Source organism: Streptomyces sp. NPDC001880, from assembly GCF_053594575.1.
Map to the genome: position 1 here is coordinate 1 of NZ_JBSFET010000057.1, position 40,615 is coordinate 40,615.

36 protein-coding genes are annotated in these 40,615 nt (G+C 70.4%); 13 read left to right on the forward strand and 23 right to left on the reverse strand.

The annotated features are described in order from the left end of the window. The coding region (locus tag ACWCQ6_RS25370) for a DUF2637 domain-containing protein (RefSeq protein WP_451092823.1) at positions 1-1,137 on the forward strand (1,137 nt) is incomplete at its 5' end. A 108-nt stretch (positions 1,138-1,245) separates the two neighbouring features. On the opposite strand, the gene lysS is transcribed toward ACWCQ6_RS25370, so the two are convergent. Next, positions 1,246-2,997, reverse strand: a complete 1,752-nt coding sequence (lysS, locus tag ACWCQ6_RS25375; RefSeq protein WP_451092825.1) for a lysine--tRNA ligase — start codon at positions 2,995-2,997, stop codon at positions 1,246-1,248. 200 nt (positions 2,998-3,197) lie between these two features. Here lysS and argS point away from each other — a divergent pair, with 200 nt between their 5' ends. Further along, the gene (gene argS / locus ACWCQ6_RS25380) at positions 3,198-4,970 is read left to right on the forward strand and encodes an arginine--tRNA ligase (RefSeq protein WP_451092889.1); all 1,773 of its coding nucleotides are present in this window, start codon (positions 3,198-3,200) and stop codon (positions 4,968-4,970) included. A gap of 55 nt (positions 4,971-5,025) precedes the next feature. Here argS and ACWCQ6_RS25385 read toward each other — a convergent pair whose 3' ends face one another. Beyond that, positions 5,026-6,504, reverse strand: coding sequence for a helix-turn-helix domain-containing protein (locus tag ACWCQ6_RS25385; RefSeq protein ID WP_451092827.1), 1,479 nt, complete (start codon positions 6,502-6,504; stop codon positions 5,026-5,028). A 315-nt stretch (positions 6,505-6,819) separates the two neighbouring features. Between ACWCQ6_RS25385 and ACWCQ6_RS25390 the strand changes: the two genes are divergently transcribed. Beyond that, positions 6,820-7,545 (forward strand): DUF4232 domain-containing protein, encoded by a 726-nt coding sequence (locus ACWCQ6_RS25390; protein ID WP_451092829.1) that lies wholly within the window; start codon positions 6,820-6,822, stop codon positions 7,543-7,545. 47 nt (positions 7,546-7,592) lie between these two features. Here the strand turns inward: ACWCQ6_RS25390 and ACWCQ6_RS25395 are convergent, their stop codons facing one another. Then, entirely contained in the window at positions 7,593-9,653 is a 2,061-nt protein-coding gene (locus tag ACWCQ6_RS25395; RefSeq protein ID WP_451092831.1) for an eCIS core domain-containing protein, read from the reverse strand. 404 nt (positions 9,654-10,057) lie between these two features. On the opposite strand from ACWCQ6_RS25395, the gene ACWCQ6_RS25400 reads away from it, so the two are divergent. The 7 genes from ACWCQ6_RS25400 to ACWCQ6_RS25430 all read left to right on the forward strand — a co-directional run bounded on the left by ACWCQ6_RS25400 (position 10,058) and on the right by ACWCQ6_RS25430 (position 15,687). Then, a complete protein-coding gene (locus ACWCQ6_RS25400; RefSeq protein ID WP_451092833.1) occupies positions 10,058-10,843 on the forward strand; it encodes a helix-turn-helix domain-containing protein in 786 nt (261 codons plus the stop codon). After that, positions 10,840-11,151, forward strand: coding sequence for a DUF397 domain-containing protein (locus ACWCQ6_RS25405; RefSeq protein WP_451092835.1), 312 nt, complete (start codon positions 10,840-10,842; stop codon positions 11,149-11,151). Before ACWCQ6_RS25400 ends, ACWCQ6_RS25405 begins: the two co-directional genes overlap by 4 nt. 186 nt (positions 11,152-11,337) lie before the next feature. Next, on the forward strand, positions 11,338-12,129 hold the full coding sequence (locus tag ACWCQ6_RS25410; RefSeq protein WP_451092837.1) for a DUF4253 domain-containing protein: 792 nt from the start codon (positions 11,338-11,340) through the stop codon (positions 12,127-12,129). Positions 12,130-12,196: 67 nt separating this feature from the next. Next, positions 12,197-12,568 carry a hypothetical protein gene (locus tag ACWCQ6_RS25415; RefSeq protein WP_451092839.1) on the forward strand — a complete coding sequence of 124 codons (372 nt, stop codon included), beginning with the start codon at positions 12,197-12,199 and terminating at the stop codon, positions 12,566-12,568. Between the two features lie 25 nt (positions 12,569-12,593). Further along, positions 12,594-13,043, forward strand: a complete 450-nt coding sequence (locus tag ACWCQ6_RS25420) for a hypothetical protein (RefSeq protein ID WP_451092841.1) — start codon at positions 12,594-12,596, stop codon at positions 13,041-13,043. 198 nt (positions 13,044-13,241) lie between these two features. Next, entirely contained in the window at positions 13,242-15,236 is a 1,995-nt protein-coding gene (locus ACWCQ6_RS25425) for a transglycosylase domain-containing protein (protein WP_451092843.1), read from the forward strand. Between the two features lie 52 nt (positions 15,237-15,288). Then, positions 15,289-15,687, forward strand: a complete 399-nt coding sequence (locus ACWCQ6_RS25430; protein ID WP_451092845.1) for a choice-of-anchor A family protein — start codon at positions 15,289-15,291, stop codon at positions 15,685-15,687. Here ACWCQ6_RS25430 and ACWCQ6_RS25435 read toward each other — a convergent pair. The 12 genes from ACWCQ6_RS25435 to ACWCQ6_RS25490 all read right to left on the reverse strand — a co-directional run bounded on the left by ACWCQ6_RS25435 (position 15,684) and on the right by ACWCQ6_RS25490 (position 29,862). Then, on the reverse strand, positions 15,684-16,712 hold the full coding sequence (locus ACWCQ6_RS25435) for a LacI family DNA-binding transcriptional regulator (protein WP_451092847.1): 1,029 nt from the start codon (positions 16,710-16,712) through the stop codon (positions 15,684-15,686). The two genes, ACWCQ6_RS25430 and ACWCQ6_RS25435, sit on opposite strands and share 4 nt — an antisense overlap. 63 nt (positions 16,713-16,775) lie before the next feature. Further along, entirely contained in the window at positions 16,776-18,725 is a 1,950-nt protein-coding gene (locus tag ACWCQ6_RS25440) for a glycoside hydrolase family 36 protein (protein ID WP_451092849.1), read from the reverse strand. Positions 18,726-18,732: 7 nt separating this feature from the next. Next, entirely contained in the window at positions 18,733-19,548 is an 816-nt protein-coding gene (locus tag ACWCQ6_RS25445) for a carbohydrate ABC transporter permease (RefSeq protein WP_451092851.1), read from the reverse strand. Then, positions 19,545-20,495, reverse strand: a complete 951-nt coding sequence (locus tag ACWCQ6_RS25450; protein WP_451092853.1) for a carbohydrate ABC transporter permease — start codon at positions 20,493-20,495, stop codon at positions 19,545-19,547. The genes ACWCQ6_RS25445 and ACWCQ6_RS25450 overlap by 4 nt, the downstream gene beginning before the upstream one ends. A gap of 5 nt (positions 20,496-20,500) precedes the next feature. Continuing rightward, on the reverse strand, positions 20,501-21,832 hold the full coding sequence (locus ACWCQ6_RS25455) for an ABC transporter substrate-binding protein (RefSeq protein ID WP_451092855.1): 1,332 nt from the start codon (positions 21,830-21,832) through the stop codon (positions 20,501-20,503). Continuing rightward, positions 21,817-23,010, reverse strand: a complete 1,194-nt coding sequence (locus ACWCQ6_RS25460) for an aminotransferase class V-fold PLP-dependent enzyme (RefSeq protein ID WP_451092857.1) — start codon at positions 23,008-23,010, stop codon at positions 21,817-21,819. Before ACWCQ6_RS25460 ends, ACWCQ6_RS25455 begins: the two co-directional genes overlap by 16 nt. 272 nt (positions 23,011-23,282) lie before the next feature. After that, a complete protein-coding gene (gene hemB, locus ACWCQ6_RS25465) occupies positions 23,283-24,281 on the reverse strand; it encodes a porphobilinogen synthase (RefSeq protein ID WP_451092859.1) in 999 nt (332 codons plus the stop codon). 125 nt (positions 24,282-24,406) lie between these two features. Next, complete coding sequence (locus ACWCQ6_RS25470) at positions 24,407-26,077, reverse strand: uroporphyrinogen-III synthase (RefSeq protein ID WP_451092861.1); 1,671 nt, start codon at positions 26,075-26,077, stop codon at positions 24,407-24,409. Beyond that, a complete protein-coding gene (gene hemC, locus ACWCQ6_RS25475) occupies positions 26,074-27,060 on the reverse strand; it encodes a hydroxymethylbilane synthase (RefSeq protein WP_451092863.1) in 987 nt (328 codons plus the stop codon). The genes ACWCQ6_RS25470 and hemC overlap by 4 nt, the downstream gene beginning before the upstream one ends. After that, on the reverse strand, positions 27,057-28,550 hold the full coding sequence (locus tag ACWCQ6_RS25480; RefSeq protein ID WP_451092865.1) for a glutamyl-tRNA reductase: 1,494 nt from the start codon (positions 28,548-28,550) through the stop codon (positions 27,057-27,059). The genes hemC and ACWCQ6_RS25480 overlap by 4 nt, the downstream gene beginning before the upstream one ends. After that, on the reverse strand, positions 28,547-29,314 hold the full coding sequence (locus ACWCQ6_RS25485) for a redox-sensing transcriptional repressor Rex (protein ID WP_451092867.1): 768 nt from the start codon (positions 29,312-29,314) through the stop codon (positions 28,547-28,549). The genes ACWCQ6_RS25480 and ACWCQ6_RS25485 overlap by 4 nt, the downstream gene beginning before the upstream one ends. A 272-nt stretch (positions 29,315-29,586) precedes the next feature. Then, positions 29,587-29,862, reverse strand: a complete 276-nt coding sequence (locus ACWCQ6_RS25490; RefSeq protein ID WP_451092869.1) for a glutaredoxin family protein — start codon at positions 29,860-29,862, stop codon at positions 29,587-29,589. 147 nt (positions 29,863-30,009) lie between these two features. Between ACWCQ6_RS25490 and ACWCQ6_RS25495 the strand changes: the two genes are divergently transcribed. The 3 genes from ACWCQ6_RS25495 (at position 30,010) to ACWCQ6_RS25505 (ending at position 33,518) form a co-directional block, all read left to right on the forward strand. Next, positions 30,010-30,963 (forward strand): HAD family hydrolase, encoded by a 954-nt coding sequence (locus ACWCQ6_RS25495; RefSeq protein WP_451092871.1) that lies wholly within the window; start codon positions 30,010-30,012, stop codon positions 30,961-30,963. Between the two features lie 362 nt (positions 30,964-31,325). After that, positions 31,326-32,102: an ECF subfamily RNA polymerase sigma factor, BldN family gene (locus ACWCQ6_RS25500; RefSeq protein ID WP_451092873.1), complete on the forward strand. Its 777-nt coding sequence runs from the start codon at positions 31,326-31,328 to the stop codon at positions 32,100-32,102. A 225-nt stretch (positions 32,103-32,327) separates the two neighbouring features. After that, positions 32,328-33,518, forward strand: coding sequence for a DUF5667 domain-containing protein (locus ACWCQ6_RS25505; protein WP_451092875.1), 1,191 nt, complete (start codon positions 32,328-32,330; stop codon positions 33,516-33,518). A gap of 107 nt (positions 33,519-33,625) precedes the next feature. On the opposite strand, the gene ACWCQ6_RS25510 is transcribed toward ACWCQ6_RS25505, so the two are convergent. The 8 genes from ACWCQ6_RS25510 to ACWCQ6_RS25545 all read right to left on the reverse strand — a co-directional run bounded on the left by ACWCQ6_RS25510 (position 33,626) and on the right by ACWCQ6_RS25545 (position 40,500). Beyond that, complete coding sequence (locus ACWCQ6_RS25510) at positions 33,626-34,675, reverse strand: lysophospholipid acyltransferase family protein (protein WP_451092877.1); 1,050 nt, start codon at positions 34,673-34,675, stop codon at positions 33,626-33,628. A gap of 14 nt (positions 34,676-34,689) precedes the next feature. Continuing rightward, positions 34,690-35,784 carry an NAD-dependent epimerase/dehydratase family protein gene (locus ACWCQ6_RS25515; protein ID WP_451092879.1) on the reverse strand — a complete coding sequence of 365 codons (1,095 nt, stop codon included), beginning with the start codon at positions 35,782-35,784 and terminating at the stop codon, positions 34,690-34,692. A 191-nt stretch (positions 35,785-35,975) separates the two neighbouring features. Further along, positions 35,976-36,074 carry a 30S ribosomal protein bS22 gene (locus ACWCQ6_RS25520; protein ID WP_003948845.1) on the reverse strand — a complete coding sequence of 33 codons (99 nt, stop codon included), beginning with the start codon at positions 36,072-36,074 and terminating at the stop codon, positions 35,976-35,978. A gap of 111 nt (positions 36,075-36,185) precedes the next feature. Continuing rightward, positions 36,186-36,398, reverse strand: coding sequence for a helix-turn-helix domain-containing protein (locus tag ACWCQ6_RS25525; RefSeq protein ID WP_014046653.1), 213 nt, complete (start codon positions 36,396-36,398; stop codon positions 36,186-36,188). 128 nt (positions 36,399-36,526) lie between these two features. Then, entirely contained in the window at positions 36,527-37,342 is an 816-nt protein-coding gene (locus ACWCQ6_RS25530; protein ID WP_451092881.1) for a phosphatase, read from the reverse strand. Positions 37,343-37,463: 121 nt separating this feature from the next. Then, a complete protein-coding gene (locus ACWCQ6_RS25535) occupies positions 37,464-38,636 on the reverse strand; it encodes an acetoin utilization protein AcuC (RefSeq protein WP_451092883.1) in 1,173 nt (390 codons plus the stop codon). Beyond that, positions 38,605-39,813 (reverse strand): MFS transporter, encoded by a 1,209-nt coding sequence (locus tag ACWCQ6_RS25540; protein WP_451092885.1) that lies wholly within the window; start codon positions 39,811-39,813, stop codon positions 38,605-38,607. The genes ACWCQ6_RS25535 and ACWCQ6_RS25540 overlap by 32 nt, the downstream gene beginning before the upstream one ends. A 42-nt stretch (positions 39,814-39,855) precedes the next feature. Beyond that, positions 39,856-40,500, reverse strand: a complete 645-nt coding sequence (locus ACWCQ6_RS25545; RefSeq protein ID WP_451092887.1) for an HAD family hydrolase — start codon at positions 40,498-40,500, stop codon at positions 39,856-39,858. Positions 40,501-40,615: the final 115 nt, after the last annotated feature.

The window sequence follows — 40,615 nt, forward strand, 5'->3', positions numbered from 1 at the left end:
GCCTTCAACGGCGCCGCGGCCTGGCCCGACCCGCTCGGCGTCGGCATGCACGCCGTCATCCCCGTGCTGTTCGTGGTCTCCGTCGAGGCCGCCCGGCACGCCGTGGGCCGGATCGCCGACATCACGGCCGACAAACACATGGAGGGCGTCCGGCTCACCCGCTGGCTGCTCTCCCCCGTACCGACGTTCAAGCTGTGGCGCCGGATGAAGCTCTGGGAACTCCGGTCCTACGAGCAGGTCATCAAGCTCGAACAGGACCGGCTGATCTACCAGGCCCGCCTCCAGGCCCGCTTCGGCCGCAACTGGCGCCGCAAAGCACCCGTCGAATCCCTGATGCCGCTGCGCCTGGCGAAGTACGGCGTCCCGCTGGCCGAGACCGCTCCGGCCGGCCTCGCCGCCGCGGGCATCGAACCGGCCCTGCTGCCCCCGGCCCCCGCCCCGGCCCAGGTCGAACCGGGCGATTCCCAGCCCGAGTTGCCGTACGCCCCCGAGCCGCAGTACGCCGGGCAGCACGAGCACCACCAGCAGGACGAGCACCTCCAGCAACAGCACCCGCAGTACCAGCAGCACACCCACCCCTCCGACCCCGGCCCCGCCTCCGCCGAGGAATGGCCCCAGGAAGGCCCCGGCTCGCACGAGAGCCCGTGGTTCGCGGCGCCCCAGGTGCCGAACGACGCGTACGAGAGCGCCTACAACCCGATGTACGTCGAGGGCCTGGAGCCGACCCCGGTGATGGTCCCGTCGGGCCCCGGCGGCCGCACCCGCCCCCTGGGCAACGTAGGCACCATCGGCGCCGTCCCGGGCCCCCGCATCGCGTCCCAGGAACAGCCGCAGCCCCACGAACAGCCTCAGCTCCCGGAACAGGCCCCGGAGCCCGAGCCGGAACCGGAACGTGAACCGGAACCGGAACCGGACGAGTGGGCGCAGGAGGACGCGGAGTTCGCCGAGATCGCGTACGAGGTGTTCGCCGCGTTCGTGAACCAGCACAACGACTTCCCGAGCGTCGACGCCCTGGACATACACGTCACGGACGGCCACAACGTCAGGCACCCGCGCAGCGCGGCACTGATCCGCCGCCTGATGCCGGAGTTCAAGAACCGCTATCACGCCGAACTCGAAGCGGACCACATCGCCTGAGCCCCGCCCCGTCCGGCAACGGCAACGGCAACAGCAACAGCAACGACGGAGGGCCGTCACCCGCATCACGGGTGACGGCCCTCCGTCGTTACGAAGCAGCCGGAACGGCTACGCGTCCAGGAGCCTGCGCACCCGCTCCGCACCCACGGCCAGCAGCAGCGTGGGCAGCCGCGGCCCGGTGTCCCGGCCGACCAGCAGCTGGTACAGCAGCGCGAAGAACGACCGCTGCGCGACCTTCAGCTCGGGCGTCGGCTTGGCGTCCGGCTCCAGGCCCGCCAGGATCTTCGGCACGCCGTAGACGAGCGTGGTGAGCCCGTCCAGCGACCAGTGCGAGTCCAGCCCGTCCAGGAGCAGCCGCAGCGACTGGCGGCCCTGGTCGTCCAGCGAGCCGAGGAGCTCCTTGTCCGGCTCGTCGCGGACGATGGTGCGGGCCTCGGCCGGGACGTGGCTGGTGATCCAGTTCTCGGCGCGGTCGAGCCGGGGCCGGGCCTCGTCCAGCGAGGTCAGCGGGTTCTCCGGGTCCAGCTCGCTCAGGATGCGCAGCGTCTGCTCGTCGTGCCCGGCCGTGATGTCGACGACCGACGCGAGCGTGCGGTACGGCAGCGGGCGCGGCGTGTGCGGCAGCTCACCGGCGGCCGTGCCGATGGCCCGCGCGTACGCGGCGGCGTCGGCCGGCAGCACCGAGCCGTCGGCGACCTTGCGCGCCAGCGAGTCCCACTCGTCGTAGAGCCGCTGGATCTCCTGGTCGAAGGCGATCTTGAAGGACTGGTTGGGCTTGCGGCGCGCGTACAGCCAGCGCAGCAGCGGCGCCTCCATGATCTTCAGCGCGTCGGCCGGGGTCGGCACGCCGCCCTTGCTGGAGGACATCTTCGCCATGCCGGAGATGCCGACGAAGGCGTACATCGGGCCGATCGGCTGCACGCCGTCGAAGACCTCGCGGACGATCTGGCCGCCGACGACGAACGAGGAGCCCGGCGAGGAGTGGTCCACCCCGCTCGGCTCGAAGATCACGCCCTCGTACGCCCAGCGCATCGGCCAGTCGACCTTCCAGACCAGCTTGCCGCGGTTGAACTCGCTCAGCCGCACGGTCTCGGCGAAGCCGCAGGCCGTGCAGGTGTAGTTCAGCTCGGTGCTGTCGTCGTCGTACGAGGTGACGGTCGTGAGGTCCTTCTCGCAGTTGCCGCAGTAGGGCTTGTACGGGAAGTAGCCGGCCGAACCGCCGCTGCCGTCGTCCTCGGTCGCCGCACCGGAGCCCGCCTCGGCCTCCAGCTCGGCCTCGTCGACCTTCTTCTGCTGCGGCTTCTTGCCGCCCTTGGCGCCCGCCGCCGGGTCCTTCTTCGTCCGGTACCGGTCGAGGACGGCGTCGATGTCGGCGCGGTGCCTCATCGCGTGCAGGATCTGCTCGCGATAGGCGCCCGCCGTGTACTGCTCGGTCTGGCTGATGCCGTCGTACTCGACGCCCAGCTCGTCCAGCGCGTCCGTCATGGCGGCCTTGAAGTGCTCGGCCCAGTTCGGATACGCGGAACCGGCCGGGGCGGGCACCGAGGTCAGCGGCTTGCCGATGTGCTCGGCCCAGGACTCGTCGATCCCCGGGACACCGTTGGGGACCTTGCGGTACCGGTCGTAGTCGTCCCACGAGATCAGGTGCCGGACGGTGTACCCGCGGCGGCGGATCTCGTCGGCGACCAGGTGCGGGGTCATGACCTCGCGGAGGTTGCCCAGGTGGATCGGGCCCGACGGGGAGAGGCCGGACGCGACGACGACCGGTTTGCCAGGCGCACGACGCTCCGATTCGGCGATGACATCGTCCGCGAAGCGGGAGACCCAGTCGGCCTCGGTGCTGCTCTGACTCTGAGCCACGGTCTGCACGTCCTTCTCTCTTGTAGGACTCGTAGGAAACACCCTGTGGGACTCATCAGGACTCATAGGGGCTCCGCCCATTCTCCCAGGTCCACCGGCGGTGCGAAAACGGCTTATGGCCCGCACGAAGAAAACGGCTTTACCGCCCGTGGAATACTGGGTGTGATCCCTTGTACTCCTACGGAAACGGCAGCCAGCCCATGGCCTCGGTCAATTCCCTCGCTTCCACGCTCCAGCAGCAGCTGGCGGACGCCCTGACGGCAGCACTGCCGGATGCCGGCACCGCGGACCCGCTGCTGCGACGAAGCGACCGGGCCGACTTCCAGGCCAACGGCATCCTGGCCCTCGCCAAGAAGCTCAAGGGCAACCCCCGCGAGCTCGCCTCCCAGGTCACCGCCGCGATCCCGGCGGGCGGCCTGATCAAGGAGATCGAGGTCTCCGGCCCCGGCTTCCTCAACATCACGCTCGCCGACAAGGCGATCATCGAGACCCTCGCCGCACGCGCCGCGGACGACGAGGGCCGGCTCGGTGTGCCGTACAACAGCGCTGCGGGCACGACCGTCATCGACTACGCCCAGCCGAACGTGGCCAAGGAGATGCACGTCGGCCACCTGCGTTCCGCGGTGATCGGTGACGCGATGGTGCAGATCCTGGAGTTCACGGGCGAGTCCGTGGTCCGCAGGCACCACATCGGCGACTGGGGCACCCAGTTCGGCATGCTCATCCAGTACCTGACCGAGCACCCGGGCGAGCTGACCCACGAGGGCGACGGCGGCGAGGCGGACGGTGAGGCCGCCATGTCCTCGCTGAACCGGCTCTACAAGGCCTCCCGCGCGCTCTTCGACTCCGACGAGGAGTTCAAGGCCCGCTCCCGGGACCGCGTCGTGGCGCTCCAGGCCGGTGACGAGGAGACCCTCGCCCTGTGGCAGCGCTTCGTCGACGAGTCGAAGATCTACTTCTACTCGGTCTTCAACAAGCTCGACATGGAGATCCGCGACCCCGACATCATCGGTGAGTCCGGCTACAACGACATGCTCGAAGAGACCTGCCGCATCCTGGAGGAGTCAGGCGTCGCCGTCCGCTCCGAGGGTGCGCTCTGCGTCTTCTTCGACGACGTGAAGGGCCCGGACGGCAACCCGGTACCGCTGATCGTCAAGAAGTCGAACGGCGGCTACGGCTACGCGGCGACCGACCTCTCCGCGATCCGCGACCGGGTCCAGAACCTCAAGGCGAACACCTTGCTGTACGTCGTGGACGCCCGGCAGGCCCTGCACTTCAAGATGGTCTTCGAGACGGCCCGCCGGGCCGGCTGGCTGAACGAGGACGTCAAGGCCGTGCAGCTCGCCTTCGGCACGGTGCTCGGCAAGGACGGCAAGCCGTTCAAGACCCGTGAGGGCGAGACGGTCCGGCTCCAGGACCTGCTCGACGAGGCGATCGACCGGGCGTCCACCGTCGTGCGCGAGAAGGCGAAGGACCTCAGCGAGGACGAGATCGCCGAGCGCGCCGCGCAGGTCGGCATCGGCGCGGTGAAGTACGCGGACCTGTCCACGTCGGCCGCCCGCGACTACAAGTTCGACCTGGACCAGATGGTGTCGCTGACCGGCGACACCAGCGTGTACATCCAGTACGCGCACGCCCGGTCCCGGTCCATCAAGCGCAAGGCGGGCGAGCTGAAGTCCCAGCCCCACCCGGAGCTGGAGCTGGCCCCGGCCGAGCGCGCGCTGGCCCTGCACCTGGACCAGTTCGCCGAGGTCGTGGCCGAGGTCGCCGCCGCGTACGAGCCGCACAAGCTGGCCTCGTACCTCTACCAGCTGTCGTCGCTCTTCACGACGTTCTACGACCAGTGCCCGGTGCTGAAGCCCGAGGTGCCGGGCGATGTGGCCGAGAACCGCCTCTTCCTCTCGGACCTCACCGCCCGCACCCTGCACCAGGGCATGGAGCTGCTCGGCATCCGGACCCCTGAGCGCCTCTGACCGGAGCGTCAGTCAGTCCGTACGACCGGCCCGGTGGCCGTGACCACGAGGGACCCTAGTCCCACTCCTTGGTCACCCACTGGGCCGTGTCGTACCGGTACATGTACTTCGGCCGCGCCTGGATGCTGCTGGTACGGAACGGCTTCCCGCCGTCGTCGATGCGCAGCGTCCCCTTCCGGCCGCCGCTGCTCCAGTCCAGCTCCAGGTACCAGCTGACGTCGTGCCCTTCGACATGGGCCTTGAGGTCGAACACCTCCACGTCGGTGGAGGACACCCGGAACGGGAAGTTCTTCGGCGGCACCCGCACGTCCCCCTGCTGCCCCGCCACCGGGGTGAGGCCGGGCCGGCTGTCGTCGAGGTCGATGTCGAAGGACTGCGGTGTGATGCCGCTCCCGCAGCCTTCGCCCATCGAGTACGCCGACCACGCCAGCGGCACCTTCCGGGACAGCGTCCGCACATGCATTCCGGTCAGCACGACGGCCTGCCCCGACTTCCCCTGCACGGTGAGTTCGAGCTGCATGCTGCCGCCGTCCACCCCGCCGAGCGCCCTGGCCCAGCCGCGGGTGTCCTGCGGCGGGGGCGGCGGCGGAACGTCCTCCGGCTTCTGGTCCAGCACGTAGTGCTGGCCGCAGGGCTCTTCCCAGTTGTACGAGCTGATGGTGGCGCTCAGCGGCACTCCACCGCTCTGCTGTCCACCCGACCCGGCTCCCGAGCCGTGCTTCCCGGACGTGCCGGAGGCGCCGCCGGACGGCGAGGACGAGACGGTCGCCGAGCCGGACGGCACGGGTTTGCCCGACTTCTTCGTCCCGCTGGGCGAGGCGGTGACGCTCGCGTCGAGGCCGGGCCGGTGGCGCGCGGCCCCGTCCGGGTCCTTCGCGTCCACGGCGGGGGCGTTGCTGAGATCGTCCGTGTCCGTACCCGACAGATTGCTGACGACGATCGAGGTCGGCACGGTCAGCGCGACGACGGCGACGGCCGCGAGCAGCACCCGCGCCCGCGCGGAGGCCAGGAACCGCCGGGGCCGGCTCGCCCCACCGGCCAGGATCGTGGGTTCGGGCTCGGACTCGGGCGTCAGCTCGGACGCGTCGCCACCGGCCCCGGCCCCGGCCTCGGAGCCACGGACCGCCTCCGGACCTGAGTCGGAAACGATGTCCGAAACGGCATCCCGCACCGGCTCCGCAGGAGCAACCGCGGGAGCAGGAGCAACCGCGGGAGCAGGAGCAACCGCGGGAGCAGGAGCAACCGCGGGAGCAGGAGCAACCGCGGGAGCAGCCGCGGGAGGGCGTCTCCGGGCCGCATCCGCCACGATCCACCGCCGGTGCAGCTCCACCAGTTCCTCCGGGGTCGCCGCGCACAACCGCGCCAGCCGTTCCACCGGGGCGTACTCGTTCGGCACCGCATCACCGTTGCAGTACCGGTGGAGCGTCGACGTGCTGACGTGCAGTCTCCCGGCGAGAACCCCGTAGCTGCGCCCCGAACGGTCCTTCAGTTCCTTCAGCAGAGCCGCGAAATCCCCGGCCTCCGGCGTCGCCACTTCGGCGTTCCCCCTCCTGGTCCGTCCCGGAACACCGTTCCAGGGACGTGGAATCTGCCCAGGTCACAGTACGCGCAGGCATTCCAGCTTCCCCAATGGGCTGTTCGGCGTTGCGGACGAATTCCGCCGCCCCGCATTCTGTGAACACACCGCAGCGACCACCGGGACAACGCAGTGCGAATCCACTCCCGCATCGAGCTCATCGATGCCGTGGCCATCGGAGTGGTGATCGTGTCCACCGCGATCGTCATGGTCCTGATCTGCCACACCTGACGAACCAACATCACCGGCCCACACACGGGGAGTACCACCACCATGCGCAACCACATCCGCACCACCGCCCTCGCCGCGACCGCCCTCCTGGCCGCCCTCTCGCTCACCGCCTGCGGCGGCAACGACAACGCGAACGACGGCAAGGCAGGCGCGGCGGCGCCGGCAGCGAACGCCACCGCCACCACCCCCGACACGGGCAAGGACGCCAAGGACGCCGACGCCAAGGAGACCAACAGCGGCACGGCCCAGGCACCCGCCGAGAACGCCTCCACCACCTCCAAGGGCTCCACCGGCGGCAGCAAGAGCGGGAAGAGCAGCGCCGGCACCACCGGAAGCGGCAGCAAGTCCCCCGTCACCTGCACCGGCTCGAACACCAAGGTCACCATCAGCAAGGTGAGCCGCCCCATCAACCACCTGCTGCTCACGGCGACCAACACCGGCTCCGTGCCCTGCTACGCGTACCACGCGCCGGCGCTCCGCTTCGACGACGCCCAGGCCGCCTTCCCGGTCCTCCGCGACAGCATCCCGCAGGCCGTGGTCACCCTTGAGCCGGGCCAGTCCGCCTACGCCTCCATCGGGCTGTTCGGTGAGCCCGACGGGCAGGAGCTGCACAAGGGCACCCACCTCTCGGTGTACTTCACCGGCAAGGCCAACCAGGGCTCCACGGGCGCCCCCGCCGAGCTGACGCTCCCCGCCGGCACCTCCTGGGGCGACAACGGCTTCGTCACCTACTGGCAGAGCGAGATGGACGCCGCCCTCATGTACTGACCCGCCGCACCGACCCGCCGCACTGATCAGTGCTACGGCCCCGGCGGCTATCCCTCGTAGTCCTTGTCGCTCTCGTTGGAGAGCCGCCCCCGCAGGAGCACCCCGGGGACCAGCCGCCACTGGCCGGTCCCCGGGTCCTGGCGGTACTCCTGGACCAGGTAGTCCAGCGTGGTCGGTACGTCCTCGAACCCGAACTGGTCGTCGTTGCCGGACATCCGGACCTCGAACCGCAGAACCCTGCCCTCTTCGAGCACCCAGCGCTTGACGTGGCTCTCGACGTCCCGCTCGAACTGCTGGTTCAGGCTGTTGCTCATGGGCGCGAGGTTGTGCGGTTCGGCGGGGCCGTGGAGATGGTGGTTGAGGAGATGACCGCGAATGGCGCCGAGCCCCCAGGCGCCGCCCTCCGGTTCGAAGCCCGCCTGCCCGGCCGGAGGCCGGAGCGTGAGCGGGTCGGCGACCATCGACGTGCCCATCACGACGGCGACCGTGTCGCCCTCCTCGTCGACCTCGTGGAAATTGCCCGTCGTGAACGTGACGGCCGTGGCCGGCAGATGGGCCAACGACGAGGCACCGGAGTGCTGGATCTCGTACGCGCTGACGGCCTGGTGCGCCGTCTCCAGCACCTCCTTGACCACCTCTCCGTACGCCCTGGTCCAGGGAAACCTCAACTGGTTCCACAGCGCGGCCAGTTCGGAACCGCCCCCGTTCTCCTCGACCCGGTCGAAGTCGAGCTGCTCGCCCCGTTCGGGGCCGCTCTCCGTCTTGTCGATCACACGGTTCACGTTCCCGGCCTGATCGATCTCGACCTTCTGCTCATAGCCGTCGACCATGGGCGTGCCGTCGTCGTTGAGCTCGGTGACGTGGCAGGTGATCCCCAGAGGGAGGGGATTCGCGGCGTCGCCGTGCACCACGACCTCGTACCGGAAGGTGCCGCGGTCGTTGTAGACCATCTTCTTGAGGGGTTCCTCGACCACCCGGCTGTGCTTGGCGTTGAGCTGCTTCCGGAACGGCGCGAGGTTCTCCAGAGTGGCCTGGCCGTGCAGATGCGCGTTGAGGAGGTGCCCCTCCACCGCTCCACCGAGTCCGGCGTAGGTACCGGTGGTCGCGTCGGAACCGGCGGCGCCCCGCAACGTCAGCGGATACGCCACCATGTGCGTGCCGCGGGGCACTCCCCCCGCGTTGATGACCGGGCCGAAATGAACAACGGTCTCCGGTACGGCGTTGTCCGCCCCGAATTTGTTGCTCAGGGCCTGCTGCACCTCGCCCATGCCACTGTCCCAGCCGTTCGAAAGCTTCTGGTACGTCAGCAGGATCTGGTGCACGTCCACCGCGGTGGGGTGGAGTGCGGAGGCGCGCAGGGTGGCCCAGTCCCGCAGCGGAGTGGTGTCCAGAGGGGCCGGGTCGTGGCCCTTCAGCAGCTCGATGCCCGGACCGGGGGCCCGCTGCACGACATCCGCCTGCCCGGTTGCCCGCGCCTGCCCGGCGACCGGCTCCGAAGCGGCGGGCACGGGGCCGGACATGACCCGCCGGGCGTTGGCCTCGGCCTCGCGCTCGAAGCGGTCGGAGGGGTCCGAGACACGCAGCCCGGAGCCGTTGTCGGTACCTGCGACCGGGCCCCGGCGCTGCTGGATCACATGGGTGAGCTCATGGGCGAGGGTGTGCCGGTCGCCACCGCCCTCACCGATGACGACATGGTTGCCGGAGGTGTACGCACGGGCACCGACCTCGGCGGCGGAAGCCCTGGCGGCACCGCCGTCGTGGATACGGACGTCCGAGAAGTCCGCTCCCAGGCGGGCTTCCATCTCGCTGCGGGTGGCACCGTCGAGCGGGCGCCCGCCGCCACGCAGGACGTCATGGACGGCGGACCGCTGAACGGCAGCCTGCTCCGGATGCTCCTCCCCGCCTCCGGCGCCGAGCAGGCCGGACCGGCGCATCCTCTGCACGACGACGTCGTTCCCGACACTGGCCTGCAGGTCGAGGAAGCCCGGCCCGGACACCGAGCCCGGCTGCGAATCGTGGGCGGTGACGGCGGACACGGCCACCCGCCCGGTGGCTTTGTCATCGCTGTCGCGTGTCCGCGCGGGCACTTTTCCGGATCGCTCGACCATGCTTCCTGGATAGCGCCCGGCGCCCCGCGAGGGCAGAGGCGCCCGGGACATCGACGTTGCCCCGAAGGGCAGTTCGCAGGGGCCCCGCGTACGGCCACCCGCCGGCCCGGTGTCCGCGCCAGAGGCCTTCCTGCCGTACGGCCTCCGGTGAGATCACTGGCGCCGAGGTCGCCGCCGGTGCCACGATCTGCGCGGGTGACGGCTGGACGTACGACTCCGCGTACCCGGACCCCGACCCTGACGAGAAGGTCCGGGAGGCCGTCGAGTGGTCCACACCCGATCCGCAGCCCCGACCACACCCGTACAGATTTCTTGTACGGGTCGTACGCGCGTGACGCGGGCACGCACGTGGAAGTTCGCCCGGTATGCAACCCGGAAAGCGGAAGCGCAAGAACGCGTCGGCAATGAAGCTCGTGGGCAAACTGGTCGCCGTCTTCCGCAAGGCAGCCGGCCTGACCCAGACCCAACTCGCCGACCTGGTGGGCCATCAGGTGGAGACGATCGCCTCCATCGAACAGGGCAGACGGGCGCTGCTGCCCGACCTCGCCGCCAAGTTGGACGAACGGCTGGACACCAAAGGCGCGTTGGCGATGGCAGTGGCGAACATGCCGGAGATCGATCTGATCCCGGCGTGGGCGGAGGAGTACTTGGACCTGGAGCGGGAGGCCCTGGCACTGTCCTGGTACGACAACCAGGTCGTACCGGGTCTCCTCCAGACGGACCGCTACGCCCAGGCTGTGTTCCGCAATCGGGTCCCGGCCTTCAGCGAGGAGAAGGTGGCGCTCCAGACGAAATCCCGACTGAAGCGCCAGGAAATCCTTCATCGGCCGTCACCGCCGACCATCAGCTTCGTCGTCTGGGAACCGGTCCTGATGCTCCAACTCCTCGACGACGAAGGGAATGCGGAACAGCTGAACCACCTGCGCACCTGCGCCGCGCTCCCCGGCATCTGCCTCCAGGTCCTGCCACTCAACCACCGCACCCATGCCGGGCTGAACGGCCCCTTCACCCTGCTGGAAACCCCGGACTTCCAGCGCGTCGCCTACTCCGAGACACAGCGCGGCAGCCTGCTCGTCTCCGACCCCGACGAGATCAGCATCCTCTCCCAGAAGTATGCGATGCTGCGAGCGCAGGCCCTCAGCCCCGAAGACACCATGGGTCTGCTAAACCGTCTGCTGGGAGAGCAATGAACACCGCACTTGAGTGGTTCAAGTCCAGCTACAGCGGCAGCGAGGGCGGGCAGTGCCTCGAAGTCGCCTACGAGTGGCGCAAGTCGAGCTACAGCGGTGACGAGGGCGGGCAGTGCCTGGAAGTCGCCTACGACTGGAAAAAATCAAGCTACAGCGGCAGCGAAGGCGGCGAGTGCGTCGAGATCGCCGCCCACACCGCCGCCGTCCACATCCGCGACTCCAAGAACCCCGACGGCCCCGTCCTCACCGTCGCCCCCACCACCTGGACGGCCTTCGCCGGTTTCGCCGCCGACCGGCGACTCGCCTGAACCCACCGGAGGGATCCCCACCGCCATGGCTGTCATCCACCGCACCACCCTGACGCCCACCAAGCTGGAACTCCTCGTCGTCCACGCACACCCGTAACCCGGGTGCCCGCCCCTCACCGGGCGGGCACCCGGTGGCCGTCCGCGTCCGACGGCCGGTTGTCAGTGGGGCCCCGTACGCTCACCGACATGGCGACGCTTCCGAATCCGCTCCCGTCCCTGGCCACGTCAGGGCTCCAACTCCCGCCCGGCTCACTGGTGGACGCCACGATCGACGGCACCTGGCACGAGCCCCTGCTCTGGTGTGCCGACGAGCCCGCCGTCCACGGCACTTGGCGCGCACTGCGCGCGTCCGGGCGGACGGTCGGCCTGCTTCCCGTGCTGATCGACGGCGGACGGCGCGACCAGTGGCCCGACACCTGGGACCTGATCCCGGACAGCACGTCGTACCCCGGCGATCACGACGCCGAGGAGGTGCTCCGCGAGTACTGGGAGGACTGCGCGCCCGAAGAGCTCGATGCCGCCGAGGGCGACTGGCCGGGCCTGGCCTCCGTCCCGGCCGCCGAGGGGCAGGACGCCCCGGACGACCTGGCGGCCGCGATCGCCGAGGAGTGCGTCGGCCCGGACGGCTGGTATCCCGGCTCGCGGGTGGCGCTCGTCCCGGCCCGCCGCAGCGCAGACATACCGGCGGCGATCGGCTGGTCCGGCCCGGTCAATTTCGAGAACGACACGGCCCGGCTCTGCGCCGTGCTCCGTTCCTGGGAGGACCGCTTCGGCATACGGGTCGTGGTGCTGGGCTTCGACACCCTGACCGTCTCGGTCTCCCGCCCGCCCACCACCCTCCCGGAGGCCCACGCGGTCGCCGCCGAGCATTTCGCGTTCTGCCCGGACAACATCAACCAGAGCCCGCCGTACGACCTGGACATCTACGCCGAAAAGGCGGTGCTGGGACAGGAGACCTGGTCGTTCTGGTGGGACTGAACCACCCCGGAGAACCTGGGTACGGCAACTCATGTGCCGTACCGGGGCGCCGGTTTGAATCGCATGCATGCCCGACAACATCACGGACGCCAGCCCTGACAGCCCCGACGTCCCCGACAGCCACCGGCACACCTGGATCGCCTCGCTGATCTCCACGGTCGTCACGCTCCCGCTCGCGTTCTTCGCCCTGGTGTACAGCATGCTCTCGCCGATGGCCTGCGATTCCTGCTCGGACGCCATGGCCGACCGCTTCGACGCCAGCTTCGGTCCGGCCTGGACGGTCTCCTGCTTCGGCCTGCTGCTGTCCCTGGTCATCCTGGTGGCCAGCTGGGTGTTCACCAGCCGCAGACCGTCGGCCGCGATCGGCCTCGCCGTGGCCGCACCCGCCACCGTGTTCTTCACCTGGGTCGCCTTCATGACCCTGATCAACTGGCCCTGAGCCTTCGAGCGAAGGAACACCGCCCATGAACCCCGAGCCGACCCCCGACGACACCACCCGCGCCGACCACCTCGCCCGTCTCGTCGAGGAGTTCCGCGCCCTGCCGGCCGACAGCGACAGGAAACGCGAGATCATCGCCGAACTGGACGACAACGCGGCCGCGCAACCGTTCCTCGTCTCGGTGGTCGCCGACGCGGGCGAGTACGACCTCGCCCGCACCGAGGCCGCCACCGTCCTGCGCCTGTGGCCCCCGACCGACCCCGGCCTGCGCCACCGCGCGGGCAGAGCCCTGCTGGCGGCGCTGAACGACCCCGAGGAGGATTTGGTGCGCCAGTACGCGGCGATGGCGCTCGGCCCCTACGCCTCGGACGACCCGGCGGTCGCCGAGGCCCTGATCGCCGCCGGAGGGTCCGAGGAGGACCCCCTCGTCCAAGCCTGCGCGAGATCCGCCCTGGAAGAGGCGGGCCTCGCCTGAGTGCGCCCGGTGCCCACGCCCGGTCGCCGCGACCGCCGACAAAGTCGGGTATCACGGACTGTTCCTCCGGAAAGCCCGTCCGGCACACGTTCGCCACCCGGGCCGGACGGGCTTCGAGACAACCCGATCGCGATCCGGAACATCCTCTCTCACAAGCCCCGCGCCGCCGGTACGGGACGGTGAACGAGGAGCTGGAGCATGGCCCGAAGCCCCATCCGCCCCACCCGCGCGACCCGCGCGACCCGCGCGACCCGCGCGACCCGTCATCGCAGACTCGGGATCGACTACCCCCGCCGGGGGAAACGTACTTGGCGCCGCTGGATCCCTTCGTGGCGGCAGGTGCTGAGCGGGGTCGTGCTCGGGCTTGTCGCGCTGGCCGGCCTGTTCGCCGTGGTATACGCCTCCGTCGACATCCCGAACGAGAACGACGAGGTGCGCAGGCAGGGCACCGTCTACTACTGGTCGGACGGCAGCCAGATGGTGAGCGTGGGCGCGGTCAACCGGCAGAATGTCACGCTCGCCGACATACCCGATTCGGTGGAGAACGCGGTCATCGCCGCCGAGAACGAGACCTTCTACTCCGACCCGGGGGTATCGGCGACGGGCATCGCCCGCGCGGCCGTGAGCATCGTCAAGGGCGGTGAGACCCAGGGCGGCTCCACCATCACCCAGCAGTACGTGAAGAACACCTATCTCAGCCAGGAACAGTCGGCCACCAGGAAGTTCAAGGAATTCTTCATCTCGCTGAAGCTGAACAACAAGCAGGGCAAGAAGGAGATCCTCCAGGGGTATCTGAACACCAGCTGGTTCGGCCGCGGCGCCTACGGCATCCAGGCAGCAGCGAACGCGTACTACGGAATCCCCGCGAAGGACCTCGACCCCAGTCAGGCGGCGCTGCTCGCCTCCCTGCTCAAGGGAGCGGAGCAGTACGACCCCGCGGGCGGCAAGGACAACCACGAACGCGCCGTCGACCGCTGGGAGTGGATCCTCGACCGGCAGGTGGAGATCGGGACGATGACGAAGGCCGAGCGGGCCGCGTACCAGAAGTTCCCCGAGCCGAAGTCGGCCGCGAAGCCGACCAGCCTCGGCGGCCAGACCGGCTATCTCGTCGACATCGCCAACAAGTACATCAAGAAGCGTTCGGGCCTCACCGACAAGGACCTCTTCCGGGGCGGCTACCGGGTGCACACCACCTTCGACAAGGCCAGGGTCGGGCAGTTGGAGCGGGCCGTGCGCAGTGTGCGCAAGCGCGACCTCGACCCCAAGAAGCGCCCCGAGGACAAGTACGTCGAGGTCGGCGCCGCATCCGTGCGGTCCGACGGTGCCGTGGTCGCGGTGTACGGCGGAGCCGACGCGGTCACCCACTTCGCCAACAACGCCGACACCGCGGGCGTCCCCGTCGGCTCGGCCTTCAAGCCCTTCGTACTGGCCGCAGCCCTTCAGTACGGCGACGGGATCACCCTGGACAGCGGCTACGACAGTGAGGGGCGTCTGATCAAGGACGGCCCGTACGCGGCGCCCCCCGCCCCGCCGGGTGCCGGTCCCGGCCAGGTGATGGTCACGGCGCCGACGCCCCTGCGCGATGCGCTGATCAAGTCGTCCAACGCCACCTTCACTCTGCTCGGCAAGGACATCGGGCTGAAGAATGTGAAGGAACTGGCGGTGTCGGCCGGGCTGCACGAGGAGAGCCTGGCCCGCCTGGACAAGTCCTTTCCCCTCGGCACGTCCACACCGAGCGCGGTCAGGATGGCGGACGCGTACACCGCCTTCAGCAACGAAGGCATGAGGGCCGATCCCTACTCGGTGACCAGGATGACCCGGGACGGCGAAGCGGTCGAGGGCTTCGGGAAGCCCGAGCCGCGACGCGCGATGGACGCGTCGGTGGCCAACGATGTGAACAACACCCTGGGGATGGTGGCCTGGACGCGGCTGGGTCGGGACGGGAAGTTCGCCATGCTGGCCGGGCCCAAGGCTGCCGACGACCTCTCGGCGGGCGCGACCGGCGAGGACGACCGGATGAAGTCGGCCTGGTTCATCGGCCACACCGAAGGGCTGACCACGGCCGTCACGATGTTCCGCAACAAACCGGGCACCCCTCAACTGCTGGGAATGCAGGGTGTGGGCGGACCCGATTCGAAGCGCGGCAATGTCTTCCCGCTCCGGATCTGGAACGCCTACGTCACGGGGAAGTAGGCCCACGGACCGGGGGGCTGACAACAGCGTGGGGCCAAGAACTGACAGCGGCATGGGACCGGAACCGACGACCGAACAACGCACCAAGAGCAGCCGGGCCGCCTGGCCCGGCAGTGTGCTGGCTCCCAGGGCACACCTGGAGCTCGGCACCGGCGCTCCGGTGAACGGCTCGGTGTGGGTCGCCTCGCTGCACGGCTCGGGCGGTGCGGAGACGCGCCACTTCCCCTTCACCGGCTGCCTCCCGGAGACCGGCGAGACCCCGCCGCCCACCACGCCGAGCGGCACCCCCCTCGACCACGCCGCCCACCTCAGCCACGCCGTCCACATCGGCGACTCCGCCGGCGAGCGGCACCCCGTCCGCGAGCACGTCGAGCCCTGCCGGTTGTCAGTGGGCCTCCTGCGCTCAGTCGAGGAAGCAGGCCCGGACAACGCCCGTACCGACCGCCGCTAACGCCCCGGCGTGCTGTCGCGCACGATCGGCTCCGCAGGCAGCAGCAGCCCGCTCGCCGGGACGGCGGCGGGGTCCTCGACCGCGGTGATCAGCCGGTCGACAAGGGCATGGGCGATGGCTGCCAGGGGCAGGCGCGCGCTGGTGAGGGTGGGCTGGAGCAGCGTGCAGAGCGGAATGTCGTTGAAGCCGGTGACGGCGACATCGCTGCCGACGGTGAGGTCTGCGGCGCGCACGGCCTGGTAGGCGGTCAGGGCGAGCCAGTCGCTCGCGCAGACCAGGGCGGTCGGGCGGTCGGGGCCGGTGAGCAGGCGCTGGACGGCGTGGGAGAGCGCGGCCGGGTCGTCGTCGGGGACGCCGACCTCGAAGGCTCCGTCGGGAGCGGCGGCCGCGGCCTGCAGGAAGCCGGCCCTGCGGTCGGCGAGCCAGGGCAGCGACGCGGCGGAGTTGAGGTAGCAGATCCGCCGGTGGCCCTGGTCGAGCAGGAGTCCGACCAGGGCGGCGGTGGCGGCGGTGGAGTCGATGTCCACCCAGTTCTGCGGGCGGCCGGGGGCGATCCGGCCGAAGGCGGCGAACGGGAAGCCAGCCTCGGTGAGCACGTCGACGCGGGGGTCGTCGTGGACGACGTCGGAGAGGACGAACCCGTCGACCTGGCGGGCCGCGATCAGGTCGTTGAAGGACTTGGCGACCGCTCCGGCACCCTGCTCGGGGTCGGAGCGGAACACCAGGATGCGGTGGCCGACGTCGTCGGCGGCGGTCACCAGCGCCTGGAGGAAGCCACCCATCAGGGGGTTGGGGTCGGCGGGGTTGTCGGCGGGGGCGGGATAGCCGATGACCTTGCGGGTACCGGTGCGCAGGCTGCGGGCGGACTGGTCGGGCCGGTATCCGAGTTCGTCGATGGCGGCGGTGACCCGGGCAAGGGTGGCGGCGCGCAGCCGGTGCGGGGCGTTGAGGGCGTTCGAGACGGTCTGGCGGGAGACTCCGGCCGCGCGTGCGACCTCCTCGATGGTCACCTGTCGAGCGGTCATCGTTCCTCTGCGGCGGTCGTCGGCTGGTTGGGGGCGGGGTCACCCGCCCCCAACCAGCGGTTCTCAGTGCTCGCGGGTCAGGGTGAGCAAGCCACCGGTCGGCACGGTCACCGGGTTCACCCCGGCGACGAGGTCGAGCACTGCTTCGGACAGGATCTCACCTCGGCAGTCCTGTATGCGGGCGAGGACCTTTTCCGGTCGGGCGGCGGTCAGAAGCACCGCGGGGTCGCTGTCCGCGTTGGCGACGAGCAGGGTCTGCGGACCGTCGGCGGGGTCGCTGTCCGCGTTGGCGACGAGCAGGGTCTGCGGACCGTCGGCGGGGTCGCGGTCCGGGAGGGCTACGGGCAGCGGCGCGTAGCGGGCGACCACGGTGGTGCGGTGGTCGTGGGCGCGGACCAGGGGGTAGCCCAGGTCCGGCCGCGCGGGTTCCAGGACCCCGAGCTGGAGGATGTCGGCGTACTGGCGGGAGATGCCGAGCCAGAAGCGCAGGGTGGCGAGCTGGTCGGGGCTCTGGGCGGCGAGGTCGACGGAGATCTGCGGCACCGAGAACAGGGCGTTGACGAGGTGGACGGCGATGGACTCGGGCGTCTCGGCGGAGTTCCACGTGATCATGTCGGCATGGACGGCGAGCGGGCCCCCGGTGAGGCGGCAGTCGACGGTGCGCTGGCGGTTCTCGGCAGGGCTGAGCGGGCAGTCGGTGGCGCGGACCATGGTGGCGTACGGCCACAGCCCGGGGCTGACGTACGGCTGGCGGTGCTCGATGATCACGTCGGGCCGGGTGCGGCGCAGGCGCGCGTCAAGGTCGGCGAGCAGCTGGAGCAGGCCCTCGTGGACGGTGGCGTGGTCGGCGCCGGCCGGGGCGGGCGGGGGGTCGGCGACGGCGAAGCGGTCGATGAAGTCGAGCTTCAGACCGTCCATGTCCCACTGCTCGACGGCGCGGGAGATCTTCTCGATCAGGTAGGCGCGGACCTCGGGGTGGCGGGGGTCGAGCACGGCCGCGTCCAGATGGGGTTCCTCGCGCAGGATCATGCCCTTGAAGCGGTCCCAGGCGTCGTTGTGCCGGCCGATGAACGGCAGTGCGTACCACAGGAGGTAGGCGAGGCCGAGCCGGTGGACCTCGGCGACGTGGGCCGCGGGGTCGGGGAAGGCCACCGGGTTGGGCTCCCAGTCGCCGCAGTGGCCGTAGCCGCGGGCGCGGTCGGTGGTCTGCCAGCCGTCGTCGACGATGATGCTCTCGCAGCCGACGGCCGCGGCGAGGGCGGCCTGGCGTTCGACGACGGCGGTGTCGACGTTCTGGTGGAGGCTGTACCAGGTGGAGTAGGCGGGCATCCGAGCGGCGGGGGCGACGCCGGGGTGGTCCAGGCCCTCGGCCCACCAGTCGGTGACGTCCCGCAAAGTGGCGGCGAAGTGCTGACCGCCGATGTCGATCCGCAGCCGCAGCGGCGGCCCGTCCGGGGTGAGGTCCTGCTCGACGGTGAAGGCGAACTCGTTGCTTTCCTCCACCACACCGGCGCCGACGCGCACGGGTGCGGAGGTCTCGCCGGCGGCGACGGTGCACAGGGCGCGGTCGTCGGTGCCGACCAGGCTGACGACGGGGGCGCCCTTGGCGAGCGAGACGGTGCGGGGGGCGATCCAGGACGGCGGCAGCCAGCGGGAGGCGTCGGTGTCCGTGGTCCAGTAGGCGGTGGCCCCGAGGCAGGGGACCCGCCATTCGGCGCGGACGGTGGCCGCGGCCGCCGTCGTGACCTCGATCAGGGCCACACCGTCGCCGACCGGGGTGACGGCGGTCGCCAGCCGGTCGCAGCCGAGCCCGGTGAGGTGGACGGTGAGCGGGGCTCCGGTGGAGTCGAACAGGCCGGTGGCGAGCTGCCGGTGGCCGACGGTTTCGGAAGTGGCCCCGGCCGGCGTGTTCGGGCGCCACACCGGGGCGAGCTGCTGCGGGGCCGCGTCCGGATCGGCGGGCACGGGCGTGCCCTCGGCGGCCTCGGCAACGGGGCGCGGTTCGGTGGTCATGGTGTGGTCACTCCTTGGTGGCCCCGGCCAGCAGGCCGGAGATGAACTGGCGTTGCAGGACGAGGAAGAGGGCCATCACGGGGATGGCGGCGATGCCCGCGGCGAGCAGGACCTGCGCGTAGTTGGTGGTCGACAGCCCCTGCAGGGTGGCGGTGGCCACGGGCAGCGTGTACATCTCGGGGCTGCGCAGCGCGATCAGCGGCCAGACGAACTGGTTCCAGCTGCCGAGGAAGACGAACAGCGCGAGTGCCGCGATGATCGGCCGGTTGACCGGGATGACGATCCGCCACAGCACCCGTAGTTCACCCGCGCCGTCGACGCGGGCCGCGTCCAGGAGTTCGTCGGGCATGGAGCGCAGCGCCTGCCGCATCAGGAAGATGCCGAACGGGGTGACCAGACCGGGCAGGATGATGGACTGGTAGGAGTCGATCAGGCCCAGTTCCATCATCATCTCGAAGATCGGGATCAGCATCACCGTGTCGGGGATGACCAGGGTGCTGAGCAGCAGGACGAAGAACAGGTTGCGCCCGCGGAACTCGAACTTGGCGAAGGCGTATCCGGCCAGCACCGAGACGACGACGGCACCGATCGTCTGGACGCCCGCCACCAGCAGAGTGTTGACCAGGACCCGGGTGAGTCCGATGGACTCCTCCAGCCCGCGGAGGTTCTCCATGAGGTGGCCGCCGGGCAGCAGTTTCGGCGGCCAGGAGAACACGTCCTTGTCCTCCTGGGTCGCGGCGACGGCGAGCCAGTAGAACGGTCCTACGCAGAGCGCGAAGGCGCCCGCGAGCAGCAGCGTGAGCAGGGGGCCGCGGGGCTTCACCGGCGCTCTCCCATCAGGCGGACCTGCAGGATGCCGAGCACGGACACGATCAGCGCGAGCACGTAGGCGATGGCCGAGGCGTAGCCGAAGTCGAAGTACTTGAAGCCGTTGTTGTAGAGGTACATGGTGACCGTCAGGGTGGCGTTGTCGGGGCCGCCGCCGGTGAGGACGTACGGCTCGTCGAAGAGCTGCAGGGTGCCGATGGTGGAGAGCACCACGGTGAGGAGCAGGATCGGCCGCAGCTGGGGAAGGGTGATGGAGACGAAGCGGCGGATCGGCCCCGCGCCGTCGACCATCGCGGCCTCGTACAACTCCTTGGGAATGCCCTGCAGGCCGGCGAGGTACATCACCGCGTTGTAGCCGGTGTAGTGCCAGGTGATGACGAGGACGACGCCCACGCGGGCCCAGAAGGGGCTGCCGAGCCAGTTCACCCGGTCGATGCCGAACAGGGAGAGGACCCAGTTCAGCAGCCCGGCGTCGCGGTTGAGGATCACGGAGAACATCACGCCCGCGGCGACCAGGCCGGTCAGCGAGGGGACGAAGACGCCGAGTCGCCAGAGCGGGCGCAGCCAGACCTTGGCGGAGTTGAGGGCGAGGGCCACGAGCAGGGCCAGCCCGAGCATCAGCGGCACCTGGATGACCAGGATCAGCGCGGTGTTCTTCAGCGCGGTCCAGAACAGCGGATCTTCCAGCAGGCGCCGGTAGTTGGCGAGTCCGGCGAAGGTCCGGTCGTCGCCGCTGCCGGTGGTGAGGCTGATCCAGAGCGAGGAGACAATGGGGTACGCCTTGAAGATCGCGAAGCCCAGGACGGCGGGCATGATCAGCAGGTACGGGGCGGAGCCGCGGGTCAGCAGCCGGCGCCGGCGCGGGCGGGAGCGGCCGGTGTGCTGGGGGGTGCCGCGGCCGGCCGGGGTGACGGGTGCGCGTTCGGACAGGGCGGAGGACATGGTGGTCAGGCCGCCTGCTGCCGGCCGGTCTGCTGCGCGAGCCGTTCGGCGGCGTCCCTGAGGGCACTGGCCGGATCTGCGCCCTTGACCAGCACCTGGCTCTGGGCGTCGCTGGCGAGCTTGAGGGCACGGGTGTAGTCGCCGGTGAAGTTGGTGGCTTCGGATCCGGAACTGAGCGAATCGACGAAGGACTTCAACACCTTCTGGCCGCCGTAGTAGGGGTGGGGTGTGCTGAACCTCGGATCGTCGTACGCCGCGCTGAGGGCGGGGAAGACGCCACCGGAGGTGAACATCCGGTTGATCTCGGCGGGCTTGGTGAGCGCGTACTCGATGAATCGCCAGGCGGCCCGGCGGCGCTTGCTCGATGCGGAGACGGCCAGGTAGGTGGAGTTGACGATGGCGCTGCGGCTGCCCTGGGGAACGGCGGCGGGAGGCTGCATGACGCGCCATTTCCCCTTCTGGTCAGGGAACTTGGTGGCCAGGTACTCGACGGCCCAGGCGGGGTCCGGGGAGGTGGCGAGCTTCCCCTGGCTGAGCAGGCGCTTCCTGGTGCCCTGGCCCGCGGTGTCGGCGAGCAGGCCGTCGTCGTTGAGCCGCTTGATGATGGTCAGGGCCTGGACGGCTTCCGGGGAGGCGAGCGTGATCTTGCCTTCCTGGTCGAAGTAGAAGGCGCCCTGGAGCTGCATCAGGTTCTGGAAGAAGTCCATGTCCGGGATGGTGCCGGGCTTGTCGAGCCCGAGCAGTCGGGCGCCGGTGGCGGTGCGGATCTTCGGCCCGGCGGCGATCAGGTCGTCCCAGTTGCTGATGCCGGCGGGGTCGACACCGGCCTTGTCGAAGTAGTCCTGCCGGTAGAACAGACCGAGGGGGTTGACCTCCCACGGAAGGGCGTGGGCGGCCTTGTCCTTGCCTATGACGGTCGGCCACAGTCCCTGGGCGAAGTCGCTCTTGTACCGGTCGGCCCCGAGTGCGGACAGGCTGGCGAGGCCGTCGGGGAACTTCTCCAGGTAGCCGGGCAGGTAGTCGACGCCGATGTGCAGGACGTCGGCGAGGCCTTTGCCGCCCGACGCGAGGCCGACAGTGATCTTGTCCCAGATGGCCGGGTTGCCGACGTCCTGGACATCGACCTTGATGCCGGGGTTGTCCCGCTCGAAGGAGGGGACGACGCCGCGCAGGGCCTCGGCCGCGGTGGTCCAGCTCCAGACGGTTATCCGGCCGCTGTCGCCGTCGGCGCCGCTGTCGCCGCCCGATCCGTTGTCGCCACAGGCGGTCAGGCCGAGTCCGGCGGCGGAGGCGGTGGCGAGCTGGAGCAGCCGGCGGCGGCTCAGTTGGTGGGACATGTCGGCTCCTGGGCATAGTGGGTGCTGTGGTGGGTGAGGGTGTGCAGCGCCTCGGCGAGCAGGTCGGCCGCGGCGTCCGGGGTGGAGGTATGGGGGGACAGCCGGATCCACTCGTCGCGGCGGGTGGTGATCAGGCCGGCCGCTTCGAGGGTGCGGTGGACGGTGGCAGGGTCGTGGCCGGGCAGGCGGAAGGTGCCGATGCCGGCGCGCTCGTGGGGGCCGAGTCCGTCCAGCAGGACATCGGCGCCGGCCTGCCGTGCGCGGTCGAGCAGATCGGCGAGGGTGGCGCGGATACGGGCGCCGGCAGCGGCCGGGCCGCCCTGGTCGAACAGGTCGTCAATGGCTGCGCCGATGGCCGCGGCGGCCGGGAAGTCCGGGTTGGTGGCGAGGTGGGCGGCGGCCCCGGGCAGCGGTGGCGCCGGGTGCCGGGCCGCGAAGGGCTCCGCGACGCCGGCCCAGCCGCCGAGCCCGGGGACCAGGCGCTCGGCACACCGGTCACGGATCAGCAGCAACGCGGCTCCCCAGCCGGCCCGTAGCCACTTCTGGCCGCCGCTGACGAGGATGTCGGCGGCGTCCACGTCGAGCGGGACGGCGCCCAGGCCCTGGATGGCGTCGACGATCAGCAGCCGGTCGGGCCCGAGGATCTCCTTGAGGGCGGCGAGCGGTGCCAGGTGACCGGTGAGCGAGTCGACGGCGCTGACGGCGAGGGCGGTGACATCGGGAGTGAGGTGGCGGCGCAGAAGGTCGGGGGTGATGTGCAGCTGCCCGTCCGGGTCGACGAGACGGACTGCGGGGCCACCGCGGACGGCGAAGCGCAGCCAGGGGTAGAGGTTGGCGGGGAACTCGTCGCGGGGCACCAGGACAGTGCCGGGGCCCTGGAGCGCGGCGGCCACGGTGAACAGGCCGTTGCTGGTGGACGGGGCGAGGGCGATCTCGTGCCGACGGGCGTCGAGCAGCTGGGCCGCCGAGGTCTGGGCGGCATCGGCGAGGGCGAACAACCGGTCGAGGTCGGCGGGGTCGACGCGGGCGGCGAGCGCGGTCGTGGCGGCCAGAGCCGCGGAGGCCGGGCGCGAGAGCGGACCGATCCTGGCGTAGTCGAGGTAGCCCACCATCGGACCGCGGACGGGGTCCGGGCCGGGGGTGGTGGGGGCGGATGCCCGGCTAATTTGATCGTTCAAAATTATGCCCTAACGGCGCTTGCTTCATGTGCTTCCACGGATTTGAAGGTTCACATTAGGGAGCCGAGGTCGACCCGACAAGAGGTTCGTCACAACTGCTTTCCGGCGAGCCGGCCCGTCGGCCCGCCGCCGCTGTCCGCGACACACGCCGAACGCTCTCGCCGGCGCACCGACCGTCGGCTCATTCACGCACTCACAGACACGACCCAGGGCCGTCGCAACACTCCTGTGCTGCGACGGCCCTGGAGTCCGCCCACCGTCGTCGCTTCCGCTCAGCGCCGCCCCAGCCGCTGCGCGACCTCCGTCGCCCAGTACGTCAGGATCATCTGCGCGCCCGCGCGCCGGATCCCGGTCAGGCTCTCCAGAATGGCGGCGTCCCGGTCGATCCAGCCCTTCTCCGCGGCGGCCTCGATCATCGCGTACTCACCGCTGATCTGGTACGCGGCGACCGGCACGTCCACCGAGTCGGCGACCTTCGCGAGGATGTCGAGGTACGGGCCGGCCGGCTTGACCATGACCATGTCGGCGCCCTCCGCCAGGTCGAGCGCCAGCTCGCGCAGGGACTCACGGGCGTTCGCCGAGTCCTGCTGGTACGTCTTGCGGTCGCCCCTGAGCGAGGAGCCGACGGCCTCGCGGAACGGCCCGTAGAACGCCGAGGAGTACTTCACGGTGTACGCGAGGATCGACACGTCCTCGTGGCCCGTCTGGTCCAGCGCGTCACGGATGACACCGACCTGGCCGTCCATCATGCCGCTCGGGCCCACCACATGGGCGCCCGCGTCGGCCTGGACCTGGGCCATCTCGGCGTACCGCTCCAGCGTCACGTCGTTGTCGACCCGGCCGTCCTCGGTCAGCACACCGCAGTGGCCGTGGTCGGTGTACTCGTCCAGGCACAGGTCCGACATGACGACCAGATCGTCACCGACCTCCGCGCGCACCGCGCGCAGCCCGGCCTGGAGGATGCCGTCCGGGTCGGTGCCCGCCGTGCCCCGGGCGTCCTTCTTCTCGTCCGCGGGAACGCCGAAGAGCATGATTCCGGAGACCCCGGCCGACACCGCCTCGACGGCGGCCTTCCGCAGGGTGTCCAGGGTGTGCTGCTGCACACCGGGCATGGCCGAGATGGCGACCGGGGCGTCGATGCCCTCACGCACGAACGCGGGCAGGATCAGATTCGCCGCATCGAGCCGTGTCTCGGCGACCATCCGCCGCATCGCCGGGGTCGTCCGCAGCCGCCGGGGGCGGGAGCCGGGGAAGTTTCCGTACACAGTCATCCTTCGAGATTAGACCCGCACACATCACCGTCTTACCGACACCTGTGCCGGGAAAAGACCGCGAAACGGGCAGGGGCCCGGCTGCCGAAGCAACCGGGCCCCTCGCACTCCCGCGACCGGTCGGGTCAGGTCGTCGTACGACGCCGCCGCGCGCCGGGACGCCGCTCGCTCGGCCGCGTCACCGGGTCGCCGGCCTCCTTCGCCGCCTCCCGGCGCCGGGCCCCGAACTCGGCGAGCGCCTCGGCCAGCTTGTGCACCGACGGCTCCGGGGAGAGGACGTCGACGCGCAGACCGTGCTCCTCGGCGGTCTTCGCCGTCGCCGGACCGATACACGCGATGACCGTCACGTTGTGCGGCTTGCCCGCGATGCCGACCAGGTTCCGCACAGTCGACGACGAGGTGAAGAGCACCGCGTCGAAGCCGCCGCCCTTGATCGCCTCACGCGTGTCGGAGGGCGGCGGCGAGGCACGGACCGTGCGGTACGCGGTGACGTCGTCGACCTCCCAGCCCAGCTCGATGAGCCCGGCCACCAGCGTCTCGGTGGCGATGTCGGCGCGCGGCAGGAAGACCCGGTCGATCGGGTCGAAGACCGGGTCGTACGGCGGCCAGTCCTCCAGCAGACCGGCGGCGGACTGCTCGCCGGACGGCACCAGGTCCGGCTTCACACCGAAGTCGACGAGCGCGGCGGCGGTCTGCTCGCCGACGGCCGCGACCTTGATCCCGGCGAAGGCACGGGCGTCGAGCCCGTACTCCTCGAACTTCTCCCGGACGGCCTTCACGGCATTGACGCTGGTGAAGGCGATCCACTCGTAACGGCCCGTGACCAGGCCCTTGACCGCGCGCTCCATCTGCTGGGGCGTACGGGGCGGCTCGACGGCGATCGTCGGGACCTCGTGCGGCACGGCGCCGTAGGAACGAAGCTGGTCGGAGAGCGACGCGGCCTGCTCCTTCGTGCGCGGCACGAGCACCTTCCAGCCGAACAGCGGCTTGGACTCGAACCACGCGAGCTGGTCGCGCTGGGCGGCGGAGCTGTGCTCACCGACCACGGCTATGACGGGCCGGTGTCCCTCCGGCGACGGCAGGACCTTCGCCTGCTTCAGGACCTGGGCGATCGTCCCGAGGGTCGCCGTCCAGGTGCGCTGGCGGGTCGTCGTACCGGCGACCGTCACGGTCAGCGGGGTGTCGGGCTTGCGGCCCGCCGAGACCAGCTCACCGGCGGCCGCGCCCACCGCGTCCAGCGTCGTCGAGATGACGGCCGTGGCATCGCTCGCGCCGACCTCGGTCCAGCAGCGGTCGGAGGCGGTACGGGCGTCCACGAACCTGACGTCCGCGCCCTGCTCGTCGCGGAGCGGCACACCGGCGTACGCGGGCACACCCACGACATGGGCGACGCCCGGCACGACCTCGAAGGGGATGCCGGCAGCGGCGCAGGCGAGCATCTCGGCACCGGCGCTGCCGTCCAGTCCCGGGTCACCGGCGACGGCACGGACGACCCGCCTGCCGCCCCTCACCGCCTCCATGACAAGATTGACCGCATCCCTGAGAACGGGAACACCGGCGGCTGCTGACTGCGCGTCAACAACCGTCAGCTCAGGTGTGCTTACGCTTGCGCGCGCATGGCAGCGAACGACGCCGAGGACGTCCGGCTCGGCGACAAGGACGTCCGCGCTCGCAAGCGCCTCGACGGCGCGCAGAGTCAGCAGTCCCGGGTCGCCGGGACCGGCGCCGAGGAAGGTGACGTGCCCTTGTGCGGACAGGGCCGGAAAGTCGGTTGCGGCGGGGCCGGTGGGGCTCAAAGTGCTCGCTCCCCCATAAGACCGGCCGCACCCTTGGCAAGCATCTCGGCCGCGAGCTCGCGACCGAGGGCCGCCGCGTCGTCCTGCGACGTGGGAACGGGACCGGTGGTGGACAGCTGCACCAGCGAGGAACCGTCGGTGGAACCGACGACACCGCGCAGACGCAGTTCGTTGACAGCCTGTCCGTCGACCAGGAGGTCGGCCAGCGCACCCACAGGTGCGGAGCAACCGGCCTCCAGGGCGGCGAGCAGGGCACGCTCGGCGGTCACGGCGACCCGGGTGTACGGGTCGTCGAGCTCTGCGAGCGCGGCGGCGAGGTCGGCGCTGCTCGCAGCGCACTCGATCGCCAGTGCTCCCTGGCCGGGAGCGGGCAGGACGGTGTCGACCGACAGGAAATCAGTCACCTCACCGGTCCGGCCGAGGCGGCTGAGCCCGGCCGCGGCGAGTACCACCGCGTCCAGCTCACCGCTCCGGACAAATCCGATACGCGTATCGACGTTCCCCCGGATCGCCACGGTCTCTATGTCGAGGCCGTGGTTACGGGCGTACGCGTTGAGCTGCGCCATGCGGCGCGGCGAGCCGGTGCCTATGCGGGCGCCGGACGGCAGCTGCTCGAAGGTCAGCCCGTCCCGCGCCACCAGCACGTCGCGCGGGTCCTCGCGCACCGGCACCGCGGCCAGCACGAGGCCCTCGGGCTGCGCGGTCGGCAGGTCCTTGAGCGAGTGGACGGCGAAGTCCACCTCGCCCCTCAGCAGCGCGTCGCGCAGCGTCGCGACGAACACACCGGTGCCACCGATGTGCGCGAGGTGCTCCCGCGAGGTGTCGCCGTACGTGGTGATCTCGACGAGCTCGACGGCGCGCCCGGTCACCTCGCGGACCGCGTCGGCGACATGGCCGGACTGCGCCATGGCGAGCTTGCTGCGCCGGGTGCCCAGCCTCAGCGGCTTGTCGGCCCCCGCGCCCAGGGGTGAGTTGTCGGTCATGACCGCCCTCGATTCGGGTCGTTCAGGTCTGCCCGGGAGACGGCTGCAACCGTCTGCGGGTCGAGGTCGAAGAGTTCCCGCAGCGCATCGGCGTACCCGGCGCCGCCGGGCTCGCTGGCGAGCTGCTTGACCCGCACGGTGGGCGCGTGCAGGAGCTTGTCGACGACGCGGCGCACGGTCTGCGAGACCTCGGCGCGCTGCTTCTCGTCCAGGTCGGGGAGGCGCCCGTCGAGCCGCGCGATCTCGCCCGCGACCACTCCGGCGGCCATGGTGCGCAGCGCGACGACGGTCGGGGTGATGTGGGCGGCGCGCTGGGCGGCACCGAAGGCGGCGACCTCGTCGGAGACGATGGTGCGCACCTGGTCCACGTCGGCGGCCATCGGGGCGTCCGCCGACGCCTCCGCGAGCGACTCGATGTCGACGAGGTGCACCCCGTCGAGCCGGGCCGCCCCGCCGTCGATGTCGCGCGGCATGGCGAGGTCGAGCAGGGCCAGACGCACGGGGCCGGCGCCCTGCGCGGGCACGGTGGCCCGGCGGGCGGCCTGGCGCACCGCTCCGGCGCTGCCGTTCTCCACCCAGGCGGCGTGCCGGTCGACATCGGCGGGGGCGGGCACCGCGGGTGCGTCGGCGGGCGTCTCGGTGGCGTCGACGTCCAGGCCGAGCGCCGCGGCGACGGCCTCGGCGGTCAGCACGAGACCGGTCGCACCGGTGCACGAGACGACGACGTCGGCACGTGTCAGTTCGTCGCGGACGGCGGCCATCTCCACGGCTCGGGCGGCCACGCCGGTGCCTCCGGGCTGGGCCAGGATCTCGACGAGCCGGTCGGCACGGGCCCGGGTCCGGTTGGCGACGACGATCTCGGCGACGCCGGTGCGGGCCAGGGTGGCGGCGGCGAGCGAGGACATCGAACCCGCGCCGATCACCAGCGCACGCTTGCCCGCGGCCCACTCGGCGACGTCCGCGCCGACCGCGAGCTGTTCCAGGCCGAAGGTGACGAGCGACTGCCCGGCCCGGTCGATCCCGGTCTCGCTGTGGGCCCGCTTGCCGACCCGCAGGGCCTGCTGGAACAGATCGTTCAGCAGCCTGCCCGCGGTGTGGAGCTCCTGCCCCAGCGCCAGCGCGTCCTTGATCTGGCCGAGGATCTGCCCCTCGCCGACGACCATCGAGTCCAGCCCGCACGCCACCGAGAAGAGGTGATGGACGGCCCGGTCCTCGTAGTGCACATAGAGATACGGAGTGAGCTCGTCCAGGCCGACGCCGCTGTGCTGGGCGAGGAGCGTGGACAGCTCGGCGACGCCCGCGTGGAACTTGTCCACGTCGGCGTACAGCTCGATGCGGTTGCAGGTGGCCAGGACGGCGGCCTCGACCGCGGGCTCCGCGGCGAGGGTGTCCTGGAGCAGCTTGGCCTGTGTCTCGGCAGCCAGCGAGGCCCGCTCCAGTACGGAGACGGGGGCGCTGCGGTGGCTCAGCCCTACGACGAGAAGACTCATGCCGGCATCACGGCGGGCATGTCCCCGTCTGGTCCCTTCCGGCCGCCGACGGCCGAGCGCACCGGGGGTGCGGCCGGGTCCTGGCTGCTCTCGACGGTTTCCTCGCCGGACTTGCGCTGCTCGTGGAAGGCGAGGATCTGGAGCTCGATGGAGAGGTCGACCTTGCGGACGTCCACGCCGTCGGGCACGGACAGCACGGTCGGCGCGAAGTTCAGGATGGAGGTGACGCCCGCGGCGACCAGCCGGTCGCAGACCTGCTGCGCGGCACCGGCCGGGGTCGAGATGACACCGATCGACACGCCGTTGTCGCCGATGATCTGCTCCAGCTCGTCGGCGTGCTGGACAGGGATCCCGGCGACCGGCGTTCCGGCCAACGCGGGGTCGGCGTCGATCAGCGCGGCAACCCGGAAACCGCGGGAGGCGAAGCCGCCGTAGTTGGCGAGCGCGGCGCCGAGGTTACCGATGCCGACGATCACGACCGGCCAGTCCTGGGTGAGCCCGAGTTCGCGGGAGATCTGGTACACGAGATACTCGACGTCGTACCCGACACCGCGCGTCCCGTACGAACCGAGGTAGCTGAAGTCCTTGCGCAGCTTGGCAGAGTTGACCCCCGCCGCCGCGGCGAGCTCCTCGGACGAGACCGTGGGTACCGAGCGCTCGGAGAGCGCGGTCAGTGCGCGCAGGTACAGCGGAAGTCGGGCGACGGTGGCCTCGGGAATTCCTCGGCTACGGGTCGCCGGTCGGTGAGTTCGGCCAGTTGCCACGGTGCTCCTGCGGGATGAGCGGGGCTGCAGGCGGCCGTATTTCCCAGGACCGCCCCGTCGAATGCAGGCTATGTCTTTGTGAACACGTGCACAAAGATAGTGTCCGTTTTGTCCGGTCAAAGTGACCGGGGTCACGCACATTCGTCGTGCGATCCCGGAACCAAGGATCGCATCAGCCCGTTGCAGGCCCGAAGGGGGCAAAGCGGAACACACTCCTCACAACCACTCCCCCGAGAGCACTCAAAACGCCCATGATGGTACCGGGCTTTCGCTCACGAACGCAGTGCCCGGCGCAGCCTCTCCGGGTCCACCCGCCAGAACGTGTGCTGCTCGTCGTCGATCAGCACCACCGGAATCTGCTCCCAGTACTCCCGGTACAGCTCCTCGTCCCGGGTGATGTCCTTCTCCTCCCAGGACGCGCCGGTCTCCTCACACACCTCCCGCACCACCTGCCTGGCGTCGTCACAGAGGTGACACCCGGGCTTCCCCACCAGGGTCACCACGCGTTCCGCGGGCTTCTTCTTCGTACGTCGCAACAGGGCACTCATGCCTTCATTCTGCGCCGGAGGCGAAGCCGTTCCCTCCTCTATCCGGTACGCCCGGAATCACCCGCTCGGCGAATCCGTGGCAGAGAGTTCACGCCGCGGCATCCCGGCAGGTCGGGAAGGCACTGACCGACTGGCTATGCTCACGGCATGGCCGCTCTTGGATGGCTCACACCCCGTAGGCGCCCCGCGACAGCACGGAGCGTGCTGGCCGGCGAGGCAGCAGCTGAAGCAGCGCGGAAGTCCGCCCTCCCCGACGATCAGACCTCCGGCGCCGAGCAGGACGCCGCCACGAAGGCGGAGGCCGAGGAAGCGCCCTTCCCCGTCGTCGGCGACGACCGGGCCGCCGCCTTCTTCGACCTGGACAACACCGTCATGCAGGGCGCGGCGCTCTTCCACTTCGGCCGCGGCCTGTACAAGCGCAAGTTCTTCCAGCGCCGCGAGCTGACCCGGTTCGCCTGGCAGCAGGCCTGGTTCAGACTGGCCGGCGTCGAGGACCCGGAGCACATGCAGGACGCCCGCGACAGCGCCCTGTCCATCGTCAAGGGCCACCGGGTCTCGGAGCTGATGTCCATCGGCGAGGAGATCTACGACGAGTACATGGCCGACCGCATCTGGCCCGGCACCCGGGCCCTCGCCCAGGCCCACCTCGACGCCGGGCAGCGCGTCTGGCTGGTCACCGCCGCCCCGGTGGAGACCGCCACGATCATCGCCCGCCGCCTCGGCCTGACCGGCGCGCTCGGCACGGTCGCCGAATCCGTCGGCGGCGTCTACACCGGCCGCCTGGTCGGCGAGCCGCTGCACGGCCCCGCGAAGGCCGAAGCGGTCCGCGCCCTGGCCGCCGCCGAGGGCCTGGACCTCGACCGCTGCGCGGCGTACAGCGATTCGCACAACGACATCCCGATGCTGTCCCTGGTCGGACACCCGTATGCGATCAACCCCGACGCCAAGCTCCGCAAGCACGCCCGCGCGCTCGACTGGCGGCTGCGGGACTACCGGACGGGCCGCAAGGCGGCCAAGGTCGGCATCCCGGCTGCGGCAGGCGTGGGCGCGATCGCGGGCGGCACCGCGGCCGCCGTCGCCCTGCACCGCCGCCGCCGCTGACGCGTTCCCGCCCCACCCGGCCCCTCCGCGGTCCGGGCGAGCCACGCCCGGACCCGCGCTGCCGGTCGGGACCCCTTACCCGGCGACCCGCTCCCGCCAGTCGCGTTGCTCGCACACGACCACAACCCGTCGCCCCGGCAGACAGATCACGAAGCAATTCGATCAATAAGCGGTCACGATGTGCCACTAAATGTGTCGTTTAGTCGCTACGGAAACGACGTAATCGATGATTTGAGCAACTGGGTGTAGCACTGCCTGTACGAAGCGTTATTCTCCTCAGACGCATTCCGGAACCCATCACTCACTACGACGAGTGACGGTTTCGCACTGCACGTGATGGAAGCTCTGCCTCTGGGAGTCCCGTGTACCCACACGTCGGGGTTGACGCCTCGGGCCTGGCTACGCTGCGCGCAACGGTCGCCGACCGCCTGCGCGGCTTCGTCCCCACCGCGTACGCCGTACCCGCATTTGCCACCCCTGCACCTGTCGGCCCCTGCTATGCCATGGCCGAACGCAGTGCGGCGGTCGGAAGACGCAGCAACCGCGGCGCAACGACCACGTCCACCGTCCGCCGGCCGACCGCCGACAGCGACAGCGCGCGCATGATGGATCTCGTCGAGCGCGCCCAGGCCGGCGAGGCCGACGCCTTCGGCCGCCTCTACGACCAGTACAGCGACACCGTCTACCGCTACATCTACTACCGCGTGGGCGGAAAGGCGACGGCGGAGGATCTCACGAGCGAGACCTTCCTGCGCGCCCTGCGCCGCATCTCCACCTTCACCTGGCAGGGCCGCGACTTCGGCGCCTGGCTGGTCACCATCGCCCGCAACCTGGTCGCCGACCACTTCAAGTCCAGCCGCTTCCGGCTCGAAGTGACCACCGGTGAAATGCTCGACGCCAACGAAGTCGAACGCAGCCCCGAGGACTCCGTCCTGGAGTCCCTGTCCAACGCCGCGCTCCTGCAGGCCGTGCGCCGGCTCAACCCCCAGCAGCAGGAATGCGTGACCCTGCGCTTCCTCCAGGGCCTCTCGGTCGCCGAGACCGCCCGGGTCATGGGCAAGAACGAGGGCGCCATCAAGACCCTTCAGTACCGCGCCGTCCGCACGCTGGCCCGGCTCCTCCCGGACGATGCCCGCTGACCCCACCCCCGGTCGAACCACGCTCGGCGACACACCCATCACGCACTGGTCCGATCATCCTTCGTGCGTAACCCATGTGCCGCGCCCCTCGTTGTCCCGGTTGCAGGCCCCCTGTGGTCACCCCCTGTCCGCCGACACTCACTCATCCGTGTGGAAGCGCTCAAGGTGTGCAACCTTCAGAACCCCCAGGGGAGTCGACCGTCATGACGAGAGGAGGTGCCGCCAGTGATCGCAAACGTTTCGGCACACCGGCGGGCGAACGCCTTCGCCCAGGCCCTGGAGGAGCAGTCGCTCCGCGGTGCGGCGGCCGCACAGCCCGAGGAACCGGCCGAAGAGGCCGACCACGGACCGCTGTTGGCCCTGGCGAACGGCCTCGGTGAGGTACCGCGGCCGGAATTGGATCCCGAGGTCAAAGTGGTGCAGCGAGCCCAGCTCGTCGCCGCCATGGAGGCCATGCTCACCGAGGGCGGTGCGTCCGCGGGCCCTACGGTGCCCGAGCAGCGTGCCAAGGGAGCCCACCGGGCCTCCCCGCTCCGGAAATTGCGACCGCGTTCACGCTGGACGAAGGGCCTCGCGGCCGGCGGACTCACCGTCGGTGTGGCGGCGGGCGCCTTCGGCGGAGTGGCCGCTGCCAGTTCCGACGCCCTGCCGGGTGATTCGCTGTACGGGCTCAAACGCGGCATGGAGGACATCCACCTCGGCATGGCCAGCGGCGACGCCGACCGCGGCGAGGTCTACCTCGACCAGGCGTCGACCAGGCTCAGCGAGGCCCGCCGGCTGATGGAGCGCGCCCGCTCCGGTGCCCTGGACCACGAACAGCTCGGCGAGGTCAGGCGCGCGCTCAACGGCATGACGCACGACGCCAGCGAGGGCCACCGCCTGCTCCGCTCCGCCTACCAGCAGAACGGCGCCATCGGCCCCATCCAGACCCTGGACTCCTTCTCCCGCGCGCACCGCGAGACCTGGAGCAGCCTCCGCGACCGGCTGCCCGTACAGCTGACGGACATCGGCGACCAGGTCAGCTCGGTCTTCGACGCCATAGACCAAGAGGTCCAGCCGCTCCAGTCGCTGCTTCCCCGCATCCCGGACGGCAGCGGCGGCGCACAGCAGCCGGACACCGCGGACCGCAACACGGCACCGTCCCGCACGGCCCCCTCGACACCCACGTCACCACAAGCCCCACACGGCCGTACGGGCGACAGCACCTCGCCCCACCCGTCAGGATCGGGCAGCACCGCGCCCGAGGGTCTGATCGGCGGCGGCACGGACGGCCTCCTCGGCACCCCGCCCCAGGGCACCGCCCCGTCCGCCGACGTCCGGGGCGGCACCCCGCCCACCCCGGACGTCACCCTCCCGCCGCTCCTCCCCGGCCTGCTCCCAGGCCTGGGGATCAACGGCGAGGACGCGAACGGTTAGGGTCTTTCGTTTGGACCAGGCCTGATCCAAACGAAAGACCCCAAGGGCTGTCCCGATCGCCGGACGAGCAGGAGCAAGCCCGTCCGGCGATCGCCGGGGACGCCCCCTCAGAAGAACACCGACCTCCGCTGCACCAGCAGCTTGTACAGCGTGTGCTGGATCTGCTCCCGCACCTGATCCGTCAGGTTGAACATCAGCATCGGATCCTCCGCCGCCTCCAGCGGATACCCGGCCGTGGAGATCGGCTCCCCGAACTGGATCGTCCACTTCGTCGGCAGCGGCACCGCCCCGAGCGGCCCGAGCCAGGGAAACGTCGGCGTGATCGGGAAGTACGGAAAGCCCAGCAACCGCGCCAGCGTCTTCGAATTGCCGATCATCGGGTAGATCTCCTCCGCCCCCACGATCGAGCACGGAATGATCGGCACCCCGGCCCGCAGCGCCGTGGACACGAAACCGCCCCGCCCGAAGCGCTGGAGCTTGTACCGCTCCCCGAACGGCTTCCCGATGCCCTTGAACCCCTCCGGCATCACCCCGACGACCTCGCCCCGCCGCAGCAGCCGCTCGGCGTCCTCCGAACAGGCCAGCGTATGCCCGGCCTTGCGGACCAGTTCGTTCACCACCGGCAGCACGAAGACGAGATCGGCGGCGAGCAGCCGCAGATGACGGTCCGCCGGATGGTTGTCGTGCACGGCGACCTGGAGCATCAACCCGTCGAGCGGCAACGTCCCCGAATGATTGGACACGATCAGCGCCCCGCCCTCGGAAGGGATGTTCTCGATGCCCTTCACCTCGACCCGGAAGTACTTCTCGTACACCGGCCTGAGCATCGACATCAGGACCTGGTCGGTCAGCTCCTCGTCGTACCCGAACTCGTCGACGTCATACTCTCCCGTGACCCGCCGCCGCAGGAACGCGAGCCCGCCGGCGATCCGCCGGTCCCAGCCACCACGCTCCTCCGGTTCCAGAGGCCGCCCGGCCCGCTCGGGCTCCTCCTGCGGCTTCGAGGCGTCCTGCTGCCCCGGAAGGGCGCTCACGGCCGCCGGCCCCGCCGCGGGCCCCCCGCCGCCGTCCCCTGCGGACCGGCGCCGTACGGGGCGCGCTGAACGACCCGTCCGCGAACGGTCGTCGTCGAACGGAATGACCTTGGCATCCGCCATCGTCGGTGCGCTCCTTACCTGGCGCTGGGGGGCGGCTCGGTGTCGCCGGCCCCGGTGTTGCCCGGAACATCGCCGCCCGCCCCGGCGAACGGCATGCCGGCCAGCCTGTCGACCGCCTGACCCACCACCTCTGGTGGCAGCAGTCCGGGCCCCTGACTGCGCGCGAACTCCGCGAACGTCTCCGCGGTACTGAACCGGGGGTGGAAGCCGAGCGTCTCGCGCATCTGCACGGTGGATACCACCCGGCCGTGGGTGAGCAGCCGGATCTGCTCCGGCGAGAAATCCGTCATGGCGAAGGTACGCAGCGCCTGGCCGACCCAGGTGACCGCGGGCAGCAGCAACGGCACCGTCGGCCGCCCCAGCCGCCGCGAGCACTGCGAGAGCAGCAGCACCCCGTCCCCCGCGATGTTGAACGTGCCGCTGTTCAGCGTCCCGCGCCCCGGCTCGCCCGACGCGACACCCAGTACGTCGACGACGTCGTCCTCGTGCACGAACTGAAGCCTCGGGTCGTACCCGAACACCGTCGGCAGAACGGGCAGCGACAGATAGTCGGCGAGCGGCGAATCGGCCCGGGGACCCAGGATGTTCGCGAACCGCAGTACGCACACGGCCACATCCGGGCGGCGGCGCGCGAAGCCCCGTACGTATCCCTCGACCTCCACCACGTCCTTGGCGAAGCCGCCACTGGGCAGGGACTTGGGCGGGGTGGTCTCGGTGAAGACCGCCGGGTCGCGCGGCGCCGAGCCGTACACGTTCGTACTGGACTTGACCACCAGCCGCCGCACGCTCGGCGCCTTCTGGCAGGCGCCGAGCAACTGCATGGTGCCGATGACGTTGGTCTCCTTGACCGTCGTCCGGCCGCCCGTGCCGACCGCCTTGGCCGAGACGTCCAGGTGCACCACCGTGTCCACGGAGTGCTCGGCAAGGACTCTGGCGATCGCCGGCTGGCGGATGTCCGCCGTCACGAACTCGGCGTCGCCCAACTCGTGTCCGGGCGCGACCGCGTCGACGGCGACCACCCGGTCCACACCCGGATCACGCTGGATGCGCCGCACGAAGCGGCCCCCCAGCTGCCGGGCCGCTCCCGTGACCAGCACGACCTTCCCCAAGATCCGCGCCTTCCGTCGAAAGGTTTCCCCTGGCCGTCACCGTAGCGGGTGGACGTTGCCCCGTGACGACCGCACGGCGGCCTTCCCCCGAGTCTTTGGCCCGAATGCGGGTCACCTCACCGCCCCCACAACGCACCGCAGCCCTCCCACCGGATCGGCGGGAGGGCTGCGGATTCACGAACTGCGTTCGCCTACTTCTTGTTGCGACGCTGAACGCGCGTGCGCTTGAGCAGCTTGCGGTGCTTCTTCTTGGCCATCCGCTTGCGCCGCTTCTTGATAACAGAGCCCACGACTACCCTCGCTCACTTCTTCTTCACTGGTGCGGGGCGTCTGGGCCCACACGACCTACGGTCGGCCTAGCCTACCCGCCAGCGCGTGAGGGGCGTAATCCGAGGTGAACCTCAGGCGGACTCCACCCCCACAAAAGACTCGCGGAGATACTCGTGAACCGCTTGCTCCGGGACCCGGAAGGACCTGCCCACCCGGATCGCCGGCAGATGACCGCTGTGCACCAAGCGGTACACGGTCATCTTCGACACTCTCATGACCGAGGCGACTTCCGCCACAGTCAGAAACTTGACCTCGTTCAGAGGCCTCTCGCTGCCAGCAGCCATGACCCACCTGTACCTTCCGCACGAGACGCGCACCGGCTTCCCCTCCGGTGACTCTTCGTCGTTGTGCGCTCACTCCCCAGGTTAGGGGCGGGTGATGCGAGTGGGGAAGAGGTGAGGTGATCGGCCGCCTACCGTGACAGAAACACCCGATTGAGTACATAGCGCGTGAGTGGCCGGTAGTACGCGGACGGCACGGCGTCATCGAGCGGCACAGCGACCGCCACCCGCCCCTCGGCCTCCCCGACGAACAGCGCGGGATCGTTCGTATCGGCCAGGCCGATCGCCTCAATGCCCAGCTGACCTGCCCCGCAGACCCAGCCGTGGTCCCCGACGACCAGCTCCGGCAGCAGCCCGCGGCCCTCCGCGGCCGCCTCCAGGACGACCCTGACCGGCAGCGGGGAATGGGTATGTGCGCCGGTGTCACCACCGGGAGCCCGCGCGCCGGGTTCGCGCACCATCGCGACTCCTCGTACGTAGTCGAGGCTGCACGTGCGTACGCCGAACCGGGTCGTTATGTCGATACATCGCCCCTGCGCGTGAGTGAGTACGAGGCACCCGGCCGCCGACATGGCGTCTGCCAGCGCTGCGTAGAAACCGAGCAGCCGATGCGGATGACCGGTCCCGAACAGCACCGGCGCCCGCCGGGCCGCGGCATGCGACAGCCGCTCGGCGAAAGCGTCCAGACCCGCCAGGGTCCGCTCCGGATCGATCACATCGGGCCCGGAGACATGAGCGGGATCGTCCGAGACCCCGCACTTGTCAGCCATCAGACGGAGCAGATCGAGTTCCTTCCAGTCCCGGCCGGGGACGAGCCCGAGCGTCACCCGCGGATCCCTGGCGGCGAAGAGCCGATAGCTCCGCAGACTCGCTTCCCGCGAGGTGGCCACGGGCCCGGCCAACCGGGCCGCCAGCAGATGCGCACGCAGCGCTCCGGTGCTCAACACACCACCGATGCTCCCCCAGTCACCCGGACGGGGGGCCGGAAGCCGGGCTACGCCGCACGGTTGGCGTAACCATTACGCGCCACCGCACGGAATCGTCCGGGCCACGACCGCCCCGCCCGGATCAGGTCAGCAGCCCCCGAAGGGGGAACACCGCCCGCCGCGTCGCCAGCACCGCCTGGTCCAGCCGGTCCGCGGGGTCGTACCCTTCCTCCCACGACTTCCAGGAAGGAGTACGGCCGTCCGTCATCCGGGCCGGCCCCAACTGCCGGGTCCGGGCATAGACCTCGTCCCGCCACGACGGCGGGATCACCGACTCCGGGTCCACCGGCGCATGCGCGGCGATCCCCACCAGATGCGTCCAGGACCGCGGCACCACATCGACGACCGCGTAACCGCCCCCGCCGAGCGCCACCCAGCGCCCGCCCTCCACGTACTCATGGGCGAGGTCGTGACAGGCCGACATCACCGCGCGCTGCGCGTCCAGCGACACCGCGAGGTGGGCGAGCGGATCCTCGAAATGCGTATCGGCCCCGTGCTGGCTCACCAGCGCCTGCGGGCGGAAGTCCGCCAGCAGCTCCGGTACCACCGCGTGGAACGCCCGCAGCCACCCCGCGTCCCCCGTACCGGCCGGCAGTGCCACATTCACCGCACTGCCCTCACCCGCCCCGGAGCCGGTCTCCTCCGGCCAGCCGGTCTGCGGGAAGAGCGTCCGCGGGTGCTCGTGCAGCGATACGGTCAGAACCCGCGGGTCCTCCCAGAACGCCGCCTGCACCCCGTCCCCGTGGTGCACATCCACATCGATGTACGCGACCCGCTCGGCGCCCAGCTCCAGCAACCGCGCGATGGCGAGCGCCGGATCGTTGTAGACGCAGAATCCCGCCGCACCGCCGGGCATGGCGTGGTGCAGCCCGCCCGTGAAGTTCACGGCGTGAGAGGTGTCCCCGCGCCACACCGCCTCGGCCGCCGCCACCGACTGCCCGGCGATCAGCGCCGACACCTCGTGCATCCCCACGAACGCCGGATCGTCCACGGTCCCGAGCCCGTAGCGCTGATCGGCCCGCTTCGGATCCGCCGAGGCGGCACGCACCGCGGCCACATAGTCCTCGCGGTGCACCAGCCGCAGCGTGGACTCCCCGGCGGGCTCGGCCGCCACCACGTCCACCGCGCCGTCGAGCCCGAACGCCCGGACCAGCCCCATGGTCAGGGCGAGTCTGACGGGGTCCATCGGATGACTTTCCCCGAAGTTGTATCCCGTTACTGCGTCATCCCACATCAACTGTGCGCGGCCGCTCATGCCCGCCACCGTATCGGGCGGGCTGCTCACCGAACGACTTTGCGTACACCAGCGTCGCGAGCACCAGCACCATCGGTATGAGCATCGCCCCCCGGTAGCTCCAGGCGTCCCCGAGCGTCCCCACCAGCGGCGATCCCACCAGGAATCCCACATAGTTGAAGACGTTCAGCCGTGCGACGGCCGTATCGCTCGCCCCGGGGAACATTCGCCCGGCAGCGGCGAACGTCTGCGGCACGACCACGCAGAGCCCGAGCCCGAGCATGGTGAACCCGAGCATCCCGGTCCACGCCCCACCGGCCACCGCGACCACGGCGAACCCGGCAGCCGCCAGCACACTCCCGGACCGCACCACGGCCACGGCCCCGAACCGCCGCACCCCGAAGTCCCCGACGGCCCGCCCCAGCAGCGTCGTCACCATGTAGACGTTGTACGGAAGGGTCGACAGCTGCTCCGAGCTCCCCAGCACGTCCTGCAGATACTTGGCGCTCCAGTTGGAGACCGTCGAGTCCCCGATGTACGCGAAGCTCATCACCAGACAGAGCGGCATCAGCAACTTGAAGGAGACCGAGGCCGCTGCCCCCTTGCCCGGTGTCTCCCCCGGCTCCGCCTCCGCCGACGCGCCCTCGGTGTACCACCGGCTCCCGATGAACGCGGCGGGAAGCAACACGACGACCGCCGGTAGGTAGGAGACCAGCAGCGAGAGGTCCCAGTGCGCCCCGGCCCACGCCATGGACGCCCCGGCGATCCCGCCCAGGCTGTACGTGGCATGGAACCCGAGCATGATGGAGCGCCCGTACGCCCGCTGGAGGCTGACCCCGATCATGTTCATGGAGGCGTCGAGCGCCCCGACAGAAAGCCCGAACACGGCCAGCGCCAGCGCCGCTTCCCACAGCACGTTCCCGGCCCCGGCACCGAGCAGCGAAAGCATCACCACGGGCTGGGCCCATCGCAGCACGACACTGGGCCGCACCCGCGCGACCACCTTCTCGGTGACCACGCTGCCCACCCCGGCCAGGATGGGCACCGCGGCCAGGAAGACGGGCAACAGTCCGTCGGATATCCCGTACCGGTCCTGGATGGCCGGAATCCGCGTCACCAGCAGCGCGAAGGTGACTCCCTGCACGAAGAAACTCAGCGTGAGGGAAGCCCTGCCGTGCCGCAAACGAGCACCTGTCATGGCCGCGAGCGTAGGGCCAGTTTCTACCCGTGGGTAGATGGGTCAGGCGAGCAGTTCCCGGAGTTGGCTCATGTCGGAGAAGTGCCCGATCACCCCGGCGAGCCGGTCCGCCGGCATCATCGACGTAAACCCGTACACATCCATCCCCGCGGCCCTGGCGGCCTCCACTCCGAGCGGGCTGTCCTCGATGACGACGCACCGCTCGGGAGGAACGCCCATCCGCTCGGCAGCGAGCAGGAACAGATCGGGCGCCGGCTTTCCCTGCCCCACGTCCTCCGCGCTGAAGATCCACTCCTCTTCGAACCACTGGTCGATCCCGGTCCGGCGATGCCCGACCCGGATCCGCTCGTGGCTGCTGGAGGACGCGACACAGTACGGAACCCCGTCGGCGACAAGCTTCCCCAGCACGTCCTCGACCCCGGCCACCGGTTCCAGCTCCTGCTCGAACGCGGCGAAGATCCGCGAATGCAGCGTCGCGTCGAAGTCCGAGGGCAGCTTCTCCCCGGTCCTTTCCTCGACGAGATCGTGCACCCGGTGCACGGCGGCCCCCATGTAGTCGCGAAGACTCTCCTGGTACGAGGTGGGGTGACCGAGCTCTGTGAGGTACTCGGCCAGGATGGTGTTGGAGATCGGCTCGCTGTCCACGAGCACACCGTCGTTGTCGAAGATGACCAGTTCGTAGCGCATGGTTCGAGCCTAGACGCTCGGAACGCAGAAAAGCCCCGTGCCACAAGGGCACGGGGCTCTCCCACAAAAGGAGTTCGGCGGCGTCCTACTCTCCCACAGGGTCCCCCCTGCAGTA

Coding starts and splice junctions, on each gene's coding strand:
- ACWCQ6_RS25545 (WP_451092887.1), bottom strand. CDS start 40,500: ATGCGCTACGAACTGGTCATCTTCGACAACGACGGTGTGCTCGTGGAC.
- ACWCQ6_RS25405 (WP_451092835.1), top strand. CDS start 10,840: ATGAACACCGCACTTGAGTGGTTCAAGTCCAGCTACAGCGGCAGCGAG.
- ACWCQ6_RS25535 (WP_451092883.1), bottom strand. CDS start 38,636: ATGAGCGGCCGCGCACAGTTGATGTGGGATGACGCAGTAACGGGATAC.
- ACWCQ6_RS25420 (WP_451092841.1), top strand. CDS start 12,594: ATGAACCCCGAGCCGACCCCCGACGACACCACCCGCGCCGACCACCTC.
- ACWCQ6_RS25450 (WP_451092853.1), bottom strand. CDS start 20,495: ATGTCCTCCGCCCTGTCCGAACGCGCACCCGTCACCCCGGCCGGCCGC.
- ACWCQ6_RS25395 (WP_451092831.1), bottom strand. CDS start 9,653: ATGGTCGAGCGATCCGGAAAAGTGCCCGCGCGGACACGCGACAGCGAT.
- ACWCQ6_RS25415 (WP_451092839.1), top strand. CDS start 12,197: ATGCCCGACAACATCACGGACGCCAGCCCTGACAGCCCCGACGTCCCC.
- ACWCQ6_RS25525 (WP_014046653.1), bottom strand. CDS start 36,398: ATGGCTGCTGGCAGCGAGAGGCCTCTGAACGAGGTCAAGTTTCTGACT.
- hemB (WP_451092859.1), bottom strand. CDS start 24,281: ATGACTGTGTACGGAAACTTCCCCGGCTCCCGCCCCCGGCGGCTGCGG.
- ACWCQ6_RS25400 (WP_451092833.1), top strand. CDS start 10,058: ATGAAGCTCGTGGGCAAACTGGTCGCCGTCTTCCGCAAGGCAGCCGGC.
- ACWCQ6_RS25390 (WP_451092829.1), top strand. CDS start 6,820: ATGCGCAACCACATCCGCACCACCGCCCTCGCCGCGACCGCCCTCCTG.
- argS (WP_451092889.1), top strand. CDS start 3,198: ATGGCCTCGGTCAATTCCCTCGCTTCCACGCTCCAGCAGCAGCTGGCG.
- ACWCQ6_RS25410 (WP_451092837.1), top strand. CDS start 11,338: ATGGCGACGCTTCCGAATCCGCTCCCGTCCCTGGCCACGTCAGGGCTC.
- ACWCQ6_RS25495 (WP_451092871.1), top strand. CDS start 30,010: ATGGCCGCTCTTGGATGGCTCACACCCCGTAGGCGCCCCGCGACAGCA.
- ACWCQ6_RS25435 (WP_451092847.1), bottom strand. CDS start 16,712: ATGACCGCTCGACAGGTGACCATCGAGGAGGTCGCACGCGCGGCCGGA.
- ACWCQ6_RS25540 (WP_451092885.1), bottom strand. CDS start 39,813: ATGACAGGTGCTCGTTTGCGGCACGGCAGGGCTTCCCTCACGCTGAGT.
- ACWCQ6_RS25440 (WP_451092849.1), bottom strand. CDS start 18,725: ATGACCACCGAACCGCGCCCCGTTGCCGAGGCCGCCGAGGGCACGCCC.
- ACWCQ6_RS25490 (WP_451092869.1), bottom strand. CDS start 29,862: ATGAGTGCCCTGTTGCGACGTACGAAGAAGAAGCCCGCGGAACGCGTG.
- ACWCQ6_RS25510 (WP_451092877.1), bottom strand. CDS start 34,675: ATGGCGGATGCCAAGGTCATTCCGTTCGACGACGACCGTTCGCGGACG.
- ACWCQ6_RS25430 (WP_451092845.1), top strand. CDS start 15,289: ATGGGACCGGAACCGACGACCGAACAACGCACCAAGAGCAGCCGGGCC.
- ACWCQ6_RS25425 (WP_451092843.1), top strand. CDS start 13,242: ATGGCCCGAAGCCCCATCCGCCCCACCCGCGCGACCCGCGCGACCCGC.
- ACWCQ6_RS25480 (WP_451092865.1), bottom strand. CDS start 28,550: ATGAGTCTTCTCGTCGTAGGGCTGAGCCACCGCAGCGCCCCCGTCTCC.
- hemC (WP_451092863.1), bottom strand. CDS start 27,060: ATGACCGACAACTCACCCCTGGGCGCGGGGGCCGACAAGCCGCTGAGG.
- ACWCQ6_RS25455 (WP_451092855.1), bottom strand. CDS start 21,832: ATGTCCCACCAACTGAGCCGCCGCCGGCTGCTCCAGCTCGCCACCGCC.